The 57,671-nt window shown below is 52.0% G+C and carries 50 protein-coding genes and 3 pseudogenes (1 of these 53 running past the window's edge); 11 read left to right on the top strand and 42 right to left on the bottom strand.

Features of this window, described 5'->3' with window-relative positions; translation table 11 throughout:
* Together OGX67_RS13110 and OGX67_RS13105 are read right to left on the bottom strand one after the other, a co-directional pair.
* Positions 1–155, bottom strand: partial view of a hypothetical protein gene (locus OGX67_RS13110; protein WP_286526613.1) — the 5' portion only. The gene continues 805 nt to the left of window position 1, outside the view; the window shows 155 of its 960 coding nt (coding positions 1–155); it begins with the start codon at positions 153–155; its stop codon lies beyond the left edge, outside the window.
* Positions 156–602: 447 nt separating this feature from the next.
* On the bottom strand, positions 603–1,886 hold the full coding sequence (locus tag OGX67_RS13105) for a tyrosine-type recombinase/integrase (RefSeq protein WP_136374388.1): 1,284 nt from the start codon (positions 1,884–1,886) through the stop codon (positions 603–605).
* A 217-nt stretch (positions 1,887–2,103) separates the two neighbouring features.
* On the opposite strand from OGX67_RS13105, the gene mutS reads away from it, so the two are divergent.
* Positions 2,104–4,665: a DNA mismatch repair protein MutS gene (gene mutS, locus OGX67_RS13100; RefSeq protein ID WP_286526610.1), complete on the top strand. Its 2,562-nt coding sequence runs from the start codon at positions 2,104–2,106 to the stop codon at positions 4,663–4,665.
* Between the two features lie 109 nt (positions 4,666–4,774).
* On the opposite strand, the gene OGX67_RS13095 is transcribed toward mutS, so the two are convergent.
* The 4 genes from OGX67_RS13095 to OGX67_RS13080 all read right to left on the bottom strand — a co-directional run bounded on the left by OGX67_RS13095 (position 4,775) and on the right by OGX67_RS13080 (position 7,435).
* Complete coding sequence (locus tag OGX67_RS13095) at positions 4,775–4,927, bottom strand: Hok/Gef family protein (protein ID WP_003034202.1); 153 nt, start codon at positions 4,925–4,927, stop codon at positions 4,775–4,777.
* 240 nt (positions 4,928–5,167) lie between these two features.
* Entirely contained in the window at positions 5,168–5,404 is a 237-nt protein-coding gene (locus tag OGX67_RS13090) for a non-oxidative hydroxyarylic acid decarboxylases subunit D (RefSeq protein WP_003840317.1), read from the bottom strand.
* 10 nt (positions 5,405–5,414) lie between these two features.
* Positions 5,415–6,842, bottom strand: coding sequence for a non-oxidative hydroxyarylic acid decarboxylases subunit C (locus OGX67_RS13085; RefSeq protein WP_032949915.1), 1,428 nt, complete (start codon positions 6,840–6,842; stop codon positions 5,415–5,417).
* Positions 6,842–7,435, bottom strand: a complete 594-nt coding sequence (locus OGX67_RS13080; protein ID WP_003034196.1) for a non-oxidative hydroxyarylic acid decarboxylases subunit B — start codon at positions 7,433–7,435, stop codon at positions 6,842–6,844. The genes OGX67_RS13085 and OGX67_RS13080 overlap by 1 nt, the downstream gene beginning before the upstream one ends.
* A 158-nt stretch (positions 7,436–7,593) precedes the next feature.
* On the opposite strand from OGX67_RS13080, the gene OGX67_RS13075 reads away from it, so the two are divergent.
* Positions 7,594–7,998: a MarR family winged helix-turn-helix transcriptional regulator gene (locus OGX67_RS13075; RefSeq protein WP_003840322.1), complete on the top strand. Its 405-nt coding sequence runs from the start codon at positions 7,594–7,596 to the stop codon at positions 7,996–7,998.
* 142 nt (positions 7,999–8,140) lie between these two features.
* Here the strand turns inward: OGX67_RS13075 and rpoS are convergent, their stop codons facing one another.
* From rpoS to cysD, 12 genes are all read right to left on the bottom strand, one after another.
* Entirely contained in the window at positions 8,141–9,133 is a 993-nt protein-coding gene (rpoS, locus tag OGX67_RS13070; RefSeq protein ID WP_000081498.1) for an RNA polymerase sigma factor RpoS, read from the bottom strand.
* 62 nt (positions 9,134–9,195) lie between these two features.
* A complete protein-coding gene (gene nlpD / locus OGX67_RS13065; RefSeq protein ID WP_223232897.1) occupies positions 9,196–10,278 on the bottom strand; it encodes a murein hydrolase activator NlpD in 1,083 nt (360 codons plus the stop codon).
* A gap of 184 nt (positions 10,279–10,462) precedes the next feature.
* Positions 10,463–11,089, bottom strand: coding sequence for a protein-L-isoaspartate(D-aspartate) O-methyltransferase (locus OGX67_RS13060; protein ID WP_003034172.1), 627 nt, complete (start codon positions 11,087–11,089; stop codon positions 10,463–10,465).
* Positions 11,083–11,844, bottom strand: a complete 762-nt coding sequence (gene surE, locus OGX67_RS13055) for a 5'/3'-nucleotidase SurE (protein ID WP_003825728.1) — start codon at positions 11,842–11,844, stop codon at positions 11,083–11,085. Before surE ends, OGX67_RS13060 begins: the two co-directional genes overlap by 7 nt.
* Positions 11,825–12,874 (bottom strand): tRNA pseudouridine(13) synthase TruD, encoded by a 1,050-nt coding sequence (gene truD, locus OGX67_RS13050; RefSeq protein WP_016150904.1) that lies wholly within the window; start codon positions 12,872–12,874, stop codon positions 11,825–11,827. Before truD ends, surE begins: the two co-directional genes overlap by 20 nt.
* Positions 12,871–13,350 (bottom strand): 2-C-methyl-D-erythritol 2,4-cyclodiphosphate synthase, encoded by a 480-nt coding sequence (gene ispF, locus OGX67_RS13045; RefSeq protein WP_003034167.1) that lies wholly within the window; start codon positions 13,348–13,350, stop codon positions 12,871–12,873. Before ispF ends, truD begins: the two co-directional genes overlap by 4 nt.
* A gap of 55 nt (positions 13,351–13,405) precedes the next feature.
* Positions 13,406–14,101, bottom strand: a complete 696-nt coding sequence (ispD, locus tag OGX67_RS13040; protein ID WP_003840328.1) for a 2-C-methyl-D-erythritol 4-phosphate cytidylyltransferase — start codon at positions 14,099–14,101, stop codon at positions 13,406–13,408.
* A gap of 18 nt (positions 14,102–14,119) precedes the next feature.
* A complete protein-coding gene (gene ftsB, locus OGX67_RS13035; RefSeq protein WP_003034163.1) occupies positions 14,120–14,431 on the bottom strand; it encodes a cell division protein FtsB in 312 nt (103 codons plus the stop codon).
* 215 nt (positions 14,432–14,646) lie between these two features.
* Entirely contained in the window at positions 14,647–14,970 is a 324-nt protein-coding gene (locus OGX67_RS13030) for a DUF3561 family protein (RefSeq protein ID WP_003034160.1), read from the bottom strand.
* A 47-nt stretch (positions 14,971–15,017) separates the two neighbouring features.
* Positions 15,018–15,623 (bottom strand): adenylyl-sulfate kinase, encoded by a 606-nt coding sequence (cysC, locus tag OGX67_RS13025; RefSeq protein ID WP_003034157.1) that lies wholly within the window; start codon positions 15,621–15,623, stop codon positions 15,018–15,020.
* Positions 15,623–17,050: a sulfate adenylyltransferase subunit CysN gene (gene cysN / locus OGX67_RS13020; RefSeq protein ID WP_268045154.1), complete on the bottom strand. Its 1,428-nt coding sequence runs from the start codon at positions 17,048–17,050 to the stop codon at positions 15,623–15,625. The genes cysC and cysN overlap by 1 nt, the downstream gene beginning before the upstream one ends.
* Positions 17,051–17,059: 9 nt before the next feature.
* Positions 17,060–17,968 (bottom strand): sulfate adenylyltransferase subunit CysD, encoded by a 909-nt coding sequence (cysD, locus tag OGX67_RS13015; protein WP_257651618.1) that lies wholly within the window; start codon positions 17,966–17,968, stop codon positions 17,060–17,062.
* Positions 17,969–18,222: 254 nt separating this feature from the next.
* Between cysD and OGX67_RS13010 the strand changes: the two genes are divergently transcribed.
* On the top strand, positions 18,223–19,266 hold the full coding sequence (locus OGX67_RS13010) for an aminopeptidase (RefSeq protein WP_032938348.1): 1,044 nt from the start codon (positions 18,223–18,225) through the stop codon (positions 19,264–19,266).
* A gap of 44 nt (positions 19,267–19,310) precedes the next feature.
* Here OGX67_RS13010 and cysH read toward each other — a convergent pair whose 3' ends face one another.
* From cysH to cysJ, 3 genes are all read right to left on the bottom strand, one after another.
* Positions 19,311–20,045 (bottom strand): phosphoadenosine phosphosulfate reductase, encoded by a 735-nt coding sequence (gene cysH / locus OGX67_RS13005; protein ID WP_003846550.1) that lies wholly within the window; start codon positions 20,043–20,045, stop codon positions 19,311–19,313.
* Positions 20,046–20,128: 83 nt separating this feature from the next.
* Positions 20,129–21,841 carry an assimilatory sulfite reductase (NADPH) hemoprotein subunit gene (gene cysI, locus OGX67_RS13000; protein WP_003034148.1) on the bottom strand — a complete coding sequence of 571 codons (1,713 nt, stop codon included), beginning with the start codon at positions 21,839–21,841 and terminating at the stop codon, positions 20,129–20,131.
* A complete protein-coding gene (gene cysJ, locus OGX67_RS12995) occupies positions 21,841–23,640 on the bottom strand; it encodes an NADPH-dependent assimilatory sulfite reductase flavoprotein subunit (protein WP_071696818.1) in 1,800 nt (599 codons plus the stop codon). The genes cysI and cysJ overlap by 1 nt, the downstream gene beginning before the upstream one ends.
* A gap of 305 nt (positions 23,641–23,945) precedes the next feature.
* Between cysJ and queD the strand changes: the two genes are divergently transcribed.
* The 4 genes from queD (at position 23,946) to OGX67_RS12975 (ending at position 26,504) form a co-directional block, all read left to right on the top strand.
* Complete coding sequence (queD, locus tag OGX67_RS12990; RefSeq protein WP_006687049.1) at positions 23,946–24,308, top strand: 6-carboxytetrahydropterin synthase QueD; 363 nt, start codon at positions 23,946–23,948, stop codon at positions 24,306–24,308.
* Positions 24,309–24,389: 81 nt separating this feature from the next.
* Positions 24,390–25,661 carry an FAD-dependent oxidoreductase gene (locus OGX67_RS12985; RefSeq protein ID WP_061547653.1) on the top strand — a complete coding sequence of 424 codons (1,272 nt, stop codon included), beginning with the start codon at positions 24,390–24,392 and terminating at the stop codon, positions 25,659–25,661.
* On the top strand, positions 25,652–25,912 hold the full coding sequence (locus tag OGX67_RS12980; RefSeq protein ID WP_061547654.1) for a ferredoxin family protein: 261 nt from the start codon (positions 25,652–25,654) through the stop codon (positions 25,910–25,912). Before OGX67_RS12985 ends, OGX67_RS12980 begins: the two co-directional genes overlap by 10 nt.
* Before the next feature lie 16 nt (positions 25,913–25,928).
* A complete protein-coding gene (locus tag OGX67_RS12975) occupies positions 25,929–26,504 on the top strand; it encodes a glycerol-3-phosphate responsive antiterminator (protein WP_061547655.1) in 576 nt (191 codons plus the stop codon).
* A 64-nt stretch (positions 26,505–26,568) separates the two neighbouring features.
* On the opposite strand, the gene OGX67_RS12970 is transcribed toward OGX67_RS12975, so the two are convergent.
* From OGX67_RS12970 to OGX67_RS12950, 5 genes and pseudogenes are all read right to left on the bottom strand, one after another.
* Positions 26,569–27,417, bottom strand: coding sequence for an electron transfer flavoprotein subunit alpha/FixB family protein (locus OGX67_RS12970; protein WP_257651619.1), 849 nt, complete (start codon positions 27,415–27,417; stop codon positions 26,569–26,571).
* Complete coding sequence (locus tag OGX67_RS12965; protein WP_257651620.1) at positions 27,414–28,196, bottom strand: adenine nucleotide alpha hydrolase family protein; 783 nt, start codon at positions 28,194–28,196, stop codon at positions 27,414–27,416. Before OGX67_RS12965 ends, OGX67_RS12970 begins: the two co-directional genes overlap by 4 nt.
* Positions 28,174–29,594: pseudogene (locus OGX67_RS12960) on the bottom strand (MFS transporter). Before OGX67_RS12960 ends, OGX67_RS12965 begins: the two are co-directional and overlap by 23 nt.
* Complete coding sequence (locus tag OGX67_RS12955; protein ID WP_257651621.1) at positions 29,584–31,038, bottom strand: FAD-binding oxidoreductase; 1,455 nt, start codon at positions 31,036–31,038, stop codon at positions 29,584–29,586. The pseudogene OGX67_RS12960 and the gene OGX67_RS12955 overlap by 11 nt, the downstream one beginning before the upstream one ends.
* Positions 31,039–31,097: 59 nt before the next feature.
* Positions 31,098–31,883 (bottom strand): SDR family oxidoreductase, encoded by a 786-nt coding sequence (locus tag OGX67_RS12950; RefSeq protein WP_016154226.1) that lies wholly within the window; start codon positions 31,881–31,883, stop codon positions 31,098–31,100.
* 317 nt (positions 31,884–32,200) lie between these two features.
* Here OGX67_RS12950 and OGX67_RS12945 point away from each other — a divergent pair, with 317 nt between their 5' ends.
* Both OGX67_RS12945 and OGX67_RS12940 read left to right on the top strand, forming a co-directional pair.
* Positions 32,201–33,496 (top strand): MFS transporter, encoded by a 1,296-nt coding sequence (locus tag OGX67_RS12945; RefSeq protein ID WP_257651622.1) that lies wholly within the window; start codon positions 32,201–32,203, stop codon positions 33,494–33,496.
* 30 nt (positions 33,497–33,526) lie between these two features.
* Complete coding sequence (locus OGX67_RS12940) at positions 33,527–35,005, top strand: FGGY-family carbohydrate kinase (RefSeq protein ID WP_061547660.1); 1,479 nt, start codon at positions 33,527–33,529, stop codon at positions 35,003–35,005.
* Between the two features lie 39 nt (positions 35,006–35,044).
* Here the strand turns inward: OGX67_RS12940 and queE are convergent, their stop codons facing one another.
* From queE to OGX67_RS12925, 3 genes are all read right to left on the bottom strand, one after another.
* Positions 35,045–35,716, bottom strand: a complete 672-nt coding sequence (queE, locus tag OGX67_RS12935; protein WP_003034139.1) for a 7-carboxy-7-deazaguanine synthase QueE — start codon at positions 35,714–35,716, stop codon at positions 35,045–35,047.
* A gap of 71 nt (positions 35,717–35,787) precedes the next feature.
* Positions 35,788–36,477, bottom strand: coding sequence for an N-acetylmannosamine-6-phosphate 2-epimerase (locus OGX67_RS12930; RefSeq protein WP_048218506.1), 690 nt, complete (start codon positions 36,475–36,477; stop codon positions 35,788–35,790).
* On the bottom strand, positions 36,477–38,033 hold the full coding sequence (locus OGX67_RS12925) for a maltose/glucose-specific PTS transporter subunit IIC (RefSeq protein WP_257651623.1): 1,557 nt from the start codon (positions 38,031–38,033) through the stop codon (positions 36,477–36,479). Before OGX67_RS12925 ends, OGX67_RS12930 begins: the two co-directional genes overlap by 1 nt.
* A gap of 165 nt (positions 38,034–38,198) precedes the next feature.
* On the opposite strand from OGX67_RS12925, the gene OGX67_RS12920 reads away from it, so the two are divergent.
* The gene (locus OGX67_RS12920; RefSeq protein ID WP_003034131.1) at positions 38,199–39,023 is read left to right on the top strand and encodes a MurR/RpiR family transcriptional regulator; all 825 of its coding nucleotides are present in this window, start codon (positions 38,199–38,201) and stop codon (positions 39,021–39,023) included.
* A gap of 55 nt (positions 39,024–39,078) precedes the next feature.
* On the opposite strand, the gene eno is transcribed toward OGX67_RS12920, so the two are convergent.
* The 5 genes from eno to rlmD all read right to left on the bottom strand — a co-directional run bounded on the left by eno (position 39,079) and on the right by rlmD (position 46,875).
* Positions 39,079–40,377: a phosphopyruvate hydratase gene (eno, locus tag OGX67_RS12915; RefSeq protein WP_003034129.1), complete on the bottom strand. Its 1,299-nt coding sequence runs from the start codon at positions 40,375–40,377 to the stop codon at positions 39,079–39,081.
* A gap of 87 nt (positions 40,378–40,464) precedes the next feature.
* Complete coding sequence (pyrG, locus tag OGX67_RS12910; RefSeq protein WP_003034127.1) at positions 40,465–42,102, bottom strand: glutamine hydrolyzing CTP synthase; 1,638 nt, start codon at positions 42,100–42,102, stop codon at positions 40,465–40,467.
* A 224-nt stretch (positions 42,103–42,326) separates the two neighbouring features.
* Positions 42,327–43,118 (bottom strand): nucleoside triphosphate pyrophosphohydrolase, encoded by a 792-nt coding sequence (mazG, locus tag OGX67_RS12905; protein ID WP_003840346.1) that lies wholly within the window; start codon positions 43,116–43,118, stop codon positions 42,327–42,329.
* Positions 43,119–43,241: 123 nt separating this feature from the next.
* Positions 43,242–45,476, bottom strand: coding sequence for a GTP diphosphokinase (relA, locus tag OGX67_RS12900; RefSeq protein ID WP_003034123.1), 2,235 nt, complete (start codon positions 45,474–45,476; stop codon positions 43,242–43,244).
* A gap of 100 nt (positions 45,477–45,576) precedes the next feature.
* Positions 45,577–46,875 carry a 23S rRNA (uracil(1939)-C(5))-methyltransferase RlmD gene (gene rlmD, locus OGX67_RS12895; protein WP_194857435.1) on the bottom strand — a complete coding sequence of 433 codons (1,299 nt, stop codon included), beginning with the start codon at positions 46,873–46,875 and terminating at the stop codon, positions 45,577–45,579.
* Positions 46,876–46,932: 57 nt separating this feature from the next.
* On the opposite strand from rlmD, the pseudogene barA reads away from it, so the two are divergent.
* Positions 46,933–49,603, top strand: a pseudogene (gene barA, locus OGX67_RS12890) (two-component sensor histidine kinase BarA).
* Between the two features lie 43 nt (positions 49,604–49,646).
* Here the strand turns inward: barA and OGX67_RS12885 are convergent.
* The 8 genes and pseudogenes from OGX67_RS12885 to OGX67_RS12850 all read right to left on the bottom strand — a co-directional run.
* The gene (locus OGX67_RS12885) at positions 49,647–50,789 is read right to left on the bottom strand and encodes a glycerate kinase (RefSeq protein WP_257651625.1); all 1,143 of its coding nucleotides are present in this window, start codon (positions 50,787–50,789) and stop codon (positions 49,647–49,649) included.
* An 81-nt stretch (positions 50,790–50,870) separates the two neighbouring features.
* Positions 50,871–52,211, bottom strand: a complete 1,341-nt coding sequence (gene gudD / locus OGX67_RS12880; protein ID WP_257651626.1) for a glucarate dehydratase — start codon at positions 52,209–52,211, stop codon at positions 50,871–50,873.
* Between the two features lie 20 nt (positions 52,212–52,231).
* On the bottom strand, positions 52,232–53,572 hold the full coding sequence (locus OGX67_RS12875) for an enolase C-terminal domain-like protein (protein ID WP_048218513.1): 1,341 nt from the start codon (positions 53,570–53,572) through the stop codon (positions 52,232–52,234).
* A gap of 2 nt (positions 53,573–53,574) precedes the next feature.
* Positions 53,575–54,927 (bottom strand): galactarate/glucarate/glycerate transporter GudP, encoded by a 1,353-nt coding sequence (gudP, locus tag OGX67_RS12870; RefSeq protein ID WP_003034105.1) that lies wholly within the window; start codon positions 54,925–54,927, stop codon positions 53,575–53,577.
* A 525-nt stretch (positions 54,928–55,452) separates the two neighbouring features.
* Positions 55,453–55,869, bottom strand: a complete 417-nt coding sequence (locus OGX67_RS12865) for a hypothetical protein (RefSeq protein ID WP_061547664.1) — start codon at positions 55,867–55,869, stop codon at positions 55,453–55,455.
* Entirely contained in the window at positions 55,847–56,371 is a 525-nt protein-coding gene (locus tag OGX67_RS12860; protein ID WP_071524454.1) for a hypothetical protein, read from the bottom strand. The genes OGX67_RS12865 and OGX67_RS12860 overlap by 23 nt, the downstream gene beginning before the upstream one ends.
* Before the next feature lie 489 nt (positions 56,372–56,860).
* Positions 56,861–57,277, bottom strand: coding sequence for a hypothetical protein (locus OGX67_RS12855; RefSeq protein ID WP_003035066.1), 417 nt, complete (start codon positions 57,275–57,277; stop codon positions 56,861–56,863).
* Positions 57,246–57,671 (bottom strand): annotated as a pseudogene (locus OGX67_RS12850) (hypothetical protein); the annotation flags it as partial. The gene OGX67_RS12855 and the pseudogene OGX67_RS12850, both read right to left, overlap by 32 nt.

The raw sequence follows: 57,671 nt of genomic DNA, 5'->3' as shown, positions 1-57,671 counted from the left end.
ACTGTAGAAATCTTACCTCTATTTGATCTGGACTCGATATAAAAGGCATCGTTAATTAAATCCTTAACCAAATCTTCATATACTTTATTTTTAAATTTCATTTTGTGCATCCGTAAATGTATTTTTTTAACGGCTAATATTTTAACATCCCACATTTACGCTTAACCTTTCAAACCAGTTTGGTCATGCTGTAAATGACTACTTAAGATCATACATTTATTTGCATTTGTCTAGTCCTTATTTTTAGGGTATCACGTACGCATGTTATCCAGCAAAAGAATACTGATAGTTCATTTTAAATTTGCTGTAGTTACTGTTCGCATACATGGTAAAGTAAAAAAAATAAGCAGAGGCAGCTTATTTTTGCACACTATGGGCAAGCCTGACTATGTCTGCTTCATCCTGTGAGTTCAACCTATGGATACAACACATTGGCTAATCGCGAATACTATATTATCAGCAAGTGATGCTACAGAAATAACTATTTCAAGTGTCTTAATAACCTGTTCTGGTACCACTGCATTGGTCACGCAGGACTGCAGTTAAACCATTGGCGATTCCGCCACTACGTCAGCAGAAATGTCACTACTACCGCGACCCAATCAATCCAGAAGACTATCTAAATAATCAGCCCATATCTGCAACCATTTTTCACACTCAGCGTCATATTTATATAGATTATAAATACCTTCTACCCCGCCTTTTGTATGCCCAAGAACGGCCTCTGCTACTTCATTGGGACATTGTAATCGTGATAACCCTGTCCGTACCGTCCGTCTTAGATCGTGAGGCGTCCAACTCGGTATATCCAGCATTTGCCCCTGCTCACGCATACGCCAGGCATTCTCGGTAAGATATTTCTGCTGTATAGGTAATTTTGTGCGAGAAGAAGGGAAAAGATAGGTATCAGAGCTAAGCCGCAGAACCTTCAAAAAGTTGATGGCTTGAGTGGACAATTGCACATAGCGCTCAATGCCTGTTTTGGTTTCTCTTAGATGAATGGTGCCTTTTCCAAGATCAACATCCTTCCATGCCATATTGCAGACTTCACCGGTACGACACCCGGTCCAGAGAGTCAGACGTAACACGTTTTTGATCGTTGGCGTATAAGCAGAGCCCGGAAGCCATTTAAGAAATTTAGCGAGCTCGTCCTCGCTCAGTACTCGTGTTCCACGTCCATTTGTGAGCTTGATTCTTGTCTGTCGTAAGCTGGATTTTGCTAGCAACGCTGGATTCGCAAAACTGTCATCAAAGCGCCCAAGGCCAATTGCAAATTCATATGCGAGTGAAAGCTCCCTCAGTACATTCCCTGCCTGTACCGTTGCACCTCGAGCTATAATACCATTGATTAAATTAATGATATCCTGGCGCGTAATATCAGCCGCATTCCGGGTTCCTAAGCTTTTAACAGCGTCACCATAGAGAGTACGACGAACCTCAGCCTGTCCTTTCGGCTTTCTGGCACCTGGAATGACCTTCCCGTCCTTCGTTTTACGATCCTCAATACGTTCAGTAAGATACAGTTCAACTAATCCCTGTACGGTCAATTCAGGGATCTTAGCCTGTTCAGCTTCAATCGCACGCTGGAGCTTATCTTGCTTAAGCTCTGACGCAGGACACCGACCTTCCTGTCGGAGAAGCTTTAATTCGTGAAGTTTAAGACGTGCAGCGGCGAGAGAAGTCTGCGGGAAGTTACCAATTTTAACCTGAGCAAGCTTGCCAGTCAGAGGACTTGTGTAACGGTAGAAAAAAGACTTAACCCCAGTTGCACCGCAGGAGACACGTAAGCCACGATTTTCGCCTACATCAGCCTTATCTTTGTCTCCAGGCTTCATCATTTCTACCGCTTTAAACGAAAGTGGCTTTCCCTCTTGTTTTCCTACCATAAAGACTCCGTTATCATGCACCTTATGCAGTCATGAACATAAATGTAGGTTGCGCTGTATGTGCCCATATTTTACCAGGCTATAGGTTGGCAAGCTACACTTTAACCTACATTTAAATGTAGGATTTCATGATATTCGATGAGACACCGTGAAACCTAATGATAACCACAAAAATCACTAACTCATTAAAAATTAAGAAAATGGACATCACAAACCGATGAGTACAATAGAAAACTTAGACTCTCACACCCCAATGATGCAGCAGTATCTCAAGCTAAAAGCCCAGCATCCGGAGATACTGTTGTTTTACCGCATGGGCGACTTTTACGAACTGTTTTATGACGATGCGAAACGCGCGTCTCAGCTGCTTGATATCTCCCTGACCAAACGCGGCGCATCAGCAGGCGAGCCTATCCCGATGGCGGGTATTCCTCACCATGCGGTAGAAAACTACCTCGCCAAGCTGGTCAATCAGGGGGAATCTGTCGCTATTTGTGAGCAAATCGGCGATCCGGCAACCAGCAAAGGCCCGGTTGAGCGCAAAGTGGTGCGTATCGTCACGCCTGGCACCATCAGTGATGAAGCGCTGTTGCAAGAACGCCAGGACAACCTGCTGGCCGCTATCTGGCAAGACAGTAAAGGTTACGGCTACGCCACGCTGGATATCAGCTCCGGGCGTTTTCGCGTCAGCGAACCGGCCGACCGCGAGACCATGGCCGCAGAATTGCAGCGCACCAATCCCGCTGAACTGCTGTATGCCGAAGATTTCGCTGAAACATCACTGATTGAGGGGCGTCGCGGATTGCGTCGTCGTCCACTATGGGAATTTGAAATCGATACTGCTCGCCAGCAACTAAACTTGCAGTTTGGCACGCGGGATCTGATTGGTTTTGGCGTGGAAAACGCCCCGCGCGGATTATGTGCTGCTGGCTGTCTGCTGCAATACGTAAAAGATACCCAGCGCACCTCGCTGCCGCATATTCGTTCTATCACCATGGAACGTCAACAGGACAGCATCATTATGGATGCCGCCACGCGCCGCAATCTGGAAATTACCCAGAACCTGGCGGGCGGCGTTGAAAACACACTGGCTTCAGTACTCGACTGCACCGTGACGCCGATGGGCAGCCGTATGCTCAAACGCTGGCTGCATATGCCGGTCCGTGACACCAGAGTCCTTATCGAGCGTCAACAGACTATCGGCGCACTACAGGATTCCACCAGTGAATTGCAACCCGTGCTGCGTCAGGTCGGCGATCTGGAACGTATCCTGGCGCGTTTGGCCCTGCGTACTGCGCGTCCGCGCGATCTGGCCCGTATGCGTCATGCCTTCCAGCAATTACCGGAACTGCGCGCGCAACTGGAAAGTGTAGACAGTGCCCCCGTGCAGATGCTGCGCGAGAAAATGGGTGAGTTTGCTGAGCTGCGTGAACTGCTGGAACGCGCTGTTGTGGAAGCTCCGCCAGTGCTGGTTCGCGACGGTGGCGTCATCGCCCCGGGCTATAACGAAGAATTGGACGAATGGCGAGCGCTGGCTGATGGCGCAACTGACTATCTGGACAGACTGGAAATCCGTGAGCGCGAGCGCACCGGTCTGGATACGCTGAAGGTTGGGTTTAACGCCGTTCATGGCTACTACATTCAGATCAGTCGCGGGCAGAGTCATCTGGCGCCGATTAACTATGTGCGTCGCCAGACGCTGAAAAACGCCGAACGCTACATTATTCCGGAACTGAAAGAGTACGAAGACAAAGTTCTGACGTCAAAAGGCAAAGCTCTGGCGCTGGAAAAACAGCTATACGATGAGCTGTTCGACATGCTGTTGCCGCACCTGGCTGATTTGCAACAGAGCGCCAGCGCGCTGGCGGAGCTGGACGTACTGGTCAACCTTGCAGAACGCGCTTATACCCTGAATTACACCTGCCCGACCTTCACCGATAAACCCGGCATTCGTATTACTGAGGGACGTCATCCGGTGGTTGAACAGGTGCTAACCGAGCCGTTTATCGCCAACCCGCTTAACCTCTCGCCTCAGCGACGGATGCTGATCATCACAGGTCCGAATATGGGGGGTAAAAGTACCTATATGCGCCAGACCGCGTTGATTGCGCTGTTGGCCTACATCGGCAGCTACGTTCCGGCGCAGAAAGTGGAAATAGGCCCGATCGATCGGATCTTTACCCGCGTGGGCGCGGCGGATGATCTGGCATCCGGTCGTTCTACCTTTATGGTAGAAATGACCGAAACCGCCAACATTCTGCATAACGCCACCGAGAACAGCCTGGTACTGATGGATGAGATTGGACGCGGCACCTCCACCTACGACGGCCTGTCGCTGGCATGGGCGTGCGCGGAAAACCTGGCCAATAAAATCAAAGCATTAACGTTGTTTGCCACCCACTACTTCGAACTGACTCAGTTACCGGAAAAAATGGAGGGCGTCGCGAATGTGCATCTGGATGCGTTAGAGCACGGCGATACCATCGCCTTCATGCACAGCGTACAGGATGGTGCGGCGAGCAAGAGCTATGGTCTGGCAGTAGCTGCCCTGGCAGGCGTGCCGAAAGAGGTTATTAAACGCGCGCGGCAAAAACTGCGCGAACTGGAAAGCATTGCGCCAAACGTTGCCGCGACCCAGGTCGATGGTACACAGATGTCGCTGCTTTCAGTGCCTGAAGAAACCTCGCCCGCCGTTGAAGCGCTGGAAAACCTCGACCCGGATTCACTAACGCCTCGCCAGGCGCTGGAGTGGATCTACCGGTTGAAAAGTCTGGTGTAACGTTGTAATGCCCGATGGCGCTTTGCTTATCGGGCCTACGGCAACGCGAGAATGGGTGCAAGAGGACGAAACCGGACTATCAGGACGCGGGGTTTCCCCCGCGTTGTTGCTACTTCTTCGGTTCGTAAGCGAGAACAGCTTTAAACTCCATACCACGTTCTTTAATACTTAACTCGCACAACGAATCTCGCACCATTAACGTGAATCCCAGCGCCGTGAAACACAGCACTACAATTGCCACAAGGGCATATTTTGTCAGCATGTCTTGCCTCCCTGCAAAGAAGAGACTAACATCCAAATTGTTCAGGTTTGTACGCTAGCCTCAGGTTGATAGAACTATCTCCTGGGGCTTTTGTCTTTCCGGGACCTTGACAATGCTCAAAGCCCAAAAAGCCTCAAGCACCCGCCGCTATTCTATTCCCGATGCCGCTGTAACAAATCAATTTATCAATACGTTACGAGTCTGCTCGCAAAAAAGACCCGGAATCCCGGGCCTTCAGTATTAGCGCTTACCTTCCGCCAGCAGCGGTGGAATACTCGGCACCATCGGTGCATCATCCATATCTTTTTGCGTCATACGAAACGCCTCCGGGTAGTGCTCGCGGCTGGTACGACGTAGCGGTTCAGTATTACGCCAGGTGTACAGACAATGCTGGCACTGATATACCGTCCAGACACCTTTTACCGGCGAGTTTGCCATCACTTCAATATGTTCATCGGCACAACGTGGACAAATCATCTGCTACTCCTTATTTACGGTTGGCCAGCATGGCGGTCAGTTTTTCTGCCCAGGCTTTCGTTTCCGGTAAATCACATACCGGCTGGCTGTAGTGCCCACGGTTATCCGGCGCGACCGGCGTGGTGGCATCAATAATTAACTTGTCGGTAATCCCCGCCGGACTGGAACCCGGATCAAGCTCCAGCACCGACATATTTGGCAGTTGCACCAGATCGCCCGCCGGATTGACCTTCGAAGACAGCGCCCACATCACCTGCGGCAGGTTGAACGGGTCAACATCCTCATCAACCATAATCACCATTTTCACGTACCCCAGGCCATGCGGCGTCGTCATTGCGCGCAGCCCCACCGCGCGGGCAAAGCCGCCGTAGCGTTTTTTGGTGGAGATAATCGCCAGCAAACCGTGGGTGTACATGGCATTCACCGCCTGCACTTCCGGGAACTCGGCTTTCAGCTGTTGATACAGCGGTACGCAGGTTGCCGGCCCCATCAGGTAGTCAATCTCCGTCCACGGCATCCCCAGATATAGCGATTCAAAAATCGGTTTGGTGCGATAAGAGACTTTATCGATACGTACGACCGTCATATTACGTCCACCGGAATAGTGCCCGGTAAACTCGCCAAACGGCCCTTCGATTTCACGCTTACGGCTTTCAATGACCCCTTCGAGGATCACTTCCGAACCCCAAGGCACGTCAAAGCCGGTGAGCGGTGCGGTAGCGATCGGGTACGGGCTTTCACGCAGCGCTCCCGCCATTTCGTATTCCGACTGATCGTACTTCAGCGGCGTGGCCCCCATCAGGGTAATAATCGGATCGTTACCCAGCGTGATGGCAATCGGCAGATCTTCACCGCGCTCTTCAGCTTTATGCAGATGCAGCGCGATATCATGCATCGGCACCGGCTGCAGGCCAAGCTTGCGTTTGCCCTTCACTTCCATACGATAAATGCCGACGTTCTGTTTGCCGAAGTTGTCCGGATCCAACGGATCGCGCGACACCACGCAGGCTTTATCAAGATAGAAACCGCCGTCACCATCGTTCAGACGAAACAGCGGCAGAATATCAAACAGGTTGATCTCCTCACCATCAACACAGTTTTCAGCCCACGTCGGGTTGGCACGACGCTCCGGTGTAACCGGAAATTTATCCCAACGGCGAATAAACTCATCAATTTGTTTTTTCACCGGCGTATTTGGCGGCAGGCCTAATGAAATGGCATGATTCTGCCATGAGCCGATGGTATTCATCACCACGCGGGCGTCGGTAAAACCACGAATATTGTCAAACCACAGCGCTGGCGCACCATCACCAATACGTCCGGTCGCGTTAGCCGCCGCAGCCAGATCCGGCTCAGCGTTGACTTCTTCACTGATTTTCAGCAATTGTCCCTGGTCGTCCAGCGCTTGTAAAAAGCTGCGCAAATCATCAAATGCCATTATTCATTCTCCTGTGAAAAATTCTGCGCCTGCCGTAAACCCTGCCAGCGACGGGCGTTTGGATGCTCCAGACCAAACTGATCGAGCACACGCGCAACGATATGCTGAGTGATGTCATCGACCGTTTGCGGGTGGTTGTAAAACGCGGGCATCGGCGGGACCATCGCCACGCCCATGCGGGAAAGTGCGAGCATGTTTTCCAGATGAATAGTGCTGAGCGGCATTTCACGCGGAACCAGAACCAGCTTGCGCCCTTCTTTCAGCACCACATCAGCAGCGCGCCCCACCAGTCCTTCCGCGTAGCCTGCTCGAATACCGGCCAGCGTTTTCATACTGCAGGGGATAATGATCATGCCGTCAGTACGAAACGATCCTGAGGATATGGTCGCCGACTGGTCCGCCGGGTTGTGGCAATAATCGGCCAACGCCGACACATCACGGACGCTGTACGGCGTCTCCAGTTCAATAGTGGTTTTGGCCCACTTTGACAGCACCAGATGGGTTTCTACCCCCGGCATTTCCCGCAGCGCCAGCAATAGCGACACACCAAGCGGTGCGCCGGTCGCCCCGGTCATTCCTACAATCAGTCTCATTTCGCCCTCAATTTTGTTCGTGTACGAACATTTTGATTAAAATACTCCCTCGATGCATTCCGGACAAGAGCACCTCGCACAGATTGCTAAAGCAGCAATGGTTAAACTATGACGCGTTACCCGTTAAGATAGAGACTGACAGATATTCCGGAGCTCTCATGCCGTTAAGAAACACAGCCTTTCACCTTTTACGTCAGCTTTTTCAGCAACATACGGCTCGCTGGCAACATGAATTACCGGATCTGACCAAACCGCAGTATGCGGTGATGCGCGCCATTGCCGAGCATCCCGGCATTGAGCAGGTCGCCCTGACCGAAGCCGCAGTCTGTACCAAGGCAACGCTTGCGGAAATGCTGAGCCGGATGGAAAAACGGGAGTTGGTCAGACGTGAACACGACCCGGCGGATAAGCGTCGGCGATTTGTTTATTTGACCGCGCAAGGAGAAGCATTACTGACCAGCGCAACCCCGTTAGGCGATAGCGTGGATGATGAGTTTCTGGGGCGATTATCTGATGAAGAACGTGAGCAGTTCACACGTCTGGTGCGTAAGATGATGAACTAATCTGCCGGATGGCGACATAAATGTCTTATCCGGCCTACAAAGTCCTGCTCCCCGTAGGCCTGATAAACGCAGTGCCATCAGGCAACAAACATAGAAAAAGGCCAGTCTCAATGAGACTGGCCTTTCTTGATAGAACTTGTGCTTACTCGCGGAACAGCGCTTCGATATTCAGTCCCTGAGTCTGCAGGATTTCACGCAGACGACGCAGACCTTCAACCTGAATCTGGCGAACACGTTCACGGGTGAGGCCAATTTCGCGGCCCACATCTTCCAGTGTCGCAGCTTCATACCCCAGCAGACCAAAGCGACGTGCCAGTACCTCACGCTGTTTGGCGTTCAGTTCGAACAGCCATTTGACGATGCTCTGTTTCATATCATCGTCTTGCGTGGTGTCTTCCGGGCCGTTTTCCTTTTCATCGGCCAGAATATCCAGCAACGCTTTTTCGGAATCGCCACCCAGCGGGGTGTCTACCGAGGTAATACGCTCGTTGAGTCGGAGCATACGGCTGACGTCATCAACCGGTTTGTCCAGTTGTTCAGCAATCTCTTCTGCGCTCGGTTCGTGGTCCAGTTTATGCGACAACTCACGCGCGGTACGCAGATAGACGTTCAGCTCTTTTACAATGTGAATTGGCAGTCGGATCGTACGGGTTTGGTTCATAATCGCCCGTTCGATCGTCTGGCGGATCCACCAGGTTGCGTATGTTGAGAAGCGGAACCCGCGTTCCGGGTCAAACTTCTCGACTGCACGGATCAGTCCCAGATTGCCCTCTTCAATCAGGTCCAGCAATGCCAGACCACGATTGCCATAACGACGAGCAATTTTCACCACCAGACGCAGGTTACTTTCAATCATGCGACGGCGGGATGCGACATCCCCACGCAGTGCGCGACGCGCAAAATAAACTTCTTCTTCGGCTGTTAACAGTGGCGAATAACCAATCTCACCAAGGTAAAGCTGAGTCGCGTCCAACACACGCTGTGTGGCCCCCTGCGATAACAGCTCTTCTTCAGCCAGGTCGTTATCACTGGGTTCCTCTTCACTCAAGGCTTTTTCATCAAAAGCCTCTACTCCGTTCTCATCAAATTCCGCATCTTCATTTAAATCATGAACTTTCAGCGTATTCTGACTCATAAAGGTGGCTCCTACCCGTGATCCCTAACGGAACTAGCACGTGAAAGCCTGGTTCCGCCGAATTATCGCTGCGGTAAATAACGCAGCGGGTTTACGGATTTCCCCTTGTAACGAATTTCAAAATGCAAGCGTGTTGAACTGGTTCCGGTACTACCCATGGTAGCTATTTTCTGCCCCGCCTTGATTTCTTGTTGTTCCCGGACCAGCATTGTATCGTTATGGGCGTAGGCACTCAGGTAATCATCGTTATGTTTGATGATAATAAGATTACCGTAACCACGCAGCGCGTTACCGGCATAGACGACGCGTCCATCTGCGGTCGCGACAATAGCCTGTCCCTTGCTGCCTGCAATGTCGATCCCTTTATTGCCACCTTCGGTAGCCGCAAAGTTTTCGATCACTTTGCCGTCGGTCGGCCAGCGCCAGGTAGAGATTGGCGAGCTGGTTGACGTTGAGCTTGCAGTTGATTCGGTTGCGCTAACTGCCGGAGCCGTTACAGGCGCTGTGACCACAGTCCCAGCAGGCTTGTTGTTCGGCAACATTTTATTAGCACTTTGTTCACCTGAATCCTCAGAATACGTAATTGTTGGTTTCGAAGCAACAGCAACGGTGGAATTTTGTGCAGGGTTGGTCACAACTCCTTGCTGTGCTGCATCCGCCTGGGTGATGGCATTTCCACCGGTAATCGGTGCGCCAGACGCATTGCCCACTTGCAGAGTTTGACCGACATTCAGGCCATACGGGGCCGGAACGTTATTGCGTTGTGCGAGATCACGGAAATCGTTCCCGGTAATCCAGGCAATATAGAAAAGGGTATCGCCTTTCTTAACAGTATAGGTACTGCCGCCCGTATAGCTACCTTTCGGAATGTTCCCATACTTACGATTGTACACAATACGACCGTTTTCCATCTGCACAGGTTGTTCCGCAACAGGCTGGATCTGTGTTGACTGTGTGGTCGGACGCTGCACCGGCTGGATCTGCGGCGTTTGCTGTACTGTCGACGTCGAGCCCATTTTTGGTGGAGGCGTAATCAGCATACCGGAATTGGTGTTCGTTGATGCACCGCCATCAACGGAACTGACCGGTGCAGGTGGATTCGAGGTATTTGAACAACCTGCCAGCCATAATGAAACCAGTGACAATGCCGCAATGCGGCGAACGGTAAATTTGTGGCTTCCCGCGCTCATTTATCCCCCAGGAAAATTTGGTTAAAACCAGTGACGTAATCACCGTGCAAGGCATCGGACTGGGCACTGGAAACGTGACCACGATACGCTTACTAATTCCAGAATATCCAGGAAAACTCCAGGTATTCAGAGCCTGTATCTACGCAAGCTCCCCTTTTACTAAGGGAACGAAGCGTACGGCCTCCACGGTATCGATAATAAATTCGCCTCCCCGACGACGCACCCGTTTCAGAAACTGGTGCTCGTCACCCACGGGTAAGACGAGAATGCCGCCTTCATCCAACTGCATCATCAATGCGGTTGGGATCTCAGGCGGCGCTGCCGTAACAATGATAGCGTCAAACGGGGCTCGCGCTTGCCAGCCTTGCCATCCATCACCATGACGGGTAGAAACATTATGTAAATCAAGCTGTTTAAGTCGACGACGCGCCTGCCACTGCAAACCTTTAATGCGCTCAACAGAGCACACATGGTGCACCAGGTGCGCCAGAATCGCCGTTTGGTAGCCAGAGCCGGTACCAATTTCCAGCACCCGGGACTGTGGCGTTAACTCCAGCAGCTCGGTCATCCGTGCAACCATATAGGGCTGCGAAATCGTCTGCCCCTGACCAATCGGCAGGGCAATATTGTCCCAGGCCTTATGTTCAAACGCCTCATCAATGAATTTTTCACGCGGCACGGCGGCAAGTGCATCGAGAACAAGCTCATCTCTGATGCCCTGCGCACGTAATTGTTCAAGAAGAGTGTGTACGCGTCTGCTTACCATTGCGTGTCGGCTCCCACGCTGTCTAACCAGTCAGAAACAACTTCATGCGCGCCGTATGCGGTTAAATCGACATGCAGCGGCGTGATGGAAACATAGCCTTCATCGACGGCGGCAAAATCAGTATCCGGTCCGGCGTCGCACTTTTCGCCCGGTGGCCCGATCCAGTACAGCGTATTACCGCGCGGGTCCTGCTGTGGTATCACCTGATCCGCAGGATGGCGACTACCGCAGCGGGTGACGCGAATACCTTTAATCTGATCCAGCGGTAAATCCGGCACGTTGATATTCAAAATGCGCCCGGTGCGCAGCGGTTCACGACTCAGCGCCCGTAAGATACGGCAGGTTACTGCGGCAGCAGTATCGTAGTGTTTATGCCCATCAAGTGAGACAGCCAGCGCAGGGAAGCCCAGGTGACGACCTTCCATCGCCGCCGCAACGGTACCGGAATAGATAACATCATCGCCGAGATTAGGACCTGCGTTAATACCAGACACGACAATGTCCGGACGCGGACGCATTAATGCGTTAACGCCCAGATAGACGCAATCGGTAGGTGTACCCATTTGTACGGCGATATCACCGTTATCATAGGTGAACGTGCGAAGTGAGGATTCCAGCGTCAGCGAGTTGGACGCGCCACTGCGGTTACGATCCGGGGCAACCACCTGTACGTCAGCAAACTCACGCAGCGCTTTCGCCAGCGTTTGTATACCGGGTGCGTGAACCCCATCATCGTTACTCAGCAATATACGCATAATCACCCATTGTGTTAATAAGTTCCCTTACAACACTGGTGGCGAAGCTACCTGCCGGTAGCCAGAAACGTAACTCAACGGTTACGTCATCCCACCAGTTCCAGCTTAATTGTTGTGGATACAGCAACATAGCGCGACGCGACGCGTCGACTTTCTCGCGCAATAACAGAGACTGCAGCGCGGTTTCATCAGCAACAGCGGCTTCTTCAAACGCCAGCGCGTCGCGTTGAGTTCCCCACTCACCGCTGCCCGGTAATGCCGCTGTAATCATCAATTCTTTCTCATCGACGCGACGCTGTAATTCAGTTTGTTCTTCCTGTGCGGCGACAAACCAGCTTCCGCGCCCCGATAATTGTAGCGCATCGCCGTCAACAACTTGATTAAAGTCTGTTTTTTTCAGGCGTTCACTGACTATCTGATTAAACAACGCGCTACGGGCCGCCGACAACCAAAAACTGCGTTTATTGCGATCGCGCACCGGCGCATCGCTTTGCGCCCAGCGCAGCGCCCCTTGCAGGTTGCTGCCGCCGATACCAAAACGCTGAGCGCCAAAATAGTTCGGAACGCCGCGCTCGTTAATTGCCTGCAAACGCGCTTCAACATCATTTCGCTCGCTCACTTCACGCAGCACCAGCGTAAATTCGTTGCCTTTCAGCGCCCCTAAACGCAGCTTACGCTTGTGGCGTGCGTACTCCAGCACTTTACAGCCTTCAAGCTCAAATTTGCTTAAATCAGGCATCGCATTGCCCGGCACACGCGCACACAGCCACTGTTCCGTGACCGCATGCTTGTCTTTCTGACCAGCAAAGCTCACTTCGCGGGCATGAATTTTCAGGAATTTCGCCAGCGCGTCAGCCACAAAACGGGTGTTACAACCGTTTTTCAGGATACGCACCAAAATGTGCTCGCCTTCGCCATCGGGTTCGAAGCCTAAATCTTCGACGACGACAAAGTCTTCCGGATTCGCTTTCAGAACGCCATGGCCTTGTGGTTTGCCATGGAGATACGTCAGATCTTCAAACGCAGTCATTTCGTTGCCTTAATGAGTAACGCCACCGCTTCACAGGCAATCCCTTCCCCACGCCCGGTAAAACCGAGTTTTTCCGTGGTGGTCGCTTTCACGTTAACATCATCCATATGGCAGCCGAGGTCTTCGGCAATAAACACTCGCATTTGTGGAATGTGCGGCAGCATCTTCGGCGCCTGGGCAATAATTGTCACATCCACATTACCAAGCGTATAGCCTTTGGCCTGAATACGCCGCCAGGCTTCACGCAATAATTCACGACTATCTGCACCTTTAAAGGCTGGGTCGGTGTCCGGGAATAGCTTACCGATATCCCCCAGCGCAGCCGCGCCCAGCAGAGCATCGGTTAACGCGTGTAACGCCACGTCACCATCAGAATGCGCCAGCAATCCTTTTTCATACGGGATGCGCACACCACCAATGATAATTGGGCCAACTCCTCCAAAAGCGTGTACGTCGAAACCGTGTCCAATTCGCATTATGCCTTCTCCTGATATACACAGCGTCCTCCAGGCAGCCTGAAGGATGATGTATCTAGATAGTTCGGGTCAGATAAAATTCCGCCAGCGCCAGATCTTCCGGGCGGGTGACTTTGATGTTGTCAGCACGCCCTTCGACCAGTTGCGGATGAAAGCCGCAATATTCCAGCGCCGAAGCTTCGTCTGTAATAGTTGCACCTTCGTTGAGTGCACGCGTCAGGCAATCGTGCAATAACTCGCGCGGGAAAAACTGCGGCGTCAACGCATGCCATAAATCGGTACGATCGACCGTATGGGCGATGTCTGTTCGCCCCGGCTCCGCGCGCTTCATTGTGTCGCGTACCGGTGCGGCAAGGATCCCGCCGGTACGGCTGGACTCGCTGATTGCCAGCAAACGGGCCAAATCATCCTGGTGCAGGCACGGACGCGCGGCGTCATGCACCAGCACCCAACGGGCCTCCCCTGCGGCTTGCAAACCGGCAAGGACAGAATCGGCACGCTCGTTGCCGCCATCCACCACCGTAATTTGCGGGTGCGCAGCAAGTGGAAGTTGGGCAAAGCGACTGTCGCCTGGGCTGATAGCGATGACGACTCGCGTCACCCGGGGATGAGCCAGCAGCGCATCAACCGAGTGTTCAAGAATGGTTTTATTGCCAATAGAGAGGTACTGCTTAGGACACTCTGTTTGCATTCGGCGGCCAAACCCGGCAGCCGGCACCACGGCGCAAACGTCCAATAAAGTGGCTGCCATGTTAAATCCCTGGACGGTTTATCGATTGTTTTGCCCTGCAGTCTGAGCGCGTTTAGACGCGTCAGGCACCAGACGATAAAAAGTTTCGCCCGGCTTAGTCATACTGAGTTCGTTGCGCGCACGCTCCTCAATAGCTTCTTGTCCGCCATTGAGATCGTCAATTTCGGCAAAGAGCTGATCGTTACGCGCTTTAAGTTTCGCGTTTGTAGCTTGCTGCGCAGCAACATCATCGTTGACGCGACTATAGTCATGTATGCCGTTCTTACCGAACCACAGCGAATACTGCAGCCAGACTAATAAAGCCAGCAACAGCAGCGTTAGTTTACCCATCCTGCCCCCTGAAAAACGGCATTAATATCCCATAACTTCCGCAGACAACTTTACATCAACGGTCGGGAATGCCGCGACAACGCGGGCAAATGTACCACATTTGCCCGTTGTTACGTATACCCCGTGTAAGGAGAACACAATCTCATTGTTGGTTACGGTTTGAATTATGACCAGAGAGTGAACAACGTCGGCGATTGTTAAAAAAAAGCGTTTGCCTAACCCAATAACCATAAAAATAGTGCGCCAAACATCGCCCCAACCACCAGCAGGGTACAGGTAATGCTCAGCAGCAACCTCCCCTTCAATAGCGAGTGCAAGGCAATACCCGCGACAATCGCCACGGGCAGCAACGCGAGGAAAAAGGGCCAGGTATAAATGAAGAAAAACAGTGTATTAGGGCCATACATCAGACACGGGAATCCCAGCGCCAACAACCATGCGATAAAACCGACCACGGCCCCCGGTAGTGACCAGGTGGTTTCGTCGTCGGCGGCGAAGGTATCTGACTCTGTAATTGTAATGTTATGGCTGTTACGCATATCTAATCCTGTGACCGTGACTGACCGGGCATGTGAGCTCGGGTGTCTCAGGATCTGATAATATCTTCCTGCCTCAGCAGGTCTAATAATTGGGGTACCAAATTTGTTACCAATTGTTCACCATCAAGATGAATCTCTGGCGATTCAGGCGCTTCGTATACCGAATCAATTCCGGTGAAATTGCGTAACTCACCCGCCCGCGCTTTTTTATACAGCCCTTTTGGATCGCGTGCTTCACACGTTGCTAATGGCGTATCGACAAAAACTTCAATAAAACGCCCTTCGCCAACTCGCTCACGAACCATTTTGCGCTCAGCGCGATGCGGTGAGATAAAGGCGGTCAACACCACAAGCCCCGCATCCACCATCAGGTTAGCCACTTCACCAACCCGGCGAATATTCTCCTTACGATCGGCATCACTAAATCCAAGATCGCTGCACAAGCCGTGACGCACGTTATCGCCATCCAAGAGATAAGTACTCACCCCCAGCTTATGCAACGCTTCTTCAAGCGCCCCTGCTACCGTGGATTTACCGGAGCCTGACAGCCCGGTAAACCACAGTACAACACCACGATGACCGTGGCGTTGTTCCCGCTGTTGCGGTGTAACAGGATGGGCATGCCAGACGACGTTTTCGTCATGCAGCGCCATTATTTTCCTCCCAGCAGATCGCGCGCACCCCAGTGTGGGAAGTGGCGACGCACCAGTGCATTAAGCTCCAGCTCAAACGCGCTGAACTGAGAAGCGGTGGCGAGCTCCTGGACGATTGGCTCACGCACCAGTCCCGCGCCAACGGTAACGTTGGTCAGACGGTCAATAATTATCAGCCCGCCCGTCACCGGGTTCTGCTGATAGGTATCCAGCACCAGCGGCTCATCAAAAGTCAGATTAACCAGACCGATGCCGTTCAGCGGTAGCGCTTCAACGTCACGTTGGGTCAGGTTGTTTATATCGACCTGATATTGCACGCTATCTACGCGTGCGCGGGTCTTCTTACCTGCGACTTTGATGTCGTAGCTTTGTCCAGGCGACAGCGGTTGTTCCGCCATCCAAACCACATCAATGGCTGCGCTTTGTACCGCCGGCAACGCCTCACCGGCATCAAGTAACAGGTCGCCCCGGCTGATATCGATCTCATCTTTCAGCACCAGGGTGATCGCTTCACCTGCATGCGCTTCCTGTAAATCGCCATCAAAGGTCACGATCCGCGCTACGCTGGACTCAACGCCGGACGGCAGCACTTTGACGCGCTGCCCGACCTTCACGCTACCGGAGGCCAGCGTTCCGGCATAACCACGAAAATCCAGATTCGGTCGGTTCACATACTGCACCGGGAAGCGCATCGGCTGAGTATCAATACTGCGCTGGATCTCAACGGTTTCCAGCACTTCCAGCAGCGTCGGACCGCTGTACCACGGCATACTGGCGCTTTGCGAAGCCACGTTATCGCCTTCCAGCGCAGAGAGCGGCACAAACCGGATATCCAGGTTGCCCGGCAGTTGTTCAGCAAAAGTAAGATAGTCTTCGCAAATGCGGTTAAATGTCTCTTCGCTAAAGTCCACCAGATCCATTTTGTTGATCGCCACCACCAGGTGTTTGATCCCAAGCAGCGTGGAGATAAAGCTGTGACGACGAGTCTGATCCAGCACACCTTTACGCGCATCGATCAATAGGATTGCCAGGTCGCAGGTCGACGCACCGGTCGCCATGTTACGGGTGTACTGTTCATGCCCGGGTGTGTCCGCAATAATAAATTTACGCTTCTCGGTAGAGAAATAACGGTAAGCCACGTCGATGGTGATGCCCTGCTCGCGCTCGGCCTGCAAGCCGTCAACCAATAACGCCAGATCAAGCTTTTCGCCCTGAGTGCCGTGACGTTTACTGTCATTGTGCAGCGATGAAAGCTGGTCTTCATAAATCTGACGCGTGTCATGCAGCAGGCGACCAATCAGGGTGCTTTTCCCGTCATCCACGCTACCGCAGGTTAAAAAGCGCAGCAGACTTTTGTGCTGCTGGGCAACCATCCAGGCTTCAACGCCGCCTTCATTAGCAATTTGTTGTGCAAGTGTCGTGTTCATGGCGGCTCCTTAGAAATACCCCTGACGTTTCTTCAGCTCCATGGAGCCCGCCTGGTCGCGGTCAATCACGCGGCCCTGACGTTCACTGGTAGTTGAGACCAGCATCTCTTCGATAATTTCCGGCAGCGTCTGCGCATTCGACTCCACCGCGCCTGTCAGTGGCCAGCAACCGAGCGTACGGAAACGTACCATGCGTTTTTTAATCACTTCCCCGGGTTGCAGATCGATTCTGTCGTCATCAATCATCATCAACATGCCGTCGCGTTCAAGCACCGGACGCTCCGCCGCCAGGTACAGTGGCACGATGTCGATGTTTTCCAGCCAGATGTACTGCCAGATATCCTGTTCGGTCCAGTTGGAGAGCGGGAAGACGCGAATACTTTCGCCTTTGTTAATTTGTCCGTTGTAGTTGTGCCACAGCTCCGGGCGCTGATTTTTAGGATCCCAGCGATGAAAACGATCGCGGAAAGAGTAAATACGCTCTTTGGCACGCGATTTCTCTTCGTCACGACGAGCACCGCCAAACGCGGCATCAAAACCGTATTTATTGAGCGCCTGCTTCAGCCCTTCGGTTTTCATAATGTCGGTATGCTTGGCGCTGCCGTGGATGAACGGGTTGATGCCCATCGCCACCCCTTCCGGGTTTTTATGCACCAGCAGTTCGCAGCCGTAGGCTTTCGCCGTACGGTCACGAAACTCGTACATTTCGCTGAATTTCCAGCCGGTATCAACGTGCAGTAATGGGAACGGCAGCGTGCCAGGATAAAACGCTTTACGCGCCAGATGCAGCATTACGCTGGAATCTTTGCCGATGGAATACATCATCACCGGATTAGAAAACTCGGCGGCCACCTCACGAATGATATGGATGCTTTCCGCTTCCAGTTGCCGCAGGTGGGTAAGTCGTTTTTGATCCATAACCGTTCCTATGTAATGCCGTTATTTTGCTAACGATGCTCAGATAACCTGACTATAGGGAGGGCAAGAGGGCGAATGAAATTACGAATTGGAATGAGTAGTTCCTCAAAGGAATAACGATCCGGAAAAGCAAATATCAAAAAGTGCTTAAGCTACCGGATTTCGGGCATTTAGGAGCAAATGAAATTGTTTTACCTCGATCACAGTTTCATACTAGCGGCTGAAAATTTCTGCTTGGTATTTAAGGACTCATTATGTTTTCCGCAACGCGCCACCTTATTGCTGCCATGGCGCTCGGCGCGTGTTTTATCCTTCCTGCACAGGCAACATCCTCCAAACCTGGCGATATCGCAAATACCCAGGCTCGATATATCGCAACGTTTTTCCCGGGCCGCGTGACGGGATCTCCGGCTGAAATGTTATCTGCTGATTATATACGTCAGCAATTTCAGCAGATGGGCTACAGCAGTGATATTCGGACGTTTAATAGCCGTTATGTTTATACCGCCAAAGATAACCGAAAAAACTGGCATAACGTAACGGGAAGCACCGTTATTGCAGCACATGAAGGCAAAGCGCCGCAGCAGATTATTATTATGGCGCACCTCGACACCTACGCCGCACAAAGCGATGCCGATTCAGATGCCAATCTGGGTGGATTAACCCTGCAAGGGATCGACGACAACGCTGCAGGTGTTGGCGTGATGCTGGAACTAGCGGAAAAACTCAAAGACGTGCCGACGCAGTACGGCATCCGATTTATCGCCACCAGCGGCGAGGAAGAAGGCAAACTGGGCGCGGAGAACATCCTGAAGCGAATGAGCGCCGCCGAGAAGAAAAACACGCTGCTGGTTATCAACCTCGATAACCTGATTGTCGGTGATAAGCTCTATTTCAACAGCGGTAAGAAAACCCCGGAAGCGGTGCGAAAACTGACGCGCGACCGGGCACTGGCTATCGCGCATAGTCGCGGCATTGTAGCCAGCACCAATCCAGGCCTGAACAAAGACTATCCGAAGGGTACAGGATGTTGTAACGATGCGGAGGTCTTCGACGACGCGGGTATTGCTGTGCTCTCCGTTGAAGCGACCAACTGGAACCTGGGCAAGAAAGATGGCTACCAACAGCGCGCCAAAAGCGCCTCGTTCCCGTCTGGCAACAGCTGGCATGATGTGCGACTGGATAACCAGCAGCATATCGATAAAGCCTTACCGGGCCGGATAGAGCGCCGTAGCCGCGACGTGGTACGCATTATGCTGCCGCTGGTAAAAGAACTGGCGAAAGCAGGTAAATCCTGAAGAAGAAGCCCGGTAATAAATAAACGTTACCGGGCTTTTAACAGTTAGCCTTCGTGCAGCCCGCACTCTCTTTTCAGCCCAAAGAACCGCGTCTCTTCTTCCGCCATTCCCGGCTCCCATTTGCGGGTGGTATGGGTATCGCCGACTGACAGATAGCCCTGATCCCACAGTGGATGGTACTTCAGACCATGCTTTTGCAGATACTGGTAAACCGTACGGTTGTCCCAGTCGATGATCGGCAGAACTTTAAACACACCACGCTGAATAGCCAGCACCGGTAAATGCGCACGACTGCCCGATTGCTCACGGCGCAGACCGGCAAACCAGGTCTGCGCTTTCAGCTCCTGCAATGCCCGGTTCATCGGCTCGACTTTGTTGATGTCATTGTATTTTTCAATGCCCTCAACGCCCTGCTCCCACAGTTTGCCATAGCGCGCTTCCTGCCAGGCCGCACTTTCCTTCGCCCGGTAGACTTGCAGATTAAGCTTGAGCTTGTCCGTTAACTCGTCAATAAACTGGTAGGTTTCCGGGAACAGATAACCGGTATCGGTGAGGATCACCGGGATATCCGGGCGAACCTGATTTACCAGGTGCAGGCTCACTGCCGCCTGAATACCAAAACTTGATGACAGTACATATTCGCCAGGCAGGTTTTCCAGCGCCCACGCCACGCGATCCTCGGCGCTCAATTTTTCCAGTTGGTCGTTGGTTTGCGCCAACGCCATAACGCGTTCAACTTTCGGCAGTTCGTTCAACGCGTTGAGATCGAGTTTGGACATAAGTTCCTCACTGTTTGCCTTGCCTGATGGCGCTGCGCTTATCAGGTCTACCGATTCAGCAGACCCGATAAGTCAATTTCACATTATTCCCAGAAATCCCGGGCAGGATCGAGCACCGGGCGAATAATGCCCGCACGCACCGTAAAGTCACCGAAGCCTTCACCCGCTTCGCGCTCTTTCGCCCAGCGCCCAATCAGTTCATCCAGCGATGCCAGAATTTCCGGCTCGGTGATGTTCTCTTTAAACATCCGGGGAATGCGAGTTCCAATACGGTTGCCCCCTAAATGGAGGTTGTAACGTCCGGGCGCTTTCCCCACCAGACCAACTTCCGCCAGCATCGCGCGGCCGCAACCGTTCGGGCAGCCAGTCACACGCATGACAATATTTTCATCACTCAGGCTGTGCTTCGCCATCAGCGTGTCGATGTTGTCGATAAACGTTGGCAGGAAGCGCTCGGCCTCCGCCATCGCCAGCGGACAGGTTGGGAACGACACGCAGGCCATCGAGTTTTCACGCTGCGGAGTGACCGCATTCATTAAGCCACTCTTCTGCGCAATCTTCTCGATCTTCGCCTTTTCACTCTCAGGAACACCTGCAATGATCAGGTTCTGGTTCGCGGTAATACGGAACTCACCTTTGTGGATCTTCGCGATCTCAAGCAGACCGGTTTTCAACGGACGGCCCGGATAATCCAGGATACGACCGTTTTCAATAAACAGCGTCAGATGCCATTTATTGTCGATCCCTTTCACCCAGCCGATACGATCGCCGCGACCGGTGAACTCGTACGGGCGGATAGGCTCAAACTTGATCCCCGCGCGGCGCTCAACTTCAGCTTTAAAGGTCTCAACGCCTACGCGTTCCAGCGTGTATTTGGTTTTGGCGTTTTTACGATCGGTACGGTTACCCCAGTCACGCTGAGTCGTCACCACCGCTTCCGCCACGGCCAGTGTATGCTCAAGCGGCAGATAACCAAATTCGCTTGCCGTCCGGGCGTAAGTTTTCTTATTGCCATGCTCAATGGACAAACCGCCGCCCACCAGCAGGTTAAAGCCCACCAGCTTGCCGTTTTCCGCAATCGCCACGAAGTTCATGTCATTGGCATGCAGATCGATGTCGTTCTGCGGTGGGATCACCACCGTGGTTTTAAACTTACGCGGCAGATATGTTTGACCGAGGATCGGCTCCTCGTCAGTGGTCGCAACTTTTTCCTGATCAAGCCAGATCTCTGCATAGGCGCGGGTGCGCGGCAGCAGATGTTCGGAGATCTTTTTCGCCCACTCGTAGGCTTCGGCGTGCAGCTCAGATTCATACGGGTTGGAGGTACACAGCACGTTACGGTTCATATCGTTGGCGGTCGCCAGTGCGTCCAGGCCGACGGAGTGCAGCATCTGGTGTACCGGTTTAACGTTCTTCTTCAGAATGCCGTGAAACTGGAAGGTCTGACGGTTGGTCAGACGAATGCTGCCGTAAATAGTGTTGTCATGGGCGAACTTGTCGATCGCCTGCCACTGTTTGGTGGTGATCACTCCACCCGGCAGACGACAGCGCAGCAGCATCGCGTGACGCGGCTCCAGCTTTTGCTCGGCACGTTCAGCGCGGATATCGCGGTCGTCCTGCTGGTACATACCGTGAAAACGGATCAGCAGGAAGTTGTCGCCTTTAAACCCGCCGGTCAGGCCGTCGTTTAAATCTTCGGCAATGGTACCACGCAGATAGTTGCTTTCCAGCTTCATACGCTCAGCGTCGGACAGTTTTCCTTCGACCACCAATGGTCCTGGATGTTTTTCGCTCATTAGTAGACATCTCGCTGATAACGGCGCTCAATGCGCAGCTCACTTAAAAATTCATCCGCCGCTTCGATATCCATACCACCGAATTCGGCAATCACTTCCAACAACGCCTGCTCAACGTCTTTCGCCATACGATTGGCATCGCCGCAGACATAAATGTGGGCACCGTCGTTAATCCAGCGCCACAGTTCCGCGCCCTGTTGGCGCAGTTTATCTTGTACGTAGACTTTTTCTTTTTGATCGCGGGACCAGGCGAGATCGATACGGCTCAGTACGCCCTCTTTGACGTAACGCTGCCATTCCACCTGATACAGGAAATCTTCGGTAAAGTGCGGGTTACCGAAAAACAGCCAGTTTTTGCCTTCGGCTCCATCAGCCGCACGCTGCTGCATGAAGGCACGGAACGGTGCAATTCCCGTACCCGGGCCAATCATAATTACCGGCGTCTGCGGGTTTGACGGCAGGCGGAAATTGTCGTTGTGTTCAATGAACACGCGAACTTCACCTTCTTCTTCCACGCGGTCGGCGAGGAAACTGGAAGCACCACCAGCACGGGCGCGACCTTCTATCTCATAACGCACCACGCCCACGGTGACGTGCACTTCGCTTTCCACTTCCGCCTGAGAAGAGGCAATGGAGTACAAACGCGGCGTCAACGGACGCAGAAGATCAACTAACGCCTGAGCATCCAATTGCGCCGGGGAAAAGCGCACCATATCGACGATGGGCGTGGTGGCGGCATAATGCTGCAACTGTGCTTTGTCACCCACTAACGGCAGCAATGTTTCGCTGCGGGTTAAGGTGGCATAGTTCTCCACGATATTGCCGGTATTCACCGTCAGCTCGAAATGCCACTGCAACGCTTCAGCGAGCGACAAGGTTTTGCCTTCAACCGTCACCGGCTCATCACCTTTCAGCCACAGCAGTTCAACCAGTTCTTTAACCAGATCCGGGTCATTCTGATACCAGACGCCCAATGCATCGCCCGGCTGATAACGCAGGCCGGAATCGCCTAAATCAATTTCAATATGGCGTACGTCTTTTTCAGAGTCACGGCCGGTAATTTTCTGATTCACCGCAAGCGACGCCGTCAGCGGCGCTTCTTTGGTGTACGGGCTGGTGTGTACTTCATTTACCGCACCGCTCGCAGCAACTTGCACAGACGGTACTGCAGGCGCACGTGCTTTCAGGACATCAATCAAACGGGCACGCCACTGCGCGGCGGCGGCCTGATATTCGACGTCGGCATCTACACGATCGAGCAGACGTTCACCGCCCAGCTCAGCCAGTTTCGCATCGAAGTCTTTTCCTGACTGACAGAAAAACTCATAGGAGGTGTCGCCAAGACCAAACACGGCAAAAGCGGTGTTATCGAGCTTTGGCGCTTTTTTCGAGAACAGGAATTTATGCAACGCCACGGCTTCTTCCGCCGGTTCACCTTCCCCTTGCGTCGACGCCACCACGATCAGCAGTTTTTCATTGGCGATTTGTTTGAATTTATAGTCGCCAGCGTTGATCAGAGTGACGTTGAGCTTCGCGGCGATCAGATCATCGCGCAGGGCTTCCGCCACACGACGCGCATTACCGGTTTGCGAGGCGGAGATAAGCGTAATGCCTGGCATTTCAGCGACAGGCGCAAGCGCCGCTGCATTGCTACCAGGCTGCTGATTCAGCACGCCCCAAAAATAGCCAGAAACCCACGCAAGCTGTGCGGGAGTGAAATCGGTCGTGGCTGCCTGAAGGCGTGCCAGTTGCTCCGGGTTTAGCGGTAGCAGAGCGGAAGGTGGGGCCTGTGTCGTCATGCGTTGTCATGTTCCAGTAAGCAAAGCGGATTTCAGCAATAAAACCCAAACTGAAGATAAGGTTAACGGCGGGGATAGTAACAATTAAAGAAGGGATAGAAATAACAAATAACCAAATGGACTAACCTGTTTTAGTTATAGTCATTAACGACAAAACCGATTTAATAACTATATGATATATAAATAGTTATCAAACATTAACAGCGTAAATATGACGTTCTGATGCTTAGCGCCCTTTTAACTAATGATAAAAATTGTGCTTTACGGTACCCTACGGCGGTTTTTCGCATTCTTGAGAGTAAATAATGTCCACCACCTTGTTTAAAGATTTCACCTTCGAAGCCGCTCACCGCCTGCCGCACGTACCGGAAGGGCATAAGTGTGGCCGCCTGCATGGTCACTCATTTATGGTGCGTCTTGAAATTACCGGTGAAGTCGATCCGCATACCGGTTGGATCATGGATTTTGCTGAGTTAAAAGCCGCGTTTAAGCCGACTTACGACAGACTCGATCACTACTATTTGAACGATATTCCTGGCTTAGAAAATCCAACCAGTGAAGTGCTGGCCAAATGGATTTGGGATCAGGTTAAACCGGTTGTCCCTCTGCTGAGTGCCGTAATGGTGAAAGAGACCTGCACAGCAGGCTGCGTGTACCGCGGCGAGTGATTGTAACGTCTGTGGCAACGGTCAATTTTCCTTAACTGACACTCTGTTAGGGTTATGTGCTCTGGATATCTGGAGCACAACATGTCAGACGATTTCGATATCATTATCATCGGTGCAGGGATAGCAGGCACCGCTTGTGCTTTACGTTGCGCACGCGCAGGGCTTTCAGTTCTGCTTCTTGAACGCGGCGAACTTCCCGGCAGTAAAAACCTTTCCGGTGGGCGTCTGTATACTCATGCGCTCAGCGAACTTCTCCCCCACTTCCAACACTCGGCCCCGCTTGAACGTAGAATTACCCAGGAAAATATCTCGCTATTAACGCGTGATGGCGCAACAACGTATTCCAGTTTGCAACCCGACGGTGACTCATGGAGTCTGCTGCGCGCCCGCTTCGACCCGTGGTTCGTCGCGCAGGCTGAAGCCGAAGGCGTGCAGTTGATTACCGGTGTGACGGTTGATGCGCTGCATCTTGAAGATGGCAGAGTGTGCGGCGTAATTGCCGATAATGAGACGTTGCGCGCCCGCTATGTGGTGCTGGCTGAAGGAGCGAACAGCGTGCTGGCGGAACGCTATGGCTTCCTGCCGCGCCCCTCAACCACCTCGATGGCGTTAGGGATTAAAGAGACGCTGGCGCTGGATAAATCGTTACTTGAAGAACGTTTCCGCCTGTCCAAAGACGAAGGCGCGGCAATGCTGTTCAGCGGCGATATTTGCGGTGAACTGCCCGGCGGTGCATTTCTCTATACCAATCAAGAGACGCTCTCTTTCGGTGTAGTTTGCCCGCTTTCCTCGGTGGCGCAAAGCACTACCCTTGCGTCTGAACTACTGGAGCGACTCAAGATACATCCTGCGTTGCATCCGCTGCTCAGAGGCTGCGAACCGCTGGAGTATGGCGCACATCTGGTTCCGGAAGGCGGCTTACACAGCCTGCCAGTACAATTCGCTGGAGAAGGCTGGCTGCTCGTCGGTGATGCACTACGCAGTTGTGTGAATACCGGTTTCTCCGTACGCGGCATGGATATGGCGCTGATCGGCGCTCAGGCAGCCGCGCAAACATTGATTAATGCCTGCCAGAAGCATGGGCCGCAAAACCTGTTTCCGGCCTACCATCAGGACGTCCAGCACAGCCTGCTGTGGGCAGTTTTGCAACGCTACAGGGATGTTCCTGCATTGCTGGAACGCCCCGGATGGTATCGCCAGTGGCCGGAACTGATGGAGTCTGTCTCCCGAGAACTCTGGCATCAGGGCTACCGCCCGGTAGCGCCGCTGCGCCAGATAGTCTGGCGTCAGTTTCGTCGTCACGGCCTGCGCCATCTGGCAGGCGATATTATCAGGAGCTTACGATGTCTGTAACCCGCAACGCCTGGCGTCCCGCCGACATTTCACATATTGTACCGGCGACCAGAGTCGATAACGAAACGGCACAACGGCTGATCGCCTCCTGCCCTGCCGGGCTCTTTTCCCTCGCGGCGGAAGGCGAACTTAAAATCGACTTTCGCGGCTGCCTGGAGTGTGGTACCTGTCGACTGCTGTGCGATGAAACCACGCTGCAACAGTGGCGCTATCCCGCATCCGGGTTTGGCATCACTTACCGATTTGGCTAATTTTCAAGGATATTCTATGCCCCTGTTACACCTGCTTCGCCAGAATCCGGTGATTGCCGCCGTGAAAGACAACGCCAGCCTGCAATTAGCCATCGATTCCGAATGCCAGTTCATCTCTGTTCTGTACGGTAATATCTGCACGATCAGCAATATCGTGAAGAAAATTAAAAATGCCGGTAAATACGCCTTTATCCACGTGGATCTGCTGGAGGGGGCGTCGAATAAAGAGGTTGTTATCCAGTTTCTGAAGCTGGTCACCGAGGCGGATGGCATTATCAGTACCAAAGCATCGATGCTGAAAGCGGCGCGGGCGGAGGGCTTTTTCTGTATCCATCGCCTGTTTATCGTCGACTCGATCTCTTTTCACAACATTGATAAGCAGGTTGCACAGTCGAACCCGGACTGTATTGAGATCCTGCCAGGCTGTATGCCGAAAGTGCTGGGATGGGTGACAGAAAAAATACGCCAGCCGCTGATAGCTGGCGGGTTGGTCTGCGATGAAGAGGATGCGCGTAATGCGATGAAGGCCGGTGTGGCGGCACTTTCTACCACCAACACCGACGTCTGGACGTTAGCCAAAAAGCTGAATTAGCCCGAGATGCCGGATGGCGGCGTGAACGCCTTATCCGGCCTACAAAGCGCAGCACTACCAGACATTATTGCAGTTGTGCCAGCGTCTCCAGTACCGGCAGCCAGTCATCCACAATCCCGACGTCTGCCTGCGAAAAGACAGGCGCGCCAGCATCGCTGTTTATCGCCACCACAAACCGGCTCTGACGAACTCCGGCCATTAACGCCGCCGCACCGGAGGCTCCAGCAACAATGCAGACTTCCGGCGCAAGCAGATGGCCCGAGATACCAATCACGCGCTCAGCGTCAAAGCCACCATTCATCACCCGCGCACGGCTGTATCCCACTTCAGCGCCAAGCGCCTGACCCAGCGCGGTAATTTTATCGGCACTGACGTCACTTCTTCCCTGCCCGACCACCAGCACGCGCCCGGCCTGTAACAAAGGATGAGCAGTGACGCGCTCAATGCTTTCCACGCTCTCCAGCCAGTCTGGAGCAAGTGTAGGTACAATCCGGTATTCCGCCATCGCAGGCAGATCCTTTCCCGACGCGCTCAATTCGGGCTCGCGCGTCAGAGAAATACATAAGGGACGCGCGGTAACGTGCAATGTTGCCGTCAGCGCATTTCCCCAATGAGATTTGTTAACCAACCTCTGCTGCGCCTCCAGCGTCTGTACCTGGCAAAGACTGCCGCCATGCAGTCGCCAGGCCAGTCGCGTCGCAAGCTCATCCCCCAGCGGCCCGGCAGGAAAGATAAGGATATCGGCCGGCGTCAGCAACCACTGCGCCGCCAGCGCATCCAGCACCTGCTCTGCAACATCCGGCGGCGGCTCGAGGGTCCAGCGCTCCAGTTCCATGTTAGAAAGTCCGTTTTCTGCAATCCAGTTGGCGATTGCCGCACATTCGCCACTTTGCGTAATCAGCGCGATCTTCATGGCAGCATCCTCTTGCGCAAATAGTCGTTCCACAATAGCAGGGCTTTTTCCTGCGCCGTCGCACCGTCGATTATCATGGCGCAGCGCCGCTGCGTCGGTCGAGTCAGCTTCTGGCACTGAACGTTGGGGATTTCATCGCAGGACACGGGCTGGCGCACAATCTCCGCTTTTGCCACGGCCAGACGCTGACGCATTCCCGGTACAGGAAGCGCCACTTCACCACATTGTCTGACTGCAATCACTGCCGGGAGCCGCACCCGGCAACGGCGGATACCGGATATCGTTCGCTGTTCGACGACAATGAAAGGTGGCTCAAGGGTAAAGCGTTCGACCTGGATGAAACAGGGCCAGTTAAGCATTTCCGCCAGCAAAAATGGTGTTTGCCCATTCTGCCCCTCGCTGCTCTGACAGCCGGTGACAATCAGTTCAGTACCGTGTCTGCCCTGCCAGTCGGCAATCTGCCGGGCAATGAACTCTGGCGCAAAGCGCAGATCCGCCGCTGTCTCCAGCAACACCGACTGCTCAAAACCTAACGCGGCAAAATAACGCTGCCAGTGAAGTGCCCTCTCATCACCAATGCTTAATGCGGTCAGGGTCATCTCACAGCCCGCACCACGCTGGGCCAATAGCTGCGCGGCAGCGGCCTGTTCATCAGCACCGATAGCGTTGCGCAATAGCGAAACATCCGGCCCGCAGGTACTCAGCGTGGCGGCCTGCCAGTCCTTTTCTGCCAGCATGCTGGCGTCGGGCTCGGGCTTAAACGCCAACAGAATGTTCATTTGTACCTCCTTGTCTTTGGTCGCCGCTTCCGGCTGCCACCAGCGGCAACGCTTTGGTCTCCGGTGCCCATAGCCAGGTCACCACGAAGCCGATCAGCAATACGCCAGCTAATAGCAGTAGCGTGACCGTCATCCCCCATTGCGCCAGAGTCCATGGCAGCAAACCGGTGCTGATTGCTGCGCCGAGTCGGCTCATAGCGGTGGCGAATCCCACCCCCAGCGAACGAATGTCGGTGGGAAAGCTTTCCGCCGGTAAAATCCCCACCAGATTACTGACCGCCGAAATCGTGGTGCTGAATAAGACAAAAAGCAGCAGCGTCCAGTGACTGCCAGGCGGTAAGCAGGCCATCACGATTAATGTCGTCGCCAGCAGCAAAAAGCTGCCGAGCAGAAAATGGCGATGGGCCAGCAGATGTGTTAATACAAGACCCAGCAGCGCGCCCACGATCAGCAGCGCATTCAGCAACAGGCTGGCAGTTAACGCGTCTTCAAGACCAATGGTTTCGGCAATCGTCGGTAGCCAGGTGTAGATAACGAACCAAGGGATAACCAGGCAAACAAAGAAGATGCTATTAAAAGCCGTGCGCCGCCAGTAGCGTGATGAGAACAGGGTTCTGATATGTTTATTCGTCTCTTTCGTTACCTCATCGCCCAGTTGTACGTGCATACCAAAACAGCGGTGCACCACGGCATGAGCTTCAGCGAACCTCCCCTGACGCATCAGCCAGCGCGGCGACTCTGGCGTTCCCCAGCGCAGCAGCGTAATCAATAGCGCAGGTAAAGCAGACGATGCCAGCAGCCAACGCCAGGCATCCGGGTTTTCGCTAATAAAATGATGGCCAGCAATACTTGCCAGTACGTAACCCACTGTCCATACCACGCTAAATGCACCGAGCAGAATCCCACGGTGTCGGCGCGGTGAAAACTCGGCCAGCAGCGTGTGCCCCACAGAGTAATCTCCGCCCAGCCCTATCCCTATCAGGATCCGCAAGCCAATCAACTGCTCGGGTGTGGTGGCAAAAAACTGAAGAAATGAGGCGACGGTGATCAGTACAAAGCTGAAGTTGAAAATTTTTTGTCGACCATAGTGATCCGAAATCCATCCCAGAATCAGGCTGCCGATAAAAAGGCCTAACAGCGCCGCGCCGCCGATCATACCAGCCATAAAAGGCGTCAGATGCATAGCGGGAGTGAGCTGAATAATGGCGTAACCGATGACACCAAGGACATAGCCATCAACAAGATGTGCGCCAAAAGTCAGCGCGGCAATACGGCAGTGAAAGCCGTTTAGCGGTAAATCATCCATTCGCACCGGTGAAGTGTTCATTTCTACCCCTTCATAGTCCGGTAAAATTACGGCTCCTCATTTGAGAAGCCGTATAAATAACTACTTCTCAATCGGGTAGATCGTGCCCGTATTCATAATTCCGTTCGGATCAAACTGCTTCTTCAGTCCTTCCAGCAAAGCCCACGCGCTGCCATGTTCCAGCTTGCTCCAGTGAACGCGATGCTTGCCAATGCCGTGGTGATGCACCATAGAACCGCCGAGGCGAATCGTCTCCTCGCAGATAATCTTGTTGAGCGGGTTATGGTACTTATCAATTTCCTCTTCAGGCTTACAGTTCACCACGTTGTAGTCATACACAAAGTACATGTTGGTACCATTGATATAACTGTGGGAGGAATGACCGCCCAGCATGGTGATATCATCCGCATGCGGGAACTCGGTACGAATACGATTGATTACGCTTTCATAGATCTCATGGATGCAGCTCCAGCAGCCTGAAACCTCAGTAGTGAAGCCCATATTACCGGTTTTCAGGATCTGCACACGTTCGGCAGCCACTTTTTCCGGCCCCCAGTTCAGGTGATTAAACCAGTTTTCAATCAGCTTACTGTCCACTCGCTGGCACTGCGGATAGCGTGCCACAACTTCCGCAATGCCTTCCCCGGTGGCTTTCGCCAGCCGCGGGTTGCCCTCAGCCATAAAAATCAGCACGCATTTGCCATCAGCAAAATGGGTGAAGTGCTGGGTGCCATCCTCGGCGTCATACAGTCGTGCAATTGAAGGACGATAGCCTTCCACCATCACTTCACGCAGAATCTCAAAGCCAACCTTCATATCGTCCAGAACGTAGCCGTAGTAGAGGTTGTTTTCCGGGGTAAACTTGAATATTTTCACTGTTACTTCAGTGATATAGCACAGTGCACCTTCGTTGCCGATAATGATGTGGCGAATGTCCGGGCCGGCTGCGCGGCGGGGGACGTTTTTGATGCGGGTGACGGTGCCGTCCGCCAGTACGGCCTCGAGGCCGACAACCATATCTTCAATTGCGCCGTAGAGCGTGGAAAATTGACCAATGCTGCGGGTTGCCACCAGGCCGCCCATCTGCGCCAGAGGTTTAGACTGCGGCGAGTGTCCGGTGGTGTAGCCCTTAGCCCGCAGCGCATTTTCCAGCACTTCCAGCGGTACACCACATTGTGCGGTCGCCTGCATATTCTCGATATCAATATTCAGGATTTGGTTCATTCCGGCGCCGTCCAGCACCACGGAATTCTCAACCACAGTTTCCAGCCCCCCTTCCGTCGCAGAGGCACCGGTACGCGGAACGCCATTGATCTTATTCTGGTTCATAAAGGCCAGCACGTTAGAAACCTGGTCGGTCGAGCCTAACTTAACAACCGCAGCCGGTAACGGCAGCGTAAAGACGCCATGGATATCAGCATATTTACGAAAGCGGTCAATACTGTTTTTCTTTAATACCGTTTCATCGGTAATTACGCGATCGGGTCCAACAATTTCTTTTAACTGGTCAACGATCGCTTCGCGAGATAAAGACATAGTCATTCCTTCCTGATAATTAACAGAATAATGAATAAAACAGAAACTATCGACAAGATTTAACGAACTAAATAACCGCCGTCGACAACCAGTAAATGACCGTTAACATAATTAGACGCCTGACTGGCGAGGAATATCGCTGCCCCCATTAAATCCTGAGTATCTCCCCAACGATTCGCCGGGATATGATCCAATACCCGCTGGTTGGTTTCCGGGTTACTGCGGGTGGCCAGCGTAATATCTGTCGCATAATATCCCGGTGCGATACCGTTAACCTGAATATTATATTGCCCCAATTCATCGCAATATGCTTTGGTAAAACCAGCCAGTGCATGTTTGGTAGCCGAATAGGCTGGTGACCACTGACCGCCAAGATAAGAGAACAAAGAGCAGATATTAATAATTTTACCGCTGTTTTGCGGAATCATAATTTTTGCAGCTTCATAGCTTAGTTCAAAGGCCGCCGTCAGGTTAACATCAATCATCGGATCCCAGTCCGCACGACCAAAGTCCAGCACCTTATTCAGCTTACAAATTCCGGCATTATTCACCAGAATATCGACGGTGCCAAAACGCTCGCAGCAGGCGGCGATAATCTTCTGCGGCGCGCCTTTTTCGGTAATATCTACCTGCATAAATTCAACTTCAACACCTTGTTTCTCAATGATTTCCTTCGTTTCGCCGTTATCTTTTACAAAGCTTGGGATAAACAGATTTGCCCCCGCTTTCGCCAGCGCCATCGCGAAAGCCTGACCGAGACCGCTGTTGCCGCCCGTAACGATCGCCGTTTTCCCTTTCAGGGAGAAAAAATTCATTGAGAATGCGTTGAGAGATTCGATTGACATAGTTAGCTCCAAATTCCTTTAGGCAAAAAAAAAGAAAGGCAACTTCCCCCGCAAGAGGGAAGTCACCTTTCTCATTATCTCTGGTAACTGGACTAAATTTTTAGCACAACCATAAATTATCTAACGTGATCAAAATCACAGATACTCGTTAATTTTGTCATGATAGCCAAAAACAAGAATCGTGATTATTCTCACACTATAATCAACCTGTCCATGTTATTTCTAAGCGCAATTACTAGAGACCTGAGAAAAGTAATCCACCTGAAAGGGCGGTTTACTTTTCTCTTTTTTTTGTCTGTTAAACATGAGAATTCAATATGCATAACAATTCATATCGCCGTTGGATAACCCTCGCAATTATTAGTTTCAGCGGCGGTGTTAGTTTTGATCTGGCTTATTTACGTTATATATATCAAATTCCCATGGCAAAATTCATGGGGTTTAGCAATACCGAAATCGGATTAATAATGAGTACCTTTGGTATTGCAGCTATTATTTTGTATGCGCCCAGCGGGGTTATTGCCGATAAGTTCTCGCATCGCAAAATGATTACTTTAGCGATGATTATTACCGGATTGCTCGGTTTGCTGATGATGACGTATCCACCGCTGTGGGTCATGCTCTGTATTCAGGTTGCATTTGCCATCACTACCATCCTGATGCTGTGGTCGGTATCCATTAAAGCCGCTTCGCTGCTGGGCGATCACAGCGAACAAGGGAAGATCATGGGCTGGATGGAAGGCCTGCGCGGTGTTGGGGTCATGTCACTGGCCGTATTTACCATGTGGGTCTTTTCTCGTTTCGCCCCCGATGACAGCAATAGCCTGAAAGCCGTGATCCTGATTTATAGCGTGGTCTACATCCTACTGGGAATTTTGTGTTGGTTCTTCGTCAGCGACGGTAACAGCCACAGCATCGCGGCGAAAGAAGAAAAGCACTCCTTCCAGCTCAGCGATATTCTCGCGGTGCTGCGCATCAGTACAACCTGGTATTGCAGCATGGTCATTTTTGGCGTCTTTACGATCTACGCCATCCTCAGCTACTCCACTAATTATCTGACCGAAATGTACGGTATGTCGCTGGTCGCGGCCAGCTACATGGGCATTGTCATCAACAAGATTTTCCGTGCCATTTGCGGGCCGTTGGGCGGCATTATTACCACCTATAGCAAGGTGAAATCGCCGACCCGCGTCATTCAGTTACTGTCTATCGTTGGCTTGCTGGCGCTTATCGCGCTGCTGGCAACCAACTCGAACCCGCAGTCCGTCGCCATGGGTATCGGCCTGATTCTGTTACTGGGATTCACCTGTTACGCCTCGCGTGGACTCTACTGGGCCTGTCCCGGCGAAGCCAGAACGCCGTCTTACATCATGGGAACCACCGTGGGGATCTGTTCAGTGATCGGTTTTCTACCCGACGTGTTTGTTTATCCGATCGTAGGCCACTGGCAGGACACGCTCCCGGCGGCACAAGCCTATCGCAACATGTGGTTAATGGGGTTGGCGGCGCTATGCCTGGTCATCCTGTTCACTTTCTTATTGTTTCGCAAAATTCGCACCGCTAACACCGCACCGGAAAAGATGACATCACAGGCCGCTGAAACAACCGGCTAGTGATGATGACAATTTAAAGGAGAAATAATCATGTCAAAGAAATACATCATTGGAATCGATGGCGGGAGCCAAAGCACTAAAGTAGTGATGTACGATCTGCAGGGGAATGTGGTCTGTGAAGGAAAAGGCCTGTTACAGCAGATGTACACCCCGGATGCTGATACGGCAGAACATCCCGACGATGATTTATGGACCTCTTTATGCTTCGCCGGAAAAGATCTGATGAATCAATTTGCAGGCCATAAAGAAGATATTGTCGGCATCGGGCTGGGTTCTATCCGCTGTTGCCGCGCGCTACTCAAAGCTGACGGCACACCTGCGGAACCGTTAATCAGCTGGCAGGACGCCCGCGTCACCCGACCTTATGAGCATACCAATCCTGATGTGGCCTGGGTTACCTCATTTTCGGGCTACCTGTCGCACCGCTTAACCGGCGAGTTTAAAGACAACATCGCCAATTACTTTGGCCAGTGGCCGGTGGATTATAAAACCTGGTCGTGGAGCGACGATGATGAGGTCATGAAGAAGTTTAACATTCCCCGCCACATGCTATTCGATGTGCAGATGCCGGGGACAATCTTAGGTCATCTTACCGAACAGGCGGCTTTCGCTACCGGTTTTCCGGCGGGTTTACCCGTTGTCTGCACCACCAGCGATAAGCCGGTCGAAGCGCTCGGCGCAGGGTTGCTGGACGATGAAACAGCGGTGATTTCGTTAGGCACCTATATCGCTCTGATGATGAACGGTAAAGCGTTGCCGAAGGATCCCGTCGCATACTGGCCGATTATGTCTTCCATTCCTGAAACGTTGCTGTATGAAGGGTATGGCATTCGTAAAGGGATGTGGACGGTCAGTTGGCTGCGGGACATGCTGGGCGAATCCTTGATTCAGGATGCCAAATCGCAGGGGCTCTCACCGGAGGATCTGCTCAACAAAAAAGCCTCAGTTGTCCCTCCGGGCTGTAACGGCCTGATGACCGTGCTCGACTGGCTGACCAACCCATGGGAGCCCTACAAACGCGGCATTATGATAGGCTTTGACTCCAGCATGGACTATGCGTGGATTTACCGCTCGATTCTGGAGAGCGTGGCGCTGACGTTAAAGAATAACTACGACAATATGTGCAATGAAATGAACCATTTCGCTAAGCACATCATCATTACCGGTGGGGGGTCAAACAGCGACCTGTTTATGCAAATCTTTGCCGATGTATTCAACCTCCCGGCCAGGCGTAACGCCATTAACGGCTGCGCGAGCCTCGGAGCGGCGATCAACACCGCGGTAGGGTTGGGTCTGTATCCTTCCTACGAGGCGGCCATCGAAAATATGGTCCGGGTCAAAGATGTGTTTATGCCAGTTGAACAAAACGCCAAACGCTATGAGGCGCTAAATAAAGGAATCTTCAGGGATTTAACTCAGTATACCGATGTGATTTTGAAAAAGTCGTATGAGGTCACTCACGGTAATCTGGATAACGTTGACGCCATTCAAAGCTGGTCAAACGCGTAATCAGTACGCCGGGCGGATGAAATCCACCCGGCAGAATTATCAGGCAATATTCAGATATTTATGGGTTTGCATCGACAGACGCCAGTTTCGCGCAATACAGGTATCAATACACAAACGCGTCGCATCTTCTTTCTGGCTGATTGGCTGTAAGGCGATGATTCGTGGTTTGTCGTCGCTCAGCGTCGCCAGCAGTTCATCCAGCGCTTCAATATCGCGAACGCGACCAACCGGATGTTTGATTTCATTCGCGCGCTCCAGCGCCTGCGACAGCACATCATAACCGCCACGCATATTTACCTTCGGCGATACGGTCACCCAGGTATTCGGCGTACAGCGTACTTCGTGAGTACCACTGGTCTCAATCTGGCAGCTAAAGCCGTTCTTTTCCAGCAGGTCAGTCAGCGGCATCAGGTCATGAATGCAGGGCTCGCCGCCGGTGATCACCACGTGACGGGCGGTATACCCCTGACGCGAAATGACTGCCAGCAGATCCTCACTGCTCGCCGCCCCCCATTTGTCGCTTTCTTTGGTCTTGGCCAGGATGCTGTACAGGGAGACTTCCCGATCCTCAAGCTTATCCCAGGTGTGTTTGGTATCGCACCAGGCACAGCCAACCGGGCATCCCTGTAAACGAATAAAAATGGCGGGGACGCCGGTAAAGTAACCCTCACCTTGCAGGGTCTGGAACATCTCGTTAATCGGGTACTGCATAGCGCTCTCAATATGGGGATAAACGATAATTATCGCAGATCCCCGCCAAAGTATCATGCCCCATCGATGCTTTACGAGGCGATCGCCGCGACAAAGCGTGCCGTTATCTGCTGCGGACGCGTGATAGCGCCACCAACCACCACGGTATGGGCACCTAATTCCAGGCATCGTGCGGCACGTTCCGGAGTATCGACGTTTCCTTCTGCCACGATAGGTACGCTGACCGCCGCCAATACCTCGCGTAAAAAACCGCAGTCGTTTTCCGCCAGCACATGCCCGGCAGTGTCAGCGGTATAGCCGTAGAGCGTGGTGCCCACGCAGTCAAAACCCAGACGCTCAGCTGTCACCGCTTCGTCTATGGTGGCGATATCCGCCATCAGCAGCACAGACGGGTAGCGAGCGCGGATTTGCATAACTAATTCTTCCAGCGTTTGTCCTCCTGGGCGCGGGCGCGCTGTCGCATCCAGAGCAATAATCTCCGGCTCAACGGTCATTAGCTCATCCACTTCCTTGAGGGTGGCCGTGATAAACACATCGCTACCCGGATAATCGCGCTTGATAATCCCAATCACCGGCAGGGAGACGCTCTCTTTGATCGCGCGAATGTCCACCACGCTGTTCGCACGAATACCTACAGCACCTCCCTGCGCTGCCGCCAGCGCCATACGCGACATAATAAACGGACTGTGCAGGGGCTCATTTTCCAGCGCCTGGCAGGAGACGATTAATTTACCTTTCAGGGAATCCAGTACAGTTTTCATTACGATAAGATCTCTTCGACTTCGTTTTTGATGATGGTGACATGCGGTCCATAAATCACCTGAACCCCGTTGCCGCGAATAATTACGCCACGCGCTCCGGTCGCTTTCAGCGCCGCTTCATCGACCTTGCTACTCTCTTTTACCGTCACGCGCAGACGTGTGGCGCAACAGTCCACCTCTTCCAGATTCTCTTTACCTCCCAGTCCGGCAATCACAGCCGCAGCACGCTCACTTTGCGGCAGGCCGGATTCAGTCGGTGCTGCGTTTTCACGACCAGGCGTCAACCAGTTAAAGCGGTTAATCAAATAGCGGAAGGTGAAGTAGTAAAGGAAGAACCACGGGATCCCCACCATAGGTACGTACATCCAGTTGGTTTTAGCTTCCCCCTGTAGCACACCGAAGAGGAGGAAATCGATAAGCCCCCCCGAAAAGGTTTGCCCGATGGTGATATGTAAAATATGCGCCATCATAAACGCCAGACCATCGAAGAAGGCGTGAATGACGTATAACACAGGTGCGACAAACAGGAAGGAGAACTCGATAGGCTCAGTGATCCCCGTCAGGAAAGAGGTCAGGGCCGCAGACAACAGCAGTCCGGCGACAAGCTTTCTGTTCTCTGGTTTTGCAGTATGGTACATCGCAAGACATGCGCCAAGCAGGCCAAACATCATGGTGATAAAGCGCCCGGACATAAAGCGCGAGGTGCCCGCATAGAACTGCTGCGTATTCGGAGCGGCAAGTTGCGCGAAGAAAATACGCTGCGTACCTTCAACCAACTGGCCGTTGACGATTTCACTCCCGCCAAGCGCTGTGGTCCAGAACGGTAAATAAAAGATATGGTGTAACCCCAGTGGGCCAAGCATACGCAGGATGAAGCCGTACAACAGCGTACCCAGATAACCGGTCGCATCCACCAGACCACCCAGTCCAAAAATGAGTTTCTGGAAATGCGGCCAAACCACCGTCATGACCGCACCCACTACAATCGCGGCAAGGGAGCTAATAATCGGCACAAAGCGCGAACCGCTGAAGAAACCAAGGAACTGAGGCAGCGAGACTTTATTGAAACGGCTATGCAGCGCGCAGGTGACAAGCCCAATCACCACCCCACCAAATACGCCTGTTTCCAGCGTCTGAATACCCAGCGTCATCCCCTGGCCTACGGCACCGGGATTCTCGTGCGCCAGCGTTCCGTTGAGTGTCAATAAAGCGTTGATGGTGGCGTTCATCACCAGAAATGCCAGCAATGCAGCAAGCCCGGCGGTGCCTTTGTCCGTTTTCGCCAATCCTACTGCCACACCCACCGCAAAAAGCACCGACAGGTTGGCAAACACAATAGAACCTGCGCTGGTCATGATCGTGAAGATTGCCTGTAACCAGTCAACGTCCAAAAACGGATACGCCGTCAATGTGTTTGGATTCGACAGCGCACCGCCAATCCCTAACAACAGCCCCGCAGCGGGCAGTACCGCAATCGGCAGCATGAACGATTTGCCAAACCGCTGTGCCTTTTCAAACCATGCGCCCGATGAGGCGCCGCTAAACATTTGCATCATTTTTTCATCTCCCCGATTAATGATGAAAATTTTTACCATAATTAATTTTATAAATGAAAATTATCATCAAAAACCAGGAAGCCGATCATACTTTTTTAAAATGACTGGCATCTCTCCCCTGCTTTCCGCCACACTATCAGCAGAGAAACGCATTAAGGATTTTGCATGTCAGAAAATGAAAACCTGCTGCTGAGATTGCGCCAGGGCGTTGACGGATATAGCCGAACACAGCAGAAGCTGGGAGAGTTTGTGCTTAGTGATCCGGCAAAAGTTGTCTACCTGACGATTACCGAACTGGCGCGTGAAAGCGACACCAGCGAGGCGAGCGTCACACGTCTGTGCCGCACGCTTGGGTGTAAGGGTTATAACGAATTCAAAATGGCGCTGGCTCTCGATCTCCAGCAAGGACAGCCGGTAGAGCACAGCGGGGATGAAATTGACAATGTGGTCAATGAATCCGTGCAAGCGCTGCAGGACACAGCAAAGTTACTCGACAGGACATTACTGGAATCCGCCGCTCTGGCGCTACATCAGGCTCAGTCGGTACAGATTTATGGCGTAGCGGCCAGCGCTATTCTGGGGGAGTATTTACATTACAAACTCCTGCGCCTCGGCAAACCCGCGCAACTGTTCAGCGACATGCACCGCGCAGCCATGAATGCCACTACGCTTAGCAAAAATACGCTCGTGGTAGCGATCTCCAGTTCAGGCTCCACGCGCGATCTGCTGCATGTCGTGAAACTGGCGCGTAAGCAAGGCGTGCGCGTACTGGCGCTAAGTAATACACCACGCAGTCCGCTGGCTTCGCTGAGCGATATTCAACTGGTCGCAGCCAAACCAGAAGGTCCGTTGAGTGCTGGTGCGCTAAACGCCAAGGTGGGTGTGATGCTGTTGGTAGAACTTCTCACCACGTCGCTGATTGCGCTGGATGAAAAGTACAGTGATGTGAGCCAGCAAACCGCCAGCGCAACACTTCCTCTACTGCTTTAAAAGCATAAAAAAACCCGCCGCAGCGGGTTTTTACGTTAAGAGTTAAAGAACAGGATTACGCCTGACCTTTGATCTCTTTACGACCGTTGTACGGTGCTTGTTCACCCAGAGCTTCTTCGATACGAATCAGCTGGTTGTACTTAGCAACGCGGTCAGAACGGCTCATAGAACCAGTTTTGATCTGGCCTGCAGCGGTACCAACAGCCAGGTCAGCGATGGTAGCATCTTCAGTTTCGCCAGAACGGTGAGAGATGACAGCGGTGTAGCCAGCGTCTTTCGCCATTTTGATCGCAGCCAGAGTTTCGGTCAGAGAACCGATCTGGTTGAATTTGATCAGGATGGAGTTAACGATGCCTTTTTCGATGCCTTCTTTCAGGATCTTGGTGTTGGTTACGAACAGATCGTCACCAACCAGCTGGATTTTGTCGCCCAGTACTTTAGTCTGGTATGCGAAACCGTCCCAGTCAGACTCGTCCAGACCATCTTCGATGGACACGATCGGGTACTGTTTGGTCAGTTCTTCCAGGAAGTGAGTGAATTCTTCGGAGGTGAATGCTTTGTTGCCTTCGCCAGCCAGAACGTATTTACCGTCTTTGTAGAATTCAGAAGCTGCACAGTCCATCGCCAGAGTGATGTCTTTGCCCAGCTCGTAGCCAGCTGCTTTAACCGCTTCAGCGATTACAGCCAGAGCTTCAGCGTTGGAACCCAGGTTCGGCGCGTAGCCACCTTCGTCACCAACTGCAGTGTTCATACCTTTAGCTTTCAGAACTTTAGCCAGGTTGTGGAACACTTCAGAACCCATACGAACGGCTTCTTTCAGAGTCTTAGCGCCAACCGGCTGAATCATGAATTCCTGGATGTCGACGTTGTTGTCAGCGTGCTCACCACCGTTGATGATGTTCATCATCGGAACCGGCATGGAGTATTTACCCGGAGTACCGTTCAGTTCAGCGATGTGTGCATACAGCGGCAGGCCTTTAGCAGCTGCTGCTGCTTTGGCGTTCGCCAGGGACACAGCCAGGATGGCGTTTGCACCGAAGTTGGATTTGTTTTCAGTACCGTCCAGATCGATCATGATCTTGTCGATGCCAGCCTGATCTTTAGCATCTTTACCCAGCAGAGCCTGAGCAATTGGGCCGTTAACAGCTGCAACAGCTTTCAGTACGCCTTTACCCATGAAACGGGATTTGTCGCCATCGCGCAGTTCCAGTGCTTCGCGGGAACCAGTAGAAGCACCTGACGGAGCTGCTGCCATACCAACGAAACCACCTTCCAGGTGTACTTCGGCTTCAACAGTCGGGTTACCACGGGAGTCGATGATTTCACGACCGATGATTTTAACGATTTTGGACATTAGATTTTCCTCAGTACAAGTTAAACTAAAACTCCAGACAAACAATGCACCCTGATGGGTGCATTGCCGTTCTAACTTATTTACTTCTTACTTCGCCTGACGCTTCTGATGTTCACTGGCGGCTTTCACAAAGCCGGCAAACAGCGGGTGCCCATCACGTGGCGTGGAAGTAAATTCCGGGTGGAACTGACAGGCCACGAACCACGGATGATTCGGTACCTCAATGATCTCGACCAACTGATCATCACCGGAACGGCCTGCAATACGCAGACCCGCAGCTTCAATCTGTTTCAACAGCATATTGTTGACTTCGTAACGGTGGCGGTGGCGTTCAACAATTGTCGGCGCGCCGTACAGTTGACGAACCAGGCTATCGTCGCTCAACTGACACTGCTGCGCACCAAGACGCATAGTGCCGCCCAGATCGCTCTTCTCGGTACGGACTTCGACGTTACCGTCTTCATCGCGCCATTCGGTAATCAGGGCCACCACCGGGTACTTACAGTCTGGCACAAATTCCGTGGAGTTGGCGTTGTCCATACCCACTACGTTACGTGCAAACTCAATCAACGCAACCTGCATACCCAGGCAAATGCCCAGATAAGGAATATTGTTCTCACGCGCAAAGCGCGCCGTCGCGATTTTACCTTCAACACCACGGTAGCCGAAGCCGCCAGGGATCAGGATGGCATCAAGACCTTTCAGGATCTCAACGCCACGCGTTTCGACATCTTGTGAGTCGATCAGCTTGATATTGACGGTGACACGATTCTTCAGACCGCCATGCTTCAGCGCTTCGATAACTGACTTATAGGCATCCGGCAGTTCAATGTACTTGCCGACCATACCGATAGTCACTTCGCCTGCCGGATTAGCTTCTTCGTAGATAACCTGTTCCCATTCTGACAGATTAGCTTCCGGACAGTTCAAGCTGAATCGTTTACAAATATAATCGTCAAGGCCCTGAGATTTCAACAGGCCCGGAATTTTATAGATGGAATCGACATCTTTCAGAGAAATCACCGCTTTTTCCGGAACGTTACAGAACAATGCAATTTTTGCACGTTCATTAGCCGGAACTGCGCGATCGGAGCGGCAAATCAGGATATCTGGCTGAATACCGATAGAAAGCAGCTCTTTTACAGAGTGCTGAGTCGGTTTAGTTTTGACTTCACCTGCCGCCGCCATGTACGGAACCAGCGTCAGATGCATAAACAGCGTGTGCTCGCGACCAATTTCTACGGCCATCTGGCGAATCGCTTCAAGGAACGGCAGAGATTCGATATCCCCAACGGTTCCGCCGATTTCAACCAGAACAACATCATGACCTTCACCGCCTTCCAGAACACGCTCTTTAATGGCATTCGTGATGTGCGGGATAACCTGAACGGTCGCGCCCAGGTAGTCGCCACGGCGTTCTTTACGCAGAACGTCGGAGTAGATACGACCCGTAGTGAAGTTGTTGCGGCGGCTCATTTTGGTACGAATGAAACGCTCGTAGTGACCCAGGTCCAGGTCGGTTTCAGCGCCGTCTTCGGTAACGAACACTTCCCCGTGTTGGATTGGGCTCATAGTACCTGGATCGACGTTGATGTACGGATCCAGTTTCATCATGGTTACATTGAGGCCACGGGCTTCAAGAATGGCTGCCAGGGAGGCTGCGGCAATGCCTTTTCCCAGAGAGGATACGACCCCGCCGGTCACAAAAATATAGTTCGTTGTCATGCTGGACCTGAGAAGTTAGGGTGAAACGATGGAATTACCAAGACGGGAAAGTAGTATACCCGAACATGACGAGCGCCACAAACTTTCATTATTCCTCCTCTTCACCAGGCTCACATTAACATCGGGAGTGAGAAAATAGCCCCTTTGGGGTAAATGTTTTTGACGTAAATCAAGCGCTTGTTATTTAAAAAATCACACAAATCGCCCTTGACCGACGAAATCCCTTAGAGATCAATTTCCTGCCGTTTTACCTGTTGCCAGACTTCTTCCATAGTTTCCAGATCAACACCAGTCATTTCCAGACCGCGAGCAGCCACAATTCGCTCAACCTCACGAAAACGTCGCTCAAATTTCTCGTTCGCTTTTTGCAAAGCAGTCTCTGCTTTAGTGCCTAAATGCCGGGCCATATTGACCGTGGCAAACAGCAGATCGCCCATTTCCTCCTCCAGTTTAGCCTGGTCGACAACAGCCTGCTTCGCCTCAAACATGACTTCGTCGATCTCTTCGTAAACCTTGTCGACAACCGGTCCTAATGTTTTCCAGTCGAAGCCAACATTTGAGCAGCGTTTCTGGATTTTTTGGGCGCGCATTAATGCCGGTAAACTACGGGGAATATCGTCGAGCGCGGAATGCTGTGCCTTCTCAGCACGTTCTTCGGTTTTGATTTGCTCCCAACGGGTAAGCACCTCGGTGCTGTTACTTGCAGAAACATCAGCAAAAACATGCGGGTGGCGGCGTTCAAGCTTATCGCTTATCGCTGCGCAGATATCATCAAAGTTGAAGCGCCCTTCTTCCTGAGCCATCTGGGCGTAAAACACCACCTGGAACAGCAGATCCCCCAACTCTCCACGCAGGTCGTCGAAGTCTTCTCGCGCAATCGCGTCCAGCACTTCATAAGTCTCTTCGAGGGTGTAAGGAGCAATAGTGGCGAATGTCTGCTCTTTGTCCCACGGACAGCCGTTCTCCGGGTCGCGCAGGCGCTGCATAATACCGAGCAGTCGGTCGATTTGATTCATTGGAATATCCTGAAATTTCAATACGGTAGGCCGGACAAGGCGACATCAGGCAACATAGCAATGCCTGATGGCAACGCTAACGCGTCTTATCAGGCCTACAAGGTTATCCGGCCTACATAATGATTAATTACCGTGTAGACGACGCGCGTCGATCACATCCGGTACCTGGTTCAGCTTGCCGAGCACGCGCCCGAGCACCTGCAGGTTGTAGATTTCGATGGTCATATCAATGGTGGCAAGCTGTTGTTTGGTATCACTCCGGCTGGCAACTCCCAGCACATTCACCTTCTCGTTGGCGAGAATCGTGGTGATATCACGTAACAAGCCACTGCGATCGTTGGCCTGGACGCGAACCACCAGCGAATACCCTGCAGAGTAACTTTCGCCCCAGACCGCATCAACAATACGCTCCGGCGCATGGGAACGCAGCTCAGTCAGCTGTTCACAATCCGCCCGGTGCACGGAAATACCGCGTCCCTGGGTAATAAACCCGACAATCTCATCGCCTGGAATCGGCTGGCAGCAGCGAGCGATGTGGTGCATCAGGTTACCTACACCTTCCACCACAACACGACCGTCGTCTTTACGGCGACTCTGCGGTGCGTGCGTTTTCTGCTGAAGCTGTTTCAGCGCGGCGGCATCCTGTTCGGCAGCGCTTGGCTTATTAAACTGCGCCTGCAGGAAATTCACCATCTGGTTGAGGCGGATGTCTCCTCCGCCAATCGCCGCCAGCAGTTCATCCAGCTCATTGAAACTGTAGCGCGGCAGCAGATGTTTTTCCGCTTCTTTCAGGCTGATGCCTAAATGCGCCAGCTCATCGTCGAGAATCTGGCGACCTGCAAGAATGTTCTTATCACGGTCCTGTTTACGGAACCAGGCGTGGATCTTCGAACGCCCACGACTGGTGGTTACGTAGCCAAGGTTAGGGTTCAACCAGTCGCGGCTTGGGTTTGGCTGTTTCTGGGTGATAATTTCAATTTGATCGCCCATCTGCAGTTGGTAGGTAAACGGTACGATGCGTCCACCAATTTTCGCGCCAATGCAACGATGCCCCACATCACTATGAATGTGGTAAGCAAAATCGAGCGGCGTGGAGCCTGCAGGCAGATCCACAACGTCGCCTTTCGGCGTAAAGACATACACGCGGTCATCAAAGACCTGGCTACGAACTTCATCCAGCATTTCACCGGAATCTGCCATCTCTTCCTGCCAGGCGATCAGCTTACGCAGCCATGCAATGCGATCTTCATGACCAGAGCGCGCCGCGCCTGAAGCGGTGCCCTCTTTGTACTTCCAGTGCGCCGCGACGCCCAGTTCGGCATCTTCGTGCATCTGTTTGGTACGGATCTGAATTTCAATGGTTTTCCCGCCCGGCCCCAGCACAACCGTATGGATTGACTGGTAGCCGTTGGGTTTCGGGTTCGCGACGTAGTCATCAAACTCATCCGGCAGATGGCGATAGTGAGTATGTACTATCCCGAGCGCGGCATAGCAGTCCTGTAAACGCTCTGCCACGATACGCACTGCGCGCACATCGAACAGTTCATCGAAGGCCAACTGCTTTTTCTGCATTTTGCGCCAGATGCTGTAGATATGCTTCGGACGCCCGTACACTTCAGCTTTGACGCCTTCCGTTTTCATCTCTGAGCGCAAATGACCAACGAACTCATCAATGTAATGCTCCCTGTCGATACGACGTTCATGCAGCAGCTTGGCAATGCGTTTGTATTCAGCCGGGTGCAGATAACGGAAGCAATAATCTTCCAGCTCCCATTTTAATTGCCCGATTCCCAAACGGTTGGCCAGCGGTGCATAGATATTGGTGCACTCTTTTGCCGCCAGAACGCGTTCATCTTCCGGCGCGTCTTTCACTTCACGCAGATGGGCAATCCGCTCTGCCAGCTTGATGACCACACAGCGGAAGTCATCTACCATTGCCAGCAGCATGCGGCGGACGTTATCGACCTGCTCGGAAGAAACTGAATCGGTATGCGTGGCTTTAAGCTGGCGTATCGCCGCCATATCACGCACGCCGTGGATAAGATGAACAATGGATTTGCCCACGCTCTCGCGCAGGATGTCTTCACTTACCACGTTGGCATCAGCCAGAGGGAACAGCATTGCTGCACGCAGCGTGTCGATATCCATGCTCAACATGGAGAGAATTTCTACCATCTCCACGCCACGCCACAGCAGCAGATCCGCATCCGGATGCCCCTGTGTCTGCTGGAGGCAGTACGCCCAGGTTTCGGCTAAGCGTTCACACGACTGCTGGCTGGAGATCCCCAGACTCGCGATCCATTTCTTGGGATCAAACTCACCAGCTTTATTTAAATGTGCACTTCTTACCGCAACCATCGTCCTCTCCTTAAGGGGCATGGCCTGTCGAAGTCGACAAGCCGAACCCATTGTCTTTCACACAGCATTACAAGGCGAAATCCAATGGGTATTAAGTTCATTACAAACGCTCAAACAGGACCATTGATTCCAGGTGTCCAGTGTGCGGGAACATATCGAGCATCGCCAGCCGCCGGATGGCATATCCCGCATTGAGCAAAGCATCGCTGTCACGAGCCAGCGTTGCCGGGTTACAGGATACATAAACAACGCGTATAGGTTCTAATTTTATAATATGTTGCATCACACCAGCAGCCCCCGCACGCGCAGGATCGAGCAAAACTTTGTCGAATCCGTTTTTCGCCCACGGCTGCCGGGTAACATCTTCCTCAAGGTTCTCATGAAAGAATGTCACATTGTGTAATCCGTTATTCAGTGCATTTTCCCGACCTTTTTCAACCAGCGCCGGAACACCTTCCACGCCAACCACGCTTGCTGCCCGAGTTGCCAGCGGCAGGGTAAAATTACCCATTCCGCAGAACAGATCGAGCACGCGATCTTCAGGTTGCACATCGAGCCATTCCAGCGCACGGGCCACCATTTGTTGGTTTACCCCTTCGTTAACCTGAATAAAATCGCGCGGGCTGAAGGTTAACCGTAGTCCATTTGAGTCATACCAGGGCGATTCTTCTGATATTGATTCCAGTATCTCGCTTTGCGGGGCCAGAAACAAAGACAGCCCCAGAGAATGCGAAAAGCATTCCAGTTTTTCTTTATCCGCTGCACTTAATGGCGCCGTGTGGCGCAAAATCATCAGGGTTCCGCTCCCTGCCTGCACCAGTTCAACATGTCCAAGGTGGCGTAACCCTTGAAGACTTTCCAGACACGCCCTGATGCGGGGCAATAGCACCTCAAGTTGGGGCACCAAAACAGGGCATTGTTTGACATCGATAATGTCGCTGGAGCCTGATTTGCGAAACCCCATCTGCAATTTGTGTTCTTTTGGCCGATAGTTCAGGCTCAATCGGGCACGACGACGATAGCCCCACGGCGTATCAGCTATAACATCCGACACGTCACATTTCATTAAACGCGACAACGCCGCGCTTTTACTACGCTGCTGTAACGAGATGCTGGCATGCTGCTGCTGGCAACCGCCGCATACGCCAAAATGCGGGCAACGTGGCACTTCACGCTCAGGGCTGTTGTTCAAACGTCGTTTTACTTGCGCGCGGGCGAACTGTTTTTTATCTTCGGTAATCACCACCTCGGCGCTTTCCTGGGGTAGCAATTCCGGTATAAACAACGCTTTTCCGTTATGGCGAGCGACGCCCTGACCAAAAGGATCGAGGTCATTGACGGTAACGGTTATGATCTGACGCGTCGTCACGCGTCGTTTTGCAGAGTAGAATTGCGCCATCGACGAGATATTTCTCTATTTAACAGTGTGACCCTAATTGTCCCATAACGGAACTCCATGACCAACTACAGCCTGCGCGCACGCATGATGATTCTGATCCTGGCCCCGACCGTCCTGATAGGTTTGTTGCTCAGTATCTTTTTTGTTGTGCATCGCTATAACGACTTGCAGCGTCAACTGGAAGATGCTGGTGCCAGCATCATAGAACCACTCGCGGTCTCCAGCGAATATGGCATGAACCTGCAAAACAGGGAATCTATCGGCCAGCTTATCAGCGTGCTGCATCGTCGCCATTCCGATATCGTGCGGGCAATTTCTGTTTATGACGAAAATAACCGACTGTTCGTCACCTCTAATTTTCATCTCGATCCGTCTGAAATGCAGTTGGCGACAGGTTCACCGTTTCCCCGTAAGCGATGCGAAAAACACCAAAAATATGCTGGGGTATGTGGCGCTTGAGCTGGATCTTAAGTCCGTGCGATTGCAGCAGTACAAAGAGATCTTTATCTCCAGCGTAATGATGCTGTTTTGTATTGGTATTGCGTTAATTTTTGGCTGGCGTCTGATGCGAGACGTAACCGGCCCAATTCGCAATATGGTGAATACCGTTGACCGAATACGTAGAGGACAGCTCGACAGCCGCGTGGAAGGTTTCATGCTGGGCGAGCTGGATATGCTCAAAAATGGTATCAACTCAATGGCGATGTCTCTCGCGGCTTACCATGAAGAGATGCAACACAACATCGATCAGGCCACCTCTGACCTGCGCGAAACGCTGGAGCAGATGGAAATCCAGAACGTCGAACTGGATCTGGCGAAGAAACGCGCCCAGGAAGCGGCGCGCATTAAGTCTGAGTTTCTGGCTAACATGTCGCACGAGCTGCGAACCCCGTTGAATGGCGTGATTGGCTTCACCCGTCTTACGCTAAAAACCGAGCTCAACACCACGCAGCGCGATCACCTGAATACCATTGAACGCTCGGCTAACAATCTGCTGGCTATCATCAATGATGTACTCGACTTCTCCAAACTTGAGGCGGGCAAGCTGATTCTGGAAAGCATTCCCTTCCCGCTGCGCAGCACGCTGGATGACGTCGTTACGCTGTTAGCGCATTCATCCCATGATAAAGGGCTTGAGCTGACGCTGAATATTAAGAATGACGTGCCGGACAACGTCATCGGCGATCCGCTGCGCTTACAGCAGGTAATCACTAATCTGGTTGGCAATGCCATCAAATTTACCGAAGGCGGCAATATCGATATTTTGGTCGAGAAACGCGCGCTCAGTAATACAAAAGTACAAATTGAAGTGCAAATCCGTGATACCGGAATTGGTATTCCTGAGCGCGATCAGTCACGCTTGTTCCAGGCCTTCCGCCAGGCGGATGCCAGTATTTCCCGCCGCCACGGCGGTACCGGGCTGGGCCTGGTTATTACGCAAAAACTGGTCAACGAAATGGGCGGGGATATCTCCTTTCATAGTCAACCGAACCGGGGCTCCACGTTCTGGTTCCATATCAGCCTCGATCTTAACCCTAACGTTCTCGTTGACCGCTCAACCACGCTCTGCCTGGCCGGTAAACGACTGGCCTACGTCGAACCGAACGCCACTGCCGCACAGTGCACGTTAGATATCTTGAGCGAAACGCCGTTGGAGGTGATTTACAGCCCTTCATTCTCCGGGCTGCCGAAGGATCACTACGATATTCTGCTGCTCGGCATTCCGGTCACTTTACGCGAACCGCTCACCATGCAGCATGAGCGGCTGGCAAACGCTGCGGCGATGACCGACTTTTTGTTACTGGCCCTGCCTTGCCATGCGCAGATTAACGCCGAGAAGTTAAAACAGGGCGGCGCGGCGGCATGTCTGTTGAAACCTCTCACCTCAACTCGCTTACTGCCCGCGCTGACAGAGTATTGTCAGTTGAATCACAGCGCGGATCCGCTGCTGTTAGACGATAGCAAAATCGCGATGACCGTTATGGCGGTAGACGACAACCCTGCGAACCTCAAGCTGATTGGCGCACTGTTGGAAGATAAGGTGCAGCACGTCGTGCTCTGCGACAGTGGGCATCAAGCGGTGGATCGCGCCAGACAAATGCAATTTGATCTGATCCTGATGGATATTCAGATGCCAGACATGGACGGCATTCGCGCTTGTGAACTAATCCACCAGCTTCCTCATCAACAGCAGACACCGGTCATTGCGGTCACCGCACACGCCATGGCCGGGCAGAAAGAGAAGTTGCTCAGCGCCGGGATGAACGATTACCTGGCGAAGCCTATCGAAGAAGATAAGCTGCATAATCTGCTGTTACGCTACAAACCTGGCGCAAGCACAGCGCTTAGAGCGATCGCCGTTGAACCTGTTGAGCCGGTAGTCAATCCGAATACCACACTCGACTGGCAGTTAGCATTAAGACAAGCCGCAGGTAAAAACGATCTGGCGCGGGATATGCTGCAAATGCTGCTCGATTTTCTGCCCGAAGTACGTAACAAAATTGAAGAACAGCTGGTCGGTGAAAACCCTGAAGGGCTGGTGGATATGATCCACAAGCTGCACGGCAGCTGCGGTTATAGCGGCGTTCCCCGCATGAAAAACCTGTGTCAGCTTATTGAGCAGCAATTACGTAGCGGGACCAAGGAAGAAGAGCTGGAGCCTGAGTTTTTAGAGCTTCTGGATGAAATGGACAACGTTGCGCGCGAAGCGAAGAAGTTGTTGGGGTGATATTCGCAGGAAGGCGGCGTGACCGCCTTATCCAACCTACAACTCAGCGTAATTGCTGCCCGGCTTTAAGCGTTGCGGCCACGTTTCGCGCCGTCATTCGTACGTTGTCGCTCGCGTTCTTTAGCGCCTCATCCAGGGTACAGATGGTATAGATGACGCTGAAAACCGCATCCAGCCCATGCTCGTGGACCACACCGACATCCGCCGTCAGGCTACCGGCAATGCCGATAACCGGTTTGTTGTAACGCTTTGCGACCTTCGCCACGCCAACCGGAACCTTACCGTGAATGGTCTGACTATCAATGCGCCCTTCACCCGTGACCACTAAATCCGCATCCGCAACGCAGGCGTCAAGGTGCAACGCATCCGTTACTATCTCAATACCGCAGCGCAACTGTGCGCCACAAAACGCATATAGCGCCGCCCCCATACCACCAGCGGCGCCACCGCCGGCCAGATCCAGCACGTTGACGTCCAGATCGCGGGCTATGAGTTGCGCATAGTGCGTGAGTGCCCAATCCAGGCGGGTAATCATCTCCGGCGTCGCCCCTTTTTGCGGGCCAAATACCGCAGAAGCGCCCTCTTCACCGGTCAACGGATTAGTCACGTCGCAAGCCACTTCAATACGACACGCAGCAAGTCGCTGGTCTAACTGAGAAATATCAATCCGAGCGAGCGATTCGAGGCCAGCCCCGCCATGGGCAATATCGTTATTTTGCGTATCCAGCAATTTTGCTCCCAGCGCTTGCACCATCCCGGCACCGCCATCATTGGTGGCGCTTCCGCCAATTCCAATGATGATATGCTCAACGCCAGCGTCCAGCGCATGACGGATTAACTCCCCGGTTCCCCAGGATGTCGTTTTCAGCGGATCGCGTAACCCCGCTGGAACCTGTTCCAGTCCGCTGGCGGCCGCCATTTCGATAAACGCCGAGCGCTCATCACCGGATAAACCATAAAATGCCTGAATTTTGTTGCCCAAAGGGCCGGTAACATCAACATGCACAAGGTGACCTTGCGTTGCGGCAACCATCGCTTCGACCGTTCCTTCACCGCCATCTGCAACCGGAATCTTCACGTAATCCGCATCGGGCCAGATCTCACGAAACCCCTGCTCAATAGCCGTTGCCACTTCAAGCGCACTCAAACTTTCCTTATAGGAATCCGGTGCGATTACTATTTTCATAAAGCATCCTTACGCATGTTGACTGTGTTAAGCATATACCAGGATAAAAACCGCCCCTCAATGGGAGCGGTCCCAGCTCACTTAGCGTACCATGCACGGACGCTTATTATCAAACGCCCAGTTCGGGATCAGATACTGCATTCCCATCGCATCATCACGCGCCCCCAGTCCATGTTGCTGGTACAGCTCATGCGCTTTCATGACCTGATCCATATCCAGCTCCACGCCCAGACCCGGTTTTACCGGAACCTGCACCATGCCGCCTTTGATTTCAAATGGCTCTTTGGTCAGGCGTTGATTACCTTCCTGCCAGATCCAGTGGGTGTCAATCGCGGTAATTTTGCCCGGAGCCGCTGCCGCGACATGCGTAAACATCGCCAGCGAAATATCAAAGTGGTTGTTGGAGTGCGATCCCCAGGTCAACCCAAACTCATGGCACATTTGCGCCACGCGGACAGAACCCTGCATGGTCCAGAAGTGCGGGTCCGCCAGTGGGATATCCACGGACTGCAACGACAGCGTATGCCCCATCTGACGCCAGTCGGTGGCGATCATGTTGGTGGCGGTCGGCAGACCGGTAGCGCGGCGGAATTCCGCCATCACTTCACGACCAGAGAAGCCCTGCTCGGCGCCACACGGATCTTCCGCATAGGCCAGAGAATCCTTCAGATATTTGCCGATCTTAATCGCTTCATTTAGCGACCACGCGCCGTTCGGATCCAGCGTGACGCGGGCCTGCGGGAAACGCTTCGCCAGCGCAACGATAGATTCCGCTTCCTCAACACCTGCCAGCACGCCGCCTTTCAGTTTAAAGTCGTTGAAACCATACTTCTCATACGCAGCTTCCGCCAGGCGCACTACCGCATCCGGGGTCATCGCCTCTTCATGACGCAGACGATACCAGTCGCACTTCTCATCCGGCTGACTCTGGTACGGCAGCGGCGTTGCCTTACGGTTACCGACAAAGAACAGATAACCCAACATTTCAACTTCGCTACGCTGCTGTCCATCACCCAGCAGAGAGGCGACGTTTACGCCCAGATGCTGACCTAACAGATCCAACATGGCCGCTTCGATCCCAGTAACCACATGAATAGTGGTACGTAAATCAAAGGTCTGCAAACCGCGACCGCCCGCATCACGATCGGCAAAAGTATTGCGTACCGCATTCAGCACGTTTTTGTATTCACCTAACGTTTTGCCTACCACCAGCGGGATAGCATCTTCCAGCGTTTTGCGGATTTTTTCTCCGCCGGGAATTTCACCCACGCCGGTATGACCGGAGTTATCTTTAATAATCACAATATTGCGCGTGAAGAATGGAGCATGTGCGCCGCTCAGGTTCATCAGCATACTGTCATGACCCGCAACCGGAATAACCTGCATAGAGGTAACCAATGGGGTAGAAAATTGTGCGCTCATAATTAAGTCCTTATTCAAAATTAGTGGCGGCCGAAAACGGGACGTTTACGGTCAAAAGTCCATCCGGGGATCAGATACTGCATTGGGCCTGCGTCATTACGCGCGCCGCCGGGCAGCGCCTTATAAGCCTCATGCGCTTTCTGTATCTGATCCCAGTCCAGTTCCACGCCCAGACCGGGCGCATCGGGTACCGCAATTTTTCCGTTTTTAATCTCCAGCGGATTTTTGGTCAGGCGGCAATCACCCTCCTGCCAGATCCAGTGGGTATCAATAGCCGTTGGATTACCCGGCGCAGCCGCACCGACGTGGGTAAACATCGCCAGCGAAATATCAAAATGATTGTTAGAATGGCAGCCCCAGGTCAGGCCCCAGTCATCGCATAACTGTGCCACGCGCACCGCGCCGGAAAGGGTCCAGAAGTGCGGATCGGCCAGCGGAATATCTACTGAGTTCAGCATCACCGCATGGCCCATTTCACGCCAGTTGGTGGCTATCATGTTCGTTGCTACCGGCAGACCGGTTGCACGGCGGAACTCGGCCATCACTTCGCGGCCAGAAAAACCCTGTTCAGCGCCACATGGATCTTCGGCGTAGGTCAGAACATCGTTCAGCCCTTTACACAGGGAGATGGCTTCATCCAGTAACCAGGCTCCGTTGGGATCAACCGTAATACGCGCATCCGGGAAGCATTTTTTCAGCGCACGAGCGGTGTCGATTTCCTGCTCGCCAGGCAGTACACCACCTTTGAGTTTGAAATCTTTAAAGCCGTAGCGATCCTGCGAAGCCTGAGCCAGACGTACCACCGCCTCACTGTTCATCGCTTGCTGGTGACGCAGGTGATACCACTCATGGTTTCCCGGCGTGCTTTCCAGATACGGTAAATCGGTCTTTGTGCGATCGCCCACGTAGAACAGATAGCCGAGTACGGTGACCGCATCGCGCTGCTTGCCCGGCCCTAACAGTTCACAGACAGGTACGTTGAGCGCCTTGCCCAACAGGTCAAGCAGCGCAGCTTCCAGCGCCGCCACTGCGTTTACCCGTAGCTCAAACGTCCAGGCGCCTTTGCCAAAGGTGTCAAAATCAGCGGCCTGGTTGCCTTTATGCACCTGCTGTACCACCTTATTCAGGCGCGCAACCTCCTGACCCAATACCATCGGGATAGCGTCAACCAGCGTCTGATAAATCACTTCGCCGCCCGGCGCTTCACCGACGCCGGTATTGCCGGCGTTATCGGTAAGAACCACAATATTGCGGGTGAAATATGCATTGTGCGCACCGCCAATATTGAGCAGCATGCTGTCATGACCGGCCACCGGGATGACCTTCATATCGGTAATAACGGGACTCGATTGTGTTGTCATCATCATTGTCCTGCGACAGGTTTCAGTTCGATACGTTTAATATCGCCCACCAGTACCAGATAGCTCACCACCGCAATCAACGCATGCACCCCGACGTAAATCAACGCGCCGTTAAACGAGCCGGTGGTCCCTACGATGTAGCCGATAGCAATTGGCGTGACGATGCCGGAGATGTTGCCAAACATGTTGAACAAACCGCCGCTCAGACCGCTGATCTCTTTAGGTGCAGTATCAGCCATCACCGCCCATCCCAACGCACCGATACCTTTGCCGAAGAAGGCCAGCGCCATAAAGCCGATGATCATCCACTCCACGTTGACGTAGTTACAGAACACCATCACCATCGACAGCAGCATGCCGAGTACGATTGGCGTTTTACGGGCGATATTTAGCGAACCGGTACGGCGCATCAGCCAGTCGGAAATAATGCCGCCAAGCACGCCGCCGGCGAATCCGCAAATGGCCGGGACCGAAGCGACAAAACCTGCTTTCAAAATCGACATACCGCGAGCCTGCACCAGATAAACCGGGAACCAGGTGATAAAGAAGTAGGTCAGCGCGTTAATGCAGTATTGCCCGATGTAAATACCGATCATCATCCGTGAGCCCAGCAGCTGTTTGATTTGCCCCCACTTCACGCTGAACGGCACTTTAGCTTTGGCGGCCGCCTGATCCATATTGATCAGCGCCCCGCCTTCAGCAATGTACTCCAGCTCTTTTTGGTTTACGCCCGGGTGCTGGTTTGGTTCATGAATCACCTTCAGCCAGATAAAGCTGATAACAATCCCGAGGCCGCCCATAAAGAAGAACACATGCGACCAGCCCACTTCGTGGGTCAGCCACCCCATGATTGGCGCAAAAATAACGGTGGCAAAGTACTGCGCAGAGTTAAAGATTGCGACCGCCGTGCCCCTCTCCTGTGCCGGGAACCATGCCGCAACTATACGACTATTGCCGGGGAAGGAAGGAGCTTCAGCTAAACCGACAAGGAATCGCAACGTAAACAGCGCAACGATAATGCCGAAGCCGCTAAAGATATCGACGAAGCCCTGCAGCAGGGTAAACATGGACCAAATAAAGATGGACCAGAAATAAACACGTTTTGAACCGAAGCGGTCGAGCAACCAGCCGCCAGGGATCTGGCCGATAACATAGGCCCATGAGAAAGCGGAGAATACATAACCCATCCCTACCGCATCCAGACCAATGTCTTTGGCCATCTCCGAACCGGCAATGGATAAGGTGGCGCGATCGCCGTAGTTGAAGGATGTGACGATAAACAACATCACCACTATCCAGTAGCGAGCGTTAGTGCGTTTTTCCGCGCTGCTCGCCGCCTGACTTAATGAACTCATTGTTGCACTCCTGAATCTTGGCTGTCGCCAGTTCATTCTGTACAGCACCTGTAGGGTGATCAGAATGAGAGGTTAGTGTGTGGCAGTTTTGGTACAGCTCAGGGCCGTTTTATTCTGACTCGCTGCCTTTTCGGGAACTGACGGGAAAAGTATATGAAGGAGTGCCACTTACCCTCACCGTGCAAAAACACAACATTGCGAGAGGTGAATGAGGTTGTTTATGGCATAAGCCTAATGGAATGGAAGATGCTTCACGAAATTGGCGTTTGGTGGGCGTTTTGTTGCCGCGTGGCGGCAACATCTAACCGGCGGTACCCATCTGGGTTTAAGGCGCTACTGCTTATGATGACTAACAGTTTGGGAAGCTGATCTCTTAGATTGCGCGCCAACTCCTAACGTGAACTCAAATTTTTTTAGTGGGTTATCACCTGCCACTACTTATGATGAGATTGTTGTTCAGGAATATGGAGCATTGAAATAAAAAAGGACTCTAGTTTATTCGAGCCACTATTAACATTCAGTTTCTCAGAAAAAATAATAAAGGATCGCCAAAAAAGCCAGAACAATAAATTCAACAAACCAGAACGCCGCTTCAACTTTAAACCCCGTGGTTAACTCTTTGGGTAAGGAACGAATAAAATGATATGCCTCAATACTCATATCATTATTAAAAACCCTATTATAGGGAAAAATCAGACTAGACATAATGAAATCTATCTTTGCAAAGTAGATACCGGGAGTACCAATTAAACTTGCTGTTCTCGCCAAACTTGCAGTGATAGGAAGACGACCAAGTTTGCCCTCGTATAATATTACTATTTTTTTATACTTCTCATCATTTATCACATAAGACATAAGTATTAAAATCAACGTTATAATAACCAGCATTATGCCAAGGCTAATATTAATGACATCTAGATTATCTGTTAAAAACTTTTTCATATATTAGAATACCTGCTGCTTCATTAAATGAATCTGGGTCATATAGTTTGAATTCTGAATTATCAAGTTCGTCATTCACTAATCCACCAAACCTATCACCTAGTTTCTCACCCACTTTTTCAAAATATATACCTCCTGCAATACTTGAAGCAATGCCACTTACCAGACATACACTTGCGCCAATACCTCCAGCTTCTGATGTAATCAATCCCAAAACCCATGTACAAGCGGCTCTTCCCATAATTCCCCTGGCAGCTCCGCCAGCAATACTTGCTGTTTGTTTGAGGCCGAATTTACTGTACTCCGTTATTGCTGCCTTTCTACATTCGCTTTCACGTCCTTTTGCGCAAGCCTCATAAACGTTAGTGGTATAACTCGTAAAATCAAGACCAATACCTATATAGCCTGTTGTTCTCATTATTTTTATCAGTTTCGCTGATGTTTCTATGTAGCTTGCATACCCCTCAATATCCTTTACACCTGTTTGATCCCAGTTATGCATAATCGATTTGGTTGATAAACCTAATGCCTTCTTTTATCTCACTTATTCATCTCATTAATTCATTCACAAAATCCAGTTTTTTGAGCCTGTTTTTTATTAAAACATGATAACTGGGTTATTTGTTTGTGCTTTTGATCTCATAAATGATAAAAAACCAGAATTTAATTTTTATAAATTAGTGTTACAAATAAGACCATGCAATTATATTTATAATACAGATAAATTAAAGCAAATTTTCCTTATTGATCACTTCATGTCCATCATTTGTTACAGGTCCGTACAAGCAAAACACCACCAGGCGAGAGATTATTTAAGCAAGGTTCCCTAGTTTATACCGAAGTCGCCAAAGACATTGACGAAGCCCTGCAGTAGGGTAGATCATAGCCAGATAATGTGTAGCAGTTTTGGTACACCTGGATTGTTGATTAAATACATGGCGAATTGAAATAAAAGTAAAGAAGGAACTCTACAAGAATCCCTTCTTTATTTTTACACTATATTCTCCATGAAAATCAAGCAAGATATTAAGATAATCAATATGAACCAAACAACCGCTTCCACCCTAAATCCTGTAATCAGATAACCAGGTAAACTCCGGATAAAATTATACCCTTCGACACTCATATCATTATTTGTAATGCGATTATATGGAAATATGAGGCTACCCATTATAAACCCAATTTTCGCATGATATGCAGCCGGCGAACTAATTAAACTTGCCCCCTTTGCCATACGTGCTGTTTGCGGTAGACGATCAAATTTCTTCTCATATAATTTTACTATTTGTTCATAATTGCATTTATTAATCACATATGAAATAAAAATCAAGATAACAAATCCAAACATAATAGCTATTATTAATAAAAATTTTAAATCATGGTAATTTTCTATCAAAAAGTTTTTCATAAATTAATAGACCTGATTCTTCATTAAACGTATCGGGATAATGGGTTAATTTATCTGGATTATTTTCAATAACATCATTAATAGCTTCTCCTAAGAATCCCCCCCATCCTTCACCTTCTTTCTCGGCTACTTTTCCCGCTACAATTCCTGTACTGATTCCAGTTGCCAGGCACAACCCCGCTCCAACTGCACCAATCTCTGATGTGAGAAGACCCAAAGCCCACATGCAAACTGCTCTTGCTGCTGGTCCAGCGACACCTCCCACAGTAATACCCACTGCTTGTTTACCACCAAATTTACTGTACTCCGTTATCGCTGCCTTTCTACATTCGCTTTCACGTCCTTTTGCGCAAGCCTCATAAACGTTAGTGGTATAACTCGTAAAATCAAGACC

Origin of the sequence: Citrobacter sp. Cf118 (genome assembly GCF_030334095.1) — a bacterium.
In the GTDB taxonomy this organism is placed as follows: domain Bacteria; phylum Pseudomonadota; class Gammaproteobacteria; order Enterobacterales; family Enterobacteriaceae; genus Citrobacter; species Citrobacter freundii.
The sequence above is the reverse complement of the archived record's forward strand: the minus strand, read 5'-3'. Positions and strand labels throughout refer to the sequence as shown.

Bases quoted from the DNA above. Each gene is read 5' to 3' on its own strand.
- OGX67_RS13090 (WP_003840317.1), bottom strand. From the start codon at position 5,404: ATGATTTGTCCACGTTGTGCCGATGAACATATTGAAGTGATGGCAAAC.
- OGX67_RS13095 (WP_003034202.1), bottom strand. From the start codon at position 4,927: ATGCTGACAAAATATGCCCTTGTGGCAATTGTAGTGCTGTGTTTCACG.
- OGX67_RS13085 (WP_032949915.1), bottom strand. From the start codon at position 6,842: ATGGCATTTGATGATTTGCGCAGCTTTTTACAAGCGCTGGACGACCAG.
- gudP (WP_003034105.1), bottom strand. From the start codon at position 54,927: ATGAGTTCATTAAGTCAGGCGGCGAGCAGCGCGGAAAAACGCACTAAC.
- truD (WP_016150904.1), bottom strand. From the start codon at position 12,874: ATGACTGCGTTTGAAGATCTGACGTATCTCCATGGCAAACCACAAGGC.
- ispD (WP_003840328.1), bottom strand. From the start codon at position 14,101: ATGGCAGCCACTTTATTGGACGTTTGCGCCGTGGTGCCGGCTGCCGGG.
- OGX67_RS12970 (WP_257651619.1), bottom strand. From the start codon at position 27,417: ATGAAGATCGCGCTGATTACGCAAAGTGGCGAATGTGCGGCAATCGCC.
- cysD (WP_257651618.1), bottom strand. From the start codon at position 17,968: ATGGATCAAAAACGACTTACCCACCTGCGGCAACTGGAAGCGGAAAGC.
- cysJ (WP_071696818.1), bottom strand. From the start codon at position 23,640: ATGACGACACAGGCCCCACCTTCCGCTCTGCTACCGCTAAACCCGGAG.
- OGX67_RS13010 (WP_032938348.1), top strand. From the start codon at position 18,223: ATGTTTTCCGCAACGCGCCACCTTATTGCTGCCATGGCGCTCGGCGCG.
- OGX67_RS12930 (WP_048218506.1), bottom strand. From the start codon at position 36,477: ATGAAAACTGTACTGGATTCCCTGAAAGGTAAATTAATCGTCTCCTGC.
- OGX67_RS13060 (WP_003034172.1), bottom strand. From the start codon at position 11,089: ATGGTAAGCAGACGCGTACACACTCTTCTTGAACAATTACGTGCGCAG.
- cysI (WP_003034148.1), bottom strand. From the start codon at position 21,841: ATGAGCGAAAAACATCCAGGACCATTGGTGGTCGAAGGAAAACTGTCC.
- OGX67_RS12975 (WP_061547655.1), top strand. From the start codon at position 25,929: ATGCCCCTGTTACACCTGCTTCGCCAGAATCCGGTGATTGCCGCCGTG.
- queD (WP_006687049.1), top strand. From the start codon at position 23,946: ATGTCCACCACCTTGTTTAAAGATTTCACCTTCGAAGCCGCTCACCGC.
- cysN (WP_268045154.1), bottom strand. From the start codon at position 17,050: ATGAACACGACACTTGCACAACAAATTGCTAATGAAGGCGGCGTTGAA.
- OGX67_RS12860 (WP_071524454.1), bottom strand. From the start codon at position 56,371: ATGCATAACTGGGATCAAACAGGTGTAAAGGATATTGAGGGGTATGCA.
- OGX67_RS13030 (WP_003034160.1), bottom strand. From the start codon at position 14,970: ATGCGTAACAGCCATAACATTACAATTACAGAGTCAGATACCTTCGCC.
- OGX67_RS12965 (WP_257651620.1), bottom strand. From the start codon at position 28,196: ATGAACATTCTGTTGGCGTTTAAGCCCGAGCCCGACGCCAGCATGCTG.
- OGX67_RS13105 (WP_136374388.1), bottom strand. From the start codon at position 1,886: ATGGTAGGAAAACAAGAGGGAAAGCCACTTTCGTTTAAAGCGGTAGAA.
- queE (WP_003034139.1), bottom strand. From the start codon at position 35,716: ATGCAGTACCCGATTAACGAGATGTTCCAGACCCTGCAAGGTGAGGGT.
- rpoS (WP_000081498.1), bottom strand. From the start codon at position 9,133: ATGAGTCAGAATACGCTGAAAGTTCATGATTTAAATGAAGATGCGGAA.
- OGX67_RS12950 (WP_016154226.1), bottom strand. From the start codon at position 31,883: ATGTCAATCGAATCTCTCAACGCATTCTCAATGAATTTTTTCTCCCTG.
- OGX67_RS12875 (WP_048218513.1), bottom strand. From the start codon at position 53,572: ATGACAACACAATCGAGTCCCGTTATTACCGATATGAAGGTCATCCCG.
- OGX67_RS12920 (WP_003034131.1), top strand. From the start codon at position 38,199: ATGTCAGAAAATGAAAACCTGCTGCTGAGATTGCGCCAGGGCGTTGAC.
- mazG (WP_003840346.1), bottom strand. From the start codon at position 43,118: ATGAATCAAATCGACCGACTGCTCGGTATTATGCAGCGCCTGCGCGAC.
- ftsB (WP_003034163.1), bottom strand. From the start codon at position 14,431: ATGGGTAAACTAACGCTGCTGTTGCTGGCTTTATTAGTCTGGCTGCAG.
- relA (WP_003034123.1), bottom strand. From the start codon at position 45,476: ATGGTTGCGGTAAGAAGTGCACATTTAAATAAAGCTGGTGAGTTTGAT.
- ispF (WP_003034167.1), bottom strand. From the start codon at position 13,350: ATGCGAATTGGACACGGTTTCGACGTACACGCTTTTGGAGGAGTTGGC.
- cysH (WP_003846550.1), bottom strand. From the start codon at position 20,045: ATGTCCAAACTCGATCTCAACGCGTTGAACGAACTGCCGAAAGTTGAA.
- OGX67_RS12980 (WP_061547654.1), top strand. From the start codon at position 25,652: ATGTCTGTAACCCGCAACGCCTGGCGTCCCGCCGACATTTCACATATT.
- OGX67_RS12925 (WP_257651623.1), bottom strand. From the start codon at position 38,033: ATGATGCAAATGTTTAGCGGCGCCTCATCGGGCGCATGGTTTGAAAAG.
- OGX67_RS13080 (WP_003034196.1), bottom strand. From the start codon at position 7,435: ATGAGACTGATTGTAGGAATGACCGGGGCGACCGGCGCACCGCTTGGT.
- mutS (WP_286526610.1), top strand. From the start codon at position 2,104: ATGAGTACAATAGAAAACTTAGACTCTCACACCCCAATGATGCAGCAG.
- OGX67_RS12885 (WP_257651625.1), bottom strand. From the start codon at position 50,789: ATGAAAATAGTAATCGCACCGGATTCCTATAAGGAAAGTTTGAGTGCG.
- OGX67_RS12855 (WP_003035066.1), bottom strand. From the start codon at position 57,277: ATGAAAAACTTTTTGATAGAAAATTACCATGATTTAAAATTTTTATTA.
- OGX67_RS12945 (WP_257651622.1), top strand. From the start codon at position 32,201: ATGCATAACAATTCATATCGCCGTTGGATAACCCTCGCAATTATTAGT.
- eno (WP_003034129.1), bottom strand. From the start codon at position 40,377: ATGTCCAAAATCGTTAAAATCATCGGTCGTGAAATCATCGACTCCCGT.
- OGX67_RS12865 (WP_061547664.1), bottom strand. From the start codon at position 55,869: ATGAAAAAGTTTTTAACAGATAATCTAGATGTCATTAATATTAGCCTT.
- OGX67_RS12955 (WP_257651621.1), bottom strand. From the start codon at position 31,038: ATGTCTTTATCTCGCGAAGCGATCGTTGACCAGTTAAAAGAAATTGTT.
- OGX67_RS12940 (WP_061547660.1), top strand. From the start codon at position 33,527: ATGTCAAAGAAATACATCATTGGAATCGATGGCGGGAGCCAAAGCACT.
- pyrG (WP_003034127.1), bottom strand. From the start codon at position 42,102: ATGACAACGAACTATATTTTTGTGACCGGCGGGGTCGTATCCTCTCTG.
- rlmD (WP_194857435.1), bottom strand. From the start codon at position 46,875: ATGGCGCAATTCTACTCTGCAAAACGACGCGTGACGACGCGTCAGATC.
- OGX67_RS13075 (WP_003840322.1), top strand. From the start codon at position 7,594: ATGCCGTTAAGAAACACAGCCTTTCACCTTTTACGTCAGCTTTTTCAG.
- cysC (WP_003034157.1), bottom strand. From the start codon at position 15,623: ATGGCGCTGCATGACGAAAACGTCGTCTGGCATGCCCATCCTGTTACA.
- OGX67_RS12985 (WP_061547653.1), top strand. From the start codon at position 24,390: ATGTCAGACGATTTCGATATCATTATCATCGGTGCAGGGATAGCAGGC.
- gudD (WP_257651626.1), bottom strand. From the start codon at position 52,211: ATGAGCGCACAATTTTCTACCCCATTGGTTACCTCTATGCAGGTTATT.
- surE (WP_003825728.1), bottom strand. From the start codon at position 11,844: ATGCGTATATTGCTGAGTAACGATGATGGGGTTCACGCACCCGGTATA.